45 protein-coding genes, 1 tRNA gene and 1 other RNA gene are annotated in these 44,834 nt (G+C 55.5%); 1 reads left to right on the top strand and 46 read right to left on the bottom strand.

Going from position 1 to position 44,834, the window contains the following annotated elements; genetic code table 11:
* The 9 genes from Q7K71_00370 to thrS all read right to left on the bottom strand — a co-directional run.
* Positions 1-469, bottom strand: a 469-nt coding sequence (locus Q7K71_00370; GenBank protein MDO8674558.1) for an FAD-dependent oxidoreductase, incomplete at its 3' end; no start/stop codon positions are given.
* Positions 470-689: 220 nt separating this feature from the next.
* Positions 690-2,018, bottom strand: a complete 1,329-nt coding sequence (locus Q7K71_00375; GenBank protein MDO8674559.1) for a replication-associated recombination protein A — start codon at positions 2,016-2,018, stop codon at positions 690-692.
* Between the two features lies 1 nt (position 2,019).
* Positions 2,020-2,178: non-coding RNA, 6S RNA (ssrS, locus tag Q7K71_00380), on the bottom strand.
* A gap of 40 nt (positions 2,179-2,218) precedes the next feature.
* Positions 2,219-4,243, bottom strand: coding sequence for a phenylalanine--tRNA ligase subunit beta (gene pheT, locus Q7K71_00385; protein MDO8674560.1), 2,025 nt, complete (start codon positions 4,241-4,243; stop codon positions 2,219-2,221).
* Between the two features lie 93 nt (positions 4,244-4,336).
* Positions 4,337-5,359, bottom strand: a complete 1,023-nt coding sequence (gene pheS, locus Q7K71_00390) for a phenylalanine--tRNA ligase subunit alpha (protein ID MDO8674561.1) — start codon at positions 5,357-5,359, stop codon at positions 4,337-4,339.
* On the bottom strand, positions 5,359-5,715 hold the full coding sequence (gene rplT / locus Q7K71_00395) for a 50S ribosomal protein L20 (GenBank protein MDO8674562.1): 357 nt from the start codon (positions 5,713-5,715) through the stop codon (positions 5,359-5,361). Before rplT ends, pheS begins: the two co-directional genes overlap by 1 nt.
* Complete coding sequence (rpmI, locus tag Q7K71_00400; GenBank protein MDO8674563.1) at positions 5,702-5,920, bottom strand: 50S ribosomal protein L35; 219 nt, start codon at positions 5,918-5,920, stop codon at positions 5,702-5,704. The genes rplT and rpmI overlap by 14 nt, the downstream gene beginning before the upstream one ends.
* A 40-nt stretch (positions 5,921-5,960) precedes the next feature.
* Positions 5,961-6,461 carry a translation initiation factor IF-3 gene (infC, locus tag Q7K71_00405; protein ID MDO8674564.1) on the bottom strand — a complete coding sequence of 167 codons (501 nt, stop codon included), beginning with the start codon at positions 6,459-6,461 and terminating at the stop codon, positions 5,961-5,963.
* 68 nt (positions 6,462-6,529) lie between these two features.
* Positions 6,530-8,260 carry a threonine--tRNA ligase gene (gene thrS / locus Q7K71_00410; protein MDO8674565.1) on the bottom strand — a complete coding sequence of 577 codons (1,731 nt, stop codon included), beginning with the start codon at positions 8,258-8,260 and terminating at the stop codon, positions 6,530-6,532.
* Between the two features lie 79 nt (positions 8,261-8,339).
* On the opposite strand from thrS, the gene Q7K71_00415 reads away from it, so the two are divergent.
* A tRNA-Lys gene (locus Q7K71_00415) sits at positions 8,340-8,412 on the top strand.
* 230 nt (positions 8,413-8,642) lie between these two features.
* Here the strand turns inward: Q7K71_00415 and Q7K71_00420 are convergent.
* From Q7K71_00420 to Q7K71_00600, 37 genes are all read right to left on the bottom strand, one after another.
* Positions 8,643-9,305, bottom strand: a complete 663-nt coding sequence (locus Q7K71_00420; protein ID MDO8674566.1) for a ribonuclease HII — start codon at positions 9,303-9,305, stop codon at positions 8,643-8,645.
* Positions 9,289-9,651 (bottom strand): 50S ribosomal protein L19, encoded by a 363-nt coding sequence (gene rplS, locus Q7K71_00425; GenBank protein ID MDO8674567.1) that lies wholly within the window; start codon positions 9,649-9,651, stop codon positions 9,289-9,291. Before rplS ends, Q7K71_00420 begins: the two co-directional genes overlap by 17 nt.
* A gap of 68 nt (positions 9,652-9,719) precedes the next feature.
* Positions 9,720-10,394, bottom strand: coding sequence for a tRNA (guanosine(37)-N1)-methyltransferase TrmD (gene trmD / locus Q7K71_00430; GenBank protein ID MDO8674568.1), 675 nt, complete (start codon positions 10,392-10,394; stop codon positions 9,720-9,722).
* A gap of 6 nt (positions 10,395-10,400) precedes the next feature.
* Positions 10,401-11,528 (bottom strand): tRNA guanosine(34) transglycosylase Tgt, encoded by a 1,128-nt coding sequence (tgt, locus tag Q7K71_00435; protein ID MDO8674569.1) that lies wholly within the window; start codon positions 11,526-11,528, stop codon positions 10,401-10,403.
* A 63-nt stretch (positions 11,529-11,591) separates the two neighbouring features.
* Entirely contained in the window at positions 11,592-12,647 is a 1,056-nt protein-coding gene (gene queA, locus Q7K71_00440; GenBank protein MDO8674570.1) for a tRNA preQ1(34) S-adenosylmethionine ribosyltransferase-isomerase QueA, read from the bottom strand.
* Complete coding sequence (locus Q7K71_00445) at positions 12,604-13,824, bottom strand: SpoIID/LytB domain-containing protein (GenBank protein ID MDO8674571.1); 1,221 nt, start codon at positions 13,822-13,824, stop codon at positions 12,604-12,606. The genes queA and Q7K71_00445 overlap by 44 nt, the downstream gene beginning before the upstream one ends.
* Position 13,825: 1 nt before the next feature.
* Complete coding sequence (gene ruvB, locus Q7K71_00450) at positions 13,826-14,830, bottom strand: Holliday junction branch migration DNA helicase RuvB (protein MDO8674572.1); 1,005 nt, start codon at positions 14,828-14,830, stop codon at positions 13,826-13,828.
* 2 nt (positions 14,831-14,832) lie between these two features.
* On the bottom strand, positions 14,833-15,567 hold the full coding sequence (locus tag Q7K71_00455) for a segregation/condensation protein A (protein ID MDO8674573.1): 735 nt from the start codon (positions 15,565-15,567) through the stop codon (positions 14,833-14,835).
* Positions 15,564-16,547: a tryptophan--tRNA ligase gene (trpS, locus tag Q7K71_00460; GenBank protein ID MDO8674574.1), complete on the bottom strand. Its 984-nt coding sequence runs from the start codon at positions 16,545-16,547 to the stop codon at positions 15,564-15,566. The genes Q7K71_00455 and trpS overlap by 4 nt, the downstream gene beginning before the upstream one ends.
* Positions 16,544-18,988, bottom strand: coding sequence for a translation initiation factor IF-2 (infB, locus tag Q7K71_00465; GenBank protein ID MDO8674575.1), 2,445 nt, complete (start codon positions 18,986-18,988; stop codon positions 16,544-16,546). The genes trpS and infB overlap by 4 nt, the downstream gene beginning before the upstream one ends.
* 5 nt (positions 18,989-18,993) lie before the next feature.
* The gene (gene nusA, locus Q7K71_00470; GenBank protein ID MDO8674576.1) at positions 18,994-20,013 is read right to left on the bottom strand and encodes a transcription termination factor NusA; all 1,020 of its coding nucleotides are present in this window, start codon (positions 20,011-20,013) and stop codon (positions 18,994-18,996) included.
* Between the two features lie 12 nt (positions 20,014-20,025).
* A complete protein-coding gene (locus Q7K71_00475) occupies positions 20,026-20,496 on the bottom strand; it encodes a hypothetical protein (GenBank protein ID MDO8674577.1) in 471 nt (156 codons plus the stop codon).
* Positions 20,484-21,722 carry a proline--tRNA ligase gene (proS, locus tag Q7K71_00480; GenBank protein ID MDO8674578.1) on the bottom strand — a complete coding sequence of 413 codons (1,239 nt, stop codon included), beginning with the start codon at positions 21,720-21,722 and terminating at the stop codon, positions 20,484-20,486. Before proS ends, Q7K71_00475 begins: the two co-directional genes overlap by 13 nt.
* A gap of 37 nt (positions 21,723-21,759) precedes the next feature.
* Positions 21,760-23,031, bottom strand: a complete 1,272-nt coding sequence (locus Q7K71_00485) for a CpaF family protein (GenBank protein MDO8674579.1) — start codon at positions 23,029-23,031, stop codon at positions 21,760-21,762.
* A complete protein-coding gene (locus Q7K71_00490; protein MDO8674580.1) occupies positions 23,019-24,134 on the bottom strand; it encodes a M50 family metallopeptidase in 1,116 nt (371 codons plus the stop codon). Before Q7K71_00490 ends, Q7K71_00485 begins: the two co-directional genes overlap by 13 nt.
* Positions 24,134-25,285 (bottom strand): 1-deoxy-D-xylulose-5-phosphate reductoisomerase, encoded by a 1,152-nt coding sequence (locus Q7K71_00495; protein ID MDO8674581.1) that lies wholly within the window; start codon positions 25,283-25,285, stop codon positions 24,134-24,136. The genes Q7K71_00490 and Q7K71_00495 overlap by 1 nt, the downstream gene beginning before the upstream one ends.
* Positions 25,286-25,287: 2 nt before the next feature.
* Positions 25,288-26,169, bottom strand: a complete 882-nt coding sequence (locus tag Q7K71_00500; protein MDO8674582.1) for a phosphatidate cytidylyltransferase — start codon at positions 26,167-26,169, stop codon at positions 25,288-25,290.
* Complete coding sequence (locus Q7K71_00505; GenBank protein MDO8674583.1) at positions 26,132-26,842, bottom strand: isoprenyl transferase; 711 nt, start codon at positions 26,840-26,842, stop codon at positions 26,132-26,134. Before Q7K71_00505 ends, Q7K71_00500 begins: the two co-directional genes overlap by 38 nt.
* Positions 26,843-26,919: 77 nt before the next feature.
* Complete coding sequence (locus Q7K71_00510; protein MDO8674584.1) at positions 26,920-27,264, bottom strand: hypothetical protein; 345 nt, start codon at positions 27,262-27,264, stop codon at positions 26,920-26,922.
* On the bottom strand, positions 27,261-27,875 hold the full coding sequence (locus Q7K71_00515) for an OmpA family protein (GenBank protein MDO8674585.1): 615 nt from the start codon (positions 27,873-27,875) through the stop codon (positions 27,261-27,263). Before Q7K71_00515 ends, Q7K71_00510 begins: the two co-directional genes overlap by 4 nt.
* A gap of 86 nt (positions 27,876-27,961) precedes the next feature.
* Positions 27,962-29,233: an adenylosuccinate synthase gene (locus tag Q7K71_00520; protein MDO8674586.1), complete on the bottom strand. Its 1,272-nt coding sequence runs from the start codon at positions 29,231-29,233 to the stop codon at positions 27,962-27,964.
* Positions 29,234-29,249: 16 nt separating this feature from the next.
* Complete coding sequence (serA, locus tag Q7K71_00525) at positions 29,250-30,836, bottom strand: phosphoglycerate dehydrogenase (GenBank protein ID MDO8674587.1); 1,587 nt, start codon at positions 30,834-30,836, stop codon at positions 29,250-29,252.
* A 122-nt stretch (positions 30,837-30,958) separates the two neighbouring features.
* Positions 30,959-32,164, bottom strand: coding sequence for an AAA family ATPase (locus tag Q7K71_00530; protein MDO8674588.1), 1,206 nt, complete (start codon positions 32,162-32,164; stop codon positions 30,959-30,961).
* Between the two features lie 106 nt (positions 32,165-32,270).
* Positions 32,271-33,413 (bottom strand): alanine--glyoxylate aminotransferase family protein, encoded by a 1,143-nt coding sequence (locus Q7K71_00535; GenBank protein ID MDO8674589.1) that lies wholly within the window; start codon positions 33,411-33,413, stop codon positions 32,271-32,273.
* Between the two features lie 8 nt (positions 33,414-33,421).
* The gene (gene clpP, locus Q7K71_00540; GenBank protein ID MDO8674590.1) at positions 33,422-34,036 is read right to left on the bottom strand and encodes an ATP-dependent Clp endopeptidase proteolytic subunit ClpP; all 615 of its coding nucleotides are present in this window, start codon (positions 34,034-34,036) and stop codon (positions 33,422-33,424) included.
* Between the two features lie 62 nt (positions 34,037-34,098).
* Positions 34,099-35,007 carry a trigger factor gene (locus Q7K71_00545; protein ID MDO8674591.1) on the bottom strand — a complete coding sequence of 303 codons (909 nt, stop codon included), beginning with the start codon at positions 35,005-35,007 and terminating at the stop codon, positions 34,099-34,101.
* A 47-nt stretch (positions 35,008-35,054) separates the two neighbouring features.
* Complete coding sequence (gene lptB / locus Q7K71_00550) at positions 35,055-35,777, bottom strand: LPS export ABC transporter ATP-binding protein (GenBank protein MDO8674592.1); 723 nt, start codon at positions 35,775-35,777, stop codon at positions 35,055-35,057.
* Positions 35,778-35,781: 4 nt separating this feature from the next.
* A complete protein-coding gene (gene lptC, locus Q7K71_00555) occupies positions 35,782-36,645 on the bottom strand; it encodes an LPS export ABC transporter periplasmic protein LptC (GenBank protein ID MDO8674593.1) in 864 nt (287 codons plus the stop codon).
* Positions 36,635-37,150, bottom strand: coding sequence for an HAD-IIIA family hydrolase (locus tag Q7K71_00560; protein ID MDO8674594.1), 516 nt, complete (start codon positions 37,148-37,150; stop codon positions 36,635-36,637). The genes lptC and Q7K71_00560 overlap by 11 nt, the downstream gene beginning before the upstream one ends.
* Positions 37,147-38,103, bottom strand: coding sequence for a KpsF/GutQ family sugar-phosphate isomerase (locus Q7K71_00565; protein ID MDO8674595.1), 957 nt, complete (start codon positions 38,101-38,103; stop codon positions 37,147-37,149). The genes Q7K71_00560 and Q7K71_00565 overlap by 4 nt, the downstream gene beginning before the upstream one ends.
* An 80-nt stretch (positions 38,104-38,183) precedes the next feature.
* Positions 38,184-39,005 carry a 3-deoxy-8-phosphooctulonate synthase gene (kdsA, locus tag Q7K71_00570; GenBank protein MDO8674596.1) on the bottom strand — a complete coding sequence of 274 codons (822 nt, stop codon included), beginning with the start codon at positions 39,003-39,005 and terminating at the stop codon, positions 38,184-38,186.
* The gene (gene kdsB, locus Q7K71_00575; GenBank protein ID MDO8674597.1) at positions 38,998-39,735 is read right to left on the bottom strand and encodes a 3-deoxy-manno-octulosonate cytidylyltransferase; all 738 of its coding nucleotides are present in this window, start codon (positions 39,733-39,735) and stop codon (positions 38,998-39,000) included. Before kdsB ends, kdsA begins: the two co-directional genes overlap by 8 nt.
* The gene (locus Q7K71_00580; protein ID MDO8674598.1) at positions 39,732-40,757 is read right to left on the bottom strand and encodes a PfkB family carbohydrate kinase; all 1,026 of its coding nucleotides are present in this window, start codon (positions 40,755-40,757) and stop codon (positions 39,732-39,734) included. The genes kdsB and Q7K71_00580 overlap by 4 nt, the downstream gene beginning before the upstream one ends.
* A gap of 33 nt (positions 40,758-40,790) precedes the next feature.
* On the bottom strand, positions 40,791-41,810 hold the full coding sequence (locus Q7K71_00585; protein ID MDO8674599.1) for a glycosyltransferase family 9 protein: 1,020 nt from the start codon (positions 41,808-41,810) through the stop codon (positions 40,791-40,793).
* Positions 41,785-42,714: a glycosyltransferase family 9 protein gene (locus tag Q7K71_00590; protein MDO8674600.1), complete on the bottom strand. Its 930-nt coding sequence runs from the start codon at positions 42,712-42,714 to the stop codon at positions 41,785-41,787. The genes Q7K71_00585 and Q7K71_00590 overlap by 26 nt, the downstream gene beginning before the upstream one ends.
* Complete coding sequence (locus Q7K71_00595; protein ID MDO8674601.1) at positions 42,695-43,675, bottom strand: glycosyltransferase family 9 protein; 981 nt, start codon at positions 43,673-43,675, stop codon at positions 42,695-42,697. Before Q7K71_00595 ends, Q7K71_00590 begins: the two co-directional genes overlap by 20 nt.
* On the bottom strand, positions 43,653-44,750 hold the full coding sequence (locus Q7K71_00600; GenBank protein ID MDO8674602.1) for a glycosyltransferase family 4 protein: 1,098 nt from the start codon (positions 44,748-44,750) through the stop codon (positions 43,653-43,655). Before Q7K71_00600 ends, Q7K71_00595 begins: the two co-directional genes overlap by 23 nt.
* Positions 44,751-44,834 lie beyond the last annotated feature (84 nt).

Consider the following 44,834-nt stretch of genomic DNA (forward strand, 5'->3'; position numbering starts at 1 on the left):
TGCGGAACAAAAACGTCCCCTCACCCCCAAACCCCTCCATCGGCGGTACGAACGGACGGGAACCGGTGGCAATGATCAAATGATCATAGGTTTCTTCGAGCGGCCCTGCCAGCAAGGACCCTTCAGTGTGCACGGCATAGGCCGCGGCCTGCGGATGCAGCTGACGGGCAGTGACCGTTTTACGCCCGGTGTCAATGTGGACGGCTTTAAAACCCGCGTGCAGGGTGATATTATTTTCCTTATACCAGCTTAAAGGATTGATAAAAATATCACTGGCTTCCTGCGTCTGGTTGAGAACATTGCTCAATAAAATGCGGTTATAATTGCCGTAGGGTTCCGCGCCGAACATGACAAAATCAAACCGGCCCGGCGCCCTCCCTAAAATTTCTTCGACCACCCTGGCCCCGGCCATGCCATTGCCGATCACAACGATCTTTTTCTTGTTCATGCCTGTCCTGATCTGTTCCATAAAGATCCTTCACCAAATAAAAAATCCTTAACCGCCACCGGTCAACGGTGGCAATTAAGGACGTCCGCGCCCAAAAATTCTCTTAAGGCCTCAAGGCCTTAACACAAATAAAAAATCCTCCCCCAAAACGTCATTGTTTTAAGAGAGGACATCTTTGCCCTTTCAATCCATCTGATGTAAGGTTACAACCTAATTATGGCTTTGTCAAATAAAAAAGTGATTAATCCGGCGAGGCGGGCTTGATCTTGGCCAGGCGTTCCTTGATCCTGGCCTCGTAACCCTGGTCGGTGGGCTGGTAATAGGACACGGGATGCGGCATGTATTCCTGGTCAACATAATGACCGGGATAGTCGTGGGCGTATTTGTATCCCTCTCCCCGGCCGAGCTTTTTTGCGCCTTTGTAATGGGTGTCTTTGAGCGATGTTGGCACAGGCCTGGTGCGGTTTTGGCGGACATCCTCAAGGGCTTTATCAATGCCTAAATACACCGCGTTGGACTTGGGCGCGCAGGCCACATACACCGCGGCATGGGCCAAAATGATGCGCGCTTCCGGCATGCCGACGAATTGGGCGGCTTGCATGGCCGCTGTCGCGAGCACCAAGGCCTGCGGGTCGGCATTGCCCACGTCCTCGCTGGCGCAAATGCAGATGCGCCGGGCCAGAAAACGCGGGTCTTCCCCGGCATGAAGCATCTTGGCCATCCAGTACAAAGCCGCGTCCGGGTCAGAGCCGCGCATGGATTTGATGAATGCCGAGATGGTGTCGTAATGCGCGTCGCCGTCAGCGTCATAATTGATCTGTTTTCTTTGCACCGACTGCTCGGCAACAGCCACGGTCAAAGGCACGATGCCGTCAGAATTCTTAGGCGTGCTTAAGACCGCCACTTCCAGAGCATTGAGCCCCCGGCGGGCATCGCCATCACAAATTTCCGCCAAAAATTCCAAGGCGCCGGGTTCGGGACGGACGTCCAGAAAACCAAGGCCGCGTTCGGCATCGCTCAAAGCCCGACGCAACAATACAAGCATGTCTTCTTTGCTGATGGGTTCCAGTTCAAAAACCAGGGAACGGGACAATAAAGGGCCGATAAGGGCGAAAGAAGGATTAAACACCGTAGCGCCGATGAGGATGATGTTGCCTTCCTCGATGTCCGGCATGAGCACGTCCTGCTGGGCTTTGTTGAAACGGTGGATCTCGTCAATAAAAAGGATGGTCTTGCCCCCGGTGGTGCGGCGGCGGTTCTGGGCCGCGGCGATCACCCGGCGCATCTCCTCAACGTTGGACGCCACCGCGTTGAGCCGCTCAAAATGACTTTGGGTTTTATGACTGATGCATAAAGCCAATGTGGTCTTGCCCGTACCCGGCGGGCCGTACAGGATGAGCGAAGAAATGCGGTCCGCCTCAATGGCGCGGGTCAACAGTTGGCCGGGGCCCAAAATGTGCTTTTGCCCCACGAATTCATCCAATGAACGCGGACGCATCCGGGCGCTTAAAGGAGAATCTTTAGTATCAACGGGAAGGTCAGAGGAGAATAGATTGGTCGGGGACATCATAAATGTCCCCGCTATGCCGTCGGACTGGTGTAATGAGAACCATCGTTCTCAAGGTGGGTGGCCGGTATGGGTCCGCCAAGGCGAAACGCAGGTGACCAGCCCCCATTGTATTGTTTTGTGGTTCAATACATCGCAGTCCTAACGCACACTGCAGGGACAATTATTATTATAACACGTTACGCGCAGAGTGCAATGAAGGACTATCGGAGGGTGGCGCCTAGATCGTGGACCAAGGCATCAAGGATATTCTGGTGCACGGCATTGACTTCTTCTTCGCGCAGGGTACGGTCATTGGATTGGTATGTCAGAGAAAACACCAATCCTCGATAGCCGGATTGGATCTTCTCTCCGGTATATTGCTCGATCAAATGCATGCCGGTCAATATGCCGCCGTCCCTCTGTAAACACAGGTCTCTGATCCTGGCATACGGCACATCATTTCTGACGGCAATGCTGACATCACGGCGCATAGCAGGGAATACCGAAACCGGAGAGTATTTGACCTCTGGTTTTGGCAGGATCAACAGCGCCTCGAGATCGATCTCTCCAAAATAGACATCAGGGATACCGATGTCCCAATTCTTTAAAACACTGCCCAGGACCCTGCCAAGCGCCCCGATCACATGCCCATTCAATTTCAGATGTGCCGTTATATCGGGATCTAATCCTCCATACGTCCCTTTGCCCCAATCCACACCGGTTATCCCGGCCTGCCGCAAGGCCTGCTCAAGGCCTAAGTCGAAAACATCGACGTCGTATTCGCGGTCATCCCGCCAATCCCGGTCTCTTTTCCCTGCCATCAAGATCGCCAAGGTCCAGCGCTCTGCGCCTTCAAAATACCTCTTGCCCATTTCAAAAAAGCGCATCGATCTCTGGCCGTGGCCAAAATTCATGGCGGCAACCGCCAGCATGCTCGGCAGCAAGCTCGGCCTTAATATACTGTATTCCTGGCTCAGGTAATTCTTCAGCGCCAGCACCGGCGTGCCGGCAAGACCCGTCTTCTCAAGGTCATTTTGTCCCATCAAAGAATATGTAACAGTTTCTAAATAACCCTGGGCCGTAAGCGCCTGGGCCAGGGCTTCCCTGACGGCTCGGGGCCTGGGATCAACGCGGATGTTGACGGCTTTGATGACGGGAAGGCCTTCGGACAAACGGTCATACCCCACCATGCGGGCCACTTCCTCAACAATGTCCACCCCGGCCTTGATGTCCCCGCGCCACGACGGCGGCGTCACTCTAAAAATATTTTTACCCGACGGCCGCAGGGTGAACCCCAAAGACGTCAGGAACATCTTGATCCTGGCGGGCGCGATGCGCGTGCCCAAAAGCCCTTCAATATCGCTGATACCAACGATCAACGGCCTGCGGGACGCCGCGACGGTCTTGAAACAATCGGTGCGGCGCGTGACGCGCGCGTTGGTCAAAGAACAGATCAGGTCTGTGGCGCGGTTCGCGCCCGACAACACGCCCTCAAAATCCACTCCCCGCTCAAAACGGTAGGAAGAATCGCTTTGCAACCCCAACGCGCGGCTGGCACGGCGGACAAGGCCGGCATCAAAAGACGCGCTTTCCAAAAGGATATTTTTGGTCGCGACCGTGACCTGGGCGGACTTGCCTCCCATGACACCGGCAATGGCCACCGGCTTTTGGGCGTCGGCGATCACTAAAATGGACGGGTCCAGTTTACGTTCAATACCATCAATGGTCACGATGCGCTCGCCTGTTTTGGCGCGCCGGACAATGATCTTGTCTCCGACTATTTTGTCATAGTCAAAAGCATGCAGGGGCTGGCCGCTTTCCATCAGGACAAAATTGGTGACGTCAACGGCATTGTTGACGGGCCGCAGGCCGACGGCGGACAAACGCTGGACGGTCTCTGCCGGCGAGGACGCGATCGCGGCCCCTTGCATAAGGGTCGCGATATAACGGCCGCAGTCCTTCTTGTCCTCAACGGCAATGGAAATTTTATCCTTCGTCGGCTTATAGGTCTTGATCCTGGGCAAGGCCAAGGACTTGCCTGTCATGGCCGCGATCTCGCGGCTCATGCCCCACACGCTCAAACAGTCAGGACGGTTGGGGGTGATCTCCAGCTCCAGCACCGTATCCGCTCCAGCGGCATGCACGCCTTCCACCTCAAGCCCGGCCATGGTCAGCCGATGCGCAAGGTCGTCGGTGGACAGTTTCGGGTCCACATAACTTTTAAGCCAGTTGAGCGATAATTTCATAATTGCGTGGTGCGGGTGGCGTCGCTGGGGGTCCCCCGGCGGCGCGCAGCTGGTGCGAGCACCGACGGGGGTGAGCGACGACAGGACCCGCCCTTAAAATTGTTTTAAAAAACGTACATCGTTCTCGTAGAACAAGCGTATGTCCTTGATGCCGTATTTGAGCATGGCCATGCGCTCAACGCCCATGCCAAAGGCCAACCCCGTGTATTTGCCAGCCGGATACCCGGCCGCCTCGAACACCCTGGGGTTGACCATGCCGCATCCTAATATCTCCAGCCACGGCTTGCGGCCCGTGCCTTTAAAAATGTCCGCGGAAATGTCCACCTCGGCCGACGGTTCGGTGAACGGGAAAAAATGCGGACGAAAACGCATCTTCACCGACGGTCCGAAGAAGCGGCGGCAGAATTCAGACAGTAATCCTTTGAGGTCGGAAAATTTGACGTCCTTGTCCACCAAAAGACCTTCCACCTGATGGAACATGAACGAATGGCTGGCATCCCCGGCATCGGGACGGTAGACACGGCCGGGAATAATGACGGCCAAAGGCGGTTTATGGTCATGCATCACCCGCACCTGGCCCGGAGACGTATGGCTCCTTAAAAGAAGATTGCGCCCTTTGGTAGACGGGTCATTGGCTTCCAAATAAAATGTGTCGAACGCGTCACGCGAAGGATGGTCAATGGGGATGTTCAAGCCGGTGAAATTATTGTATTCTGTCTCGATCTCCGGGCTTTCCACGACCACAAAACCCATGCGCTCAAAAACATCGCAGATCTCGGTCATGGTCTGCGTCAGGACATGCCGGTGGCCCAAAGCAGGCCCGACGCCAGGCATGGTGATATCCACCGGTCTTCCGGAGGGCTTGCCGCCCTCCCTCTTGCCTAAGGCCCCTGCCTTTTCTTCGAGAAAAGCAATGACCAGAACGCGCAGGTCATTGGCCCCTTTGCCGATGGCGGGCTTATCTTCCGGCGATGCCGAAGACAGGGAATCAAAAATAGCGGGAACAAGCCCTTTTTTACCGAGGTATTTTAAACGGCAGGCCTCAAGAGAGGACGCATCATTGGCCGAGGCAAGATCATTCCTGGCCTGATCAAAAATTTGCGGAAAATTCCACATCACACCTTCGCTTGTTTTGCCATTTCAACGATTTTAGCAAAGGCATCCGGCTCTGTCACGGCCATGTCGGCTAAAATTTTGCGGTCGATCGCGACCTTGGCTATCTTCAAGCCGTTGATAAAACGGCTGTATGCCACGCCCAGTTCCCGGCAGGCCGCGTTCAGGCGGATGATCCACAGGGAACGAAAATCGCCCTTTTTCTTCTTGCGGTCATAATAGGCATACTGTTTGCCGGCGATCAGGGACTTGGCGGCTTCTTTGTAGCGTTTGCTGCGGTCGCCCCACTGGCCTTTGGCCTCTTTCAAAACGCGCTTTTTGCGTTTGTGAGAATAAACGTTTGTTTTAATGCGTACCATACGGCAACAACCTCCTGATGCGCTTCGCGTCCGTCAACGACAAATAGCCGTCTTTGCGCAAGTGACGTTTGCGTTTGCGTGTTTTCTTGCCCAGAATATGCTGGCGGCCCGCGTTGCGCTTTTTGAAAAGACCGCTTTTGGTCATGCGCAGGCGTTTGGCGGCGCCTTTATTGGTTTTTAACTTGCCCTTTCGACCGATCCCCATATTATTTTATCCTCTCCCGGGCGGGCACAGGGGCCCGCCCCTACTTAGTCTCCGCCTTGGGCGCCAGGACCATGGATACGATGCGTCCCTCGGCCAGCGGTGTTTTTTCGATGATCGCGTGCGCTGAAGTCATGGCCACCACCCTATCGAGCACCGAGCGCCACTGGTCGCGGAAACTCATTTCGCGGCCGTGGAACACCAGATTGATCTTGACCTTGTCCTTTTTGGACAAAAAAGCGATGGCCTGGTCCATTTTGATCTGCAGATCATGGTTGCCGATATGGGGCTTGAGGCGGATCTGTTTCAAATGGGTCACGTGCTGGCTTTTGCGGACCCGGCGTTCTTTCTTTTCCTGGTCATACTTGTATTTGCTGAAATCAATGATGCGGCACACCGGCGGGGCGGCGGTGGGGGCCACCTCCACGAGGTCAAGACCGAATTCATTGGAAAGCTCCAAGGCCTTTTGAATGGTGACAACGCCTAATTGTTCTGAATTGGGCCCGATCACGCGGACTTCGCGTGCGCGGATCTGCTGATTGATTCGGATCTGTTTTAGAATGGTTTGCCCCTCCCGGTTGAGTGTTAAAGGTGTTCTATTATCTCTAAATTCTATGTCTTGTCAATGGTCTGTTGGGACAAGCGGGCTGTGAGCGCTTCCACGGTCATGGACCCCAGATCACCCTGCGCGTGGCTGCGCACGGAAACTTGGGCCGTCTCAACTTCTTTGGCGCCGATGATGATCTGATAGGGGATCTTCTTGACAGATGCCTCACGGATGCGTTTCCCCAGCGATTCATTGCGGTTATCCAGGACAACGCGTAATCCCGTCTTGACCAGCATCTCACGGACGCCCTGGGCAAACTCTTCCTGCTCGGGATTAATAGCAATAATGACAACCTGATTAGGCGCCAGCCATAAGGGGAAATTGCCGGAATAATGCTCGATGAGCGTGCCGATGAAACGCTCCAAACTTCCCAGGATCGCCCGGTGCAGCATGATGGGCCGCGCGTGTTGACCGCTTTCGTCGATATAATGAAGGTCGAAGCGCTCGGGCAGATTGAAATCGCACTGGATGGTGCCGCATTGCCATGGCCGGCCGATGGCGTCTTTGAGTTTGATGTCTATTTTGGGACCGTAAAAAGCGCCGTCGCCCTCATTGATGTCATATTTCAATTTTTTGGTTTTCAGCGCGTCTTTGAGCGCGGCTGTGGCCTTGTCCCAATTTTCCCGGGAACCCATGGAATCCTCGGGCCGTGTGGACAGTTCAATGTGCAGGTCTTTGAAACCGAAATCCTTCATGACCGCGAACACGAAATCCAGAACGGCCATGACCTCGTCCTTGATCTGGTCGGGCCGGCAGAAAATGTGGGCATCATCCTGGGTGAACCCGCGCACGCGCAACAGGCCGTGCAAGACCCCTGCTTTTTCCTGACGGTACACCGTGCCCAATTCAAAATAACGGATGGGCAGGTCGCGGTAGGAACGCACATGAGAACCGTAAATGAGGATATGCCCGGGGCAGTTCATGGGCTTCACCGCGTAGTCCTCCTGGTCCACCTTGAAATAATACATATTGTCTTTGTACTGCTGGGCGTGGCCGGAGATCTCCCAGAGCTTGCCTTTGAGCATATGGGGCGTATAGACCAGGTCATACCCGCGCTTCAGATGCGCTTCGCGCACATAGTCCTCAATGGTCTTGCGCAGCATGCCGCCGTTGGGGTGATAGAAAATGAGCCCGGCCCCGGCGGTGTCGTGATAAATGTGGAACAAATCCAGCTGGGTGGCGATCTTGCGGTGGTCGCGCTTGGCCGCCTCTTCAAGCATTTTCAAATACTCGTCGAGTTCTTTCTGGGTGAAAAACGCGGTGCCGTAAATGCGCTGGAGCATGGGGCGTTTCTCGTCCCCGCGCCAATAAGCGCCGGCCACGGACAAAAGTTTGAAGCCCTTGATGAGCCCGGCGTGCTCCACGTGCGGCCCCTTGCACAGGTCCAGCCACTCCTTGCCGGTCTTGTAGATAAAAACTTCTTTATCAGGCAGACCTTCAATGAGCTCGACCTTGTAGGACTCGCCCTTGCCGCGGAAAAATTCCAGCGCCTTCTCGCGCGGCCAGGTCTCTCCGGTAAAAGCGGGCTTGCCGTTGATGATCTTCATCATCCGTTTTTCAATGGATTTTAATTCGTCCGGTGAGAACGGCTGTGGGCGGTCGAAATCGTAATAGAAGCCATTGTCAATGGCCGGGCCGATGGTGACCTTGACTTCAGGCCACAATTCCTGGACCGCCTGGGCCATGACGTGGGCACAGCTGTGACGTAACTTATCTATGTCGCGGGAGTAATCCATACTTTAATACCGTCGAACCAAAAAATCGATACACAATCAGGGAATTTATTGTATAATCCGTCTCTGTTTCCGAATTTCCGGGCCATTAGCTCATCCGGTAGAGCGACTGACTCTTAATCAGTAGGTGGCAGGTTCGAGTCCTGCATGGCCCATATTCCAAAATACTATCAGTTGTCGAAGGACTCGAAGGAGCCCCGCTTATCAACTGCGATGAATAAGAGCAGTTGATGGGGCGGGTGGCCGACCTGAAGCGAGTTCCGAAGTCGGAACGAGCGGAAGGCGCCGAGTCCTGCATGGCCCATTTTTATTCCATTCTTCGTCGCTAAATCGAAGTGTTTTATATCAGATTTATCGAACGCTGTAAAGAAGCATTTCCAGCGCGTCAAGGCTTCAGCCCTCCTATGTTAAAACTGCGGCGATGGATCAGGGACGGTCCGCAGCGGCGCAGGACTTCGCGGTGCATGGACGTCGGATATCCTTTGTGCTGACCAAACCCGTATTGGGGGAACACGCGGTCATAACAGCGCATGGCCCGGTCGCGGGTGACCTTGGCAATGACGGACGCGCAGGCAATGGACAAACAGCGCCCGTCTCCCCCGATAATGGTCTTATACCTGTACGGCAAGGCGGACTTAAACCGGTTGCCGTCCACCAAAAGCATGACCTGCTTTTTAAAATCCTCTGCGCCGCTAACCTCTGACGGCAGGCGGCTGACCAGGTCCGCCACGGCGGCTTCCATGGCCAGATGGGACGCGTTGAGAATATTCACGACGTCAATGACGGCTTCGCTGATCATGCCGATGCCCACATGCGCTTTTTCAAATATCTCATGGAAGGCCCGCTCGCGCAACACAGGCGTCATTTTCTTGGAATCGTTGATGGGACAGGAAAAGCTAGACGATGTCAGGCATACGGCCGCGGCCACCACCGGACCGGCCAAGGGGCCCCGGCCCGCCTCGTCAATGCCGAAAATAAAACGGAAGCCCTGATCTTGGGCTTCCGTTTCATGGTCCGACAGGAGAAGAATTTTATTCGCCTTGGTCAACTTTGACGCGGGATTGTTTTCCTAAACGGTCCCGCAGGTAATACAATTTGGCGCGCTTGATGACACCCTTGGCCACGACCTCGATCTTGTCGATGACCGGTGAATGGATGGGAAACGTCCTCTCCACGCCTTCACCGAAAGAGATCTTGCGCACCGTAAAAGCACAGCCCAAACCACGGCCTGTTTTCTTGATGACGATGCCTTCAAAGGGATGGATGCGCATCTTGTCGGCTTCTTTGACCTTGATCTTCATTTTGACCGTATCGCCGACGTCAAACACGGGCAGGTCCTTGCGCAGCTGCTGATCGTCGAACATTTTGATCTTTTCAATATTACCGGCAACCATTGCTGACTCCTTACCTGTACGGGCGAATCTTGTATTCGCCCTCTTGCGGGCGATCACAAGGATCGCCCCTACATCAATAAATCCGGCCTGACTTTTTTCGTTTTGGCCAGGGCCTGCTGATGACGCCACATTTTGATGGCTTCATGATTTCCAGATAATAACACGACCGGCACTTTTGCGCCACGAAAATTTGCCGGCCGGGTGTAATGGGGACACTCCAGCATGCTGTCCTCAAACGATTCGCTTTCCAGCGACTCCTGCTTGCCCACAACACCGGGAACAAGCCGGGTGACCGCGTCCGCCACGACCATGGCCGGGACCTCCCCTCCGGTCAGCACATAATCACCGATGGAAATTTCCTCGTCCGCCAGTTTGAGCCGTACGCGCTCGTCAATGCCCTCATAATGGCCGCAAATGATGATGAGGTTGCGCTCCTGTGCCAGACGTTTGGCGCGCGCCTGCGTGAACGGTTTTCCGGAAGGAGACATGACAATGACCCTGGCCGAACGCTTGCCCTTGATCTTGCGCACGGCGTCAAACAGCGGTTGGGGCGACATGACCATGCCCGGACCCCCGCCGAAAGGACGGTCATCCACCCTGCGGTGTTTTTTGTCCGCTGAATACTTGCGCAGGTCGTGGACATGAAAGACAACTTTCTTTTTATCCTGCGCGCGTTTGAGGATGGACTCCTGCAGGACGCCGGCGAACATCTCCGGAAAAATAGTAATGATATCGAATCGCAACATGGTTTATTGTAACTCCGAACCGTATTTGCTCAAAAAATCTTTTTGGAACTCTGCGTAACGGTTCGCCTCGATGGCCGCGCGGATGCGCTCCATCAGTTTGATATAAAAATAGACATTGTGATAACTCATCAGCCGCGCGCCGGTGATCTCATTGAGATTGAGCAGATGGCGGATATAGGCGCGCGTGTAATTTGTACAGACAGGACAGTCGCAATCCTCGTCCAGCGGACGGAAATCCCTGGTGAATTCGCTGTTGCGGATGGTCAGTTTGCCGATGGAGGTAAAGGCGCTGCCGTGACGGCCGTAACGGGTGGGAACGCAGGTGTCGAACATGTCAATGCCCATCCCCACGGCCTTGACGATCTGGTCCGGAAAACCGATGCCCATGAAATACCGCGGCTTGTCCGCCGGCAGGAAAGGAATGACCCATCCCAGGGCCTCGAACATTTGTGTGACGGTTTCTCCGACGCTGACACCGCCGATGGCATAAGCGTCAAGATCAAGGGCAACGAGTTCTTCGGCGCTTTGACGGCGCAGGTCTTCATAGGCCGCGCCCTGGACAATGGCGAACAAACGCTGGCCCGCCTCATGCATGCCGGTTTTGTGAAAATGATCTTTGCAGCGTTTGGCCCAGGCCGTGGTGCGTTTAAGACCGCGCATGGCTTTTTTGCGGTCGCAGGGATGGGGCGAACATTCATCCAGCGGCATGACCATGTCAGACCCTAAAACGCGCTGGATGTCCATGACCTTTTCAGGAGTAAAAAAATGCGTGCTGCCGTCGATATGCGAACGGAACTTCACACCCTCATCAGTGATCTTGCAAAACTTGGTCAAACTGAAGGCCTGATATCCCCCGCTGTCGGTGAGGATGGGTCTGTCCCAATTCATGAACCTGTGCAGACCCCCAGCCGCTTCCATGATCTCCAGCCCCGGGCGCAAATACAAATGATAGGTATTGGATAAAACGATCGGCGAGCCCATGTCCTTAAGGTCAATGCCGGACATGGTCTTGACGGTCGCGGTGGTGGCCACGGGCATGAAAAACGGGGTCGGCACCTCGCCGTGAAGCGTGGTCACAATGCCCCGGCGGGCGTCGGTACCTGCGTCTTTCTTTAATAATTTAAAAAACATAAAATTATCCGTAGGGGCGATGCTTGTCATCGCCCGCAAACAGGGCGAACACAAGGTTCGCCCCTACAAAATCAACATTGCATCTCCATAGCTATAAAAACGGTAACGTTCCCGCACGGCCTCGGCATAGGCGCGCTGAACCAGATCATATCCGCCAAAAGCGCAGACGAGCATCAACAGCGTGCTATAGGGCAGATGAAAATTGGTCAATAAAATGTCCGCGGCCTTAAAACGGTATCCGGGATAAATAAAAAGGTCTGTTGTTCCTTTAAGCGCGCCTGTCGCCGCCACGCTTTCCATGACCCGGCAGGATGTCGTGCCCACCGCAGCGACGGGACGTCCAGCCGCTTTGGCTTTTAACAGCGCGGCCTGCGTGGAGACGCCAACAGCATAGGTCTCTTTGTGCATCGGATGCCGGCGGATGTCCGGCGTTTCCACGGGCTTAAATGTCCCATAGTTGATATGCAAAGTCAACTCCAAAAAACCATGGCCCTTTGCCCTCAAACGCCGCATCCGTTCCTTGGTAAAATGCAACCCGGCCGTGGGTGAGGCGACAGACCCCAGGCGTTTGGCGTAAACGTTCTGGTAATAGTCGCGGTCCAGGGGCTCGTCGGCGCGTTTGATGTAGGGCGGCAAAGGAACATGACCCACGTCCTTCAGGCGGCGGATGACATTTTTCACGTTGAACCGGACAATGAGTTTTTCCTTGTCCGTTAAAACCGCGCTGATCCCAAATCCAAAATCCACTCTCTCGCCTTCGCGGATCTTTTTCAAGGGCTTTAACAGCACCTCAAATGAATACCCGTCGGAAAGCTGATCGAGCAAAAAAACCTCGGCCTCTCCCCCGGTGGCAGCCCTGCGGCCCAACAAACGCGCGGGGATGACCTTGCTGTTATTGACGACGAAAACGGTTTTTGGCGCAAGATACTGTTCGATATCGGCAAATACGCCGTGGCGGATGGTTTGAGCGCTGCGGTCAAGGACCATGAGGCGCGCCCGGTCCCTGTCAGGGCACGGGTACTGGGCGATCAGGTCTTCGGGGACATCGGTGCCGTACGCGTTGAGATCAAAGAAGTTATTTGCCGGCGGGTGTGGGACGGTGGTTCTCTGGAAGGTCATGATAATCCATTATCTCGGCGCGGGGGTAATAATAGCTCAAGATCTGTTTGTAGGTGAACTGCTGCAGGGCCATGCCGCGCGCCCCCCACTGGCATAAGCCGACACCGTGGCCCCAGCCCTTGCCGGTCAGATCAGCGTAATAACCCTGCATGCTAATTTCATAATTATTGCTTTTGAGGACATTAGGGCCAAGAACTTCCCGGAAGTCCTTGCCGGATATCAGGGTTTCCTTGCCGTCGCGCGACGTGATCTTGATATGATTAATGCGTCCGCTGCGGTTGCGGTCCACGATATTCAAGTCCTTGATAGGTCCGACGGCGTAGCCGTTCCTGTTGAGCGCATCCTGGATGTCTTTGAGACGGAAATTCTTCTTCCATTTCATGTGCGGGGAATCCTTGCAGAAATTACACGCCACTCCCCTTAAAGGCGCCAGGTCGATCGCCCACAGATCGTTGGCATCCTCGGTCATGCCGCCGCAGGTGGCGTGAAAATACGCGGGCAATACCTTGTCTTTGAATGCCAGCACTTCCCCGACGGTATGGGTGACCGCCAGCCCCGTACGGTAGCGCTCGGAATCCTTGCCGCCGTAGACCTGCGAATAAATATCATTGGTGACGTCGTAATCCTTGTTCGCCGAGCCCGCCATGGCCTGCAAAACATAGGTGCGGGTGGCAACGGCCTGGGCCTTGATCGCCTCCATGGGCCAATGATGCGAGACCTCGTGATAAAGCACGCCCCTGATATAATCTTCAATGTTGATGCTGTTGACCGCGGTCAGGCGGTTGTCCGCGGTACGGATGATGGTCACATTGCCGCGGAAACGCCGGTTGTTGACAACGACCGACGCGTCGCGCAAGGGCTCGATGATGACGCGCTGATACGGATAAGCCTGCATGCCGATCAAGATGCCTTTGTCCAAAAGCCGCACCCTGGATATGGCCAGGCGGGGCCCCTTGGTGATGACCTTCCCATGGTCCACGTCGCGGAAATTGTATGGACCGTCGAGCTTCAAGTTGATCTCACGGGCATCCCGGACAATGGCCACACGCACCATCTGCGGCGGCATGTGCTTTTTGTCGCCACTGGCCGACGCAGTCCCCGCAGGGGCGAACGCAACAAGGCCGGCCAAACCCAAGGCCCCCGCGAAAACCGACGACACTAAAATCCTTCTTTTCATCTCACGCCGCTTTCTCCCGCAGGTATTTGTCCGCCGCCTCGGTCAGTTCCCGGCCGCGGCCGGTGCGCCTTAAGAACCCGGCCTTCAGCAAAAACGGCTCCACCACATCCACGATGGTGTCGGTCTCTTCATTGAGCGTCGCGGCCAAGGCCTCGATGCCCACGGGCCCGCCGTTGTAATGGGTCTTGATGGCGATCAAAAGTCTCCGGTCCAGATCATCCAGCCCCGCGATGTCGATCCTCAAGGCCTCCATCGCCTCCTCGACCACCGAGGACTTGATATGATTGGTGCCGGTCTTGACCTGGACGTGATCGCGCACGCGGCGCAACAGCCGGTTGGCGATGCGCGGGGTGCCGCGCGCGCGCCGCGCAATGGCACGGGCCGCGTCCGGCTCAAGAACGACATTCAATTTCACGGCGGACGCGCCGACAATGGCGGCCAGGTCCTCTTCTCCATAAAATTCAAGGTGAAAAAAAATACCGAAACGGTTGCGCAAAGGCGTTGTCAAAAGCCCGCTGCGCGTGGTGGCGCCGATGAGGGTGAAGGCTTTAAGATTAAAATTGATGGTCTTGGCATAAGGCCCCTTGTCCACGATGAAGTCGATCTTGAAATTTTCCATCGCCGGATACAGGAATTCCTCCACCGTCTTGGACAGGCGGTGGATCTCGTCGATAAAAAGGATGTCCCCGGCTTCCAGGTTGGTGAGGATGCCGATGAAATCCCCGGCCCGGTCAATGGCAGGCCCGGAAGTGACGGTGATGCGGGAGCCCATCTCGTGGGCGATGATGTGGGCCAAAGACGTCTTGCCCAATCCCGGAGGGCCGGAAAAAAGAACGTGCTCCAGCGGCTCCCCGCGCTTTTTGGCCGCGGCCATGGCCACCTGCAGGCCATGGACCACGTCTTTCTGGCCGATGAAATCCCCCAGGCGTCCCGGCCGCAAAGAAATGCCAACCACCTGGTCTTCTTCGGTTTCCTGATTTAAAACAACTCTTTTGATCTCATCCATAGTTATTGCGGGCCTTCATGCGCGCCGTTACGCATGACCTCAATGTCTTCAAACGCGCGGCGCTGCAGGACCACGATCTCTTTGAGCCGTATCAATTCCAAAACCGCGATGAAGGTGCAGACGATCTCGTCTTTGCCTGAACAACGGCTGAACAAAGCGGCCAAGGACACCCGCGGCTGGTCCGCCAGAAGATGCAACAGGGCGTGGACCTTTTCCTCGACGGTGTATTCTTCCTGCTTCAATTCATAGATCTTTTTTTCCGGGACGCTTTTAAGCGCGGCATTCAGCGCGTTGATGAGGTCAAACAAGGTGGCCTCAAACGTCACTTCCTCGGCGTCTTCTTTGATCTCATTGAGCCGCTCTTCATCCACCACCCGGCGGAAGAAATCCTGGCGCTCCTGTTCCCTGGTCTTTAAGGTCTCAGCGATCTCCTTGAATTTCTTGTACTCCTCCAGGCGGCGCACCAGTTCATCACGGGGGTCTTCCGGCGGGGTTTCGGCCAACGGGTCAGGCGGCAAAAGCATTTTGGATTTGATCTGCATGAGGGTGGCGGCCATCACCAAAAAATCCCCCACCACGTCCAGGTCAAGCATCTTCATCATGGCGATATATTCCATATACTGGTCGGTGACCGAGGCAATGGGGATATCGCAAATATCAATGTCGTTTTTCTTGATCAGGTACAGCAAGAGGTCCAGTGGGCCTTCAAATTTTTCTAATTGGATCTTGTAGTTCATAGTTTGGCGAATACCGCTTCTTTGACCTGCGCCATGGTCCTGGCCGCGATGACACGGGCTTTTTTCGCGCCCTCGCGCAAGACATCGGCAACGAAATCTTTGTCTTTTCCCAATTCCGCCCGTTTTTCCCGGATAAAGCCCAAATAATCCACCAGACGGCCGCCCATCACTTTTTTACAATCCACACAGCCTTTGAGGGCGTTGGAGCACCAGTGGCGCGCCTCCCGCTCCTGGTCAATGGCGAACACTTTATAATAACTGAACACATTGCACTCATCGGGATGGCCGGGGTCGGTCATCCGGATGCGTTTGGGATCGGTGATCATGCGGGCCGTCTTTTCGCGGATGACGTCGGGCGTGTCAGAAAGGTTGATGGCGTTATTGTAACTTTTGCTCATCTTGCGGTTGTCCGTACCCAACAGCCGCGGGACCGGCGTCAAGATGGCCTTGCAATCGGGAAAGAGTTCCGTCTTGTAGATAAAATTGAAACGCCGGCCGATCTCGCGGCACAATTCCAGGTGAGGCACCTGGTCCTCGCCGATGGGAACGGCATCGGCCTTATAAAGCAGGATGTCCGCGGCCTGCAAAACCGGATAACCTAAAAACGCGTAGGTCTGCAGGTCGCGGGAGGCGATCTCCCGCAATTGTTCCTTGTACGTCGGGTTGCGTTCCAGCCAGCCCAACGGCGTCAGGCAGGCCAGGACCATCTGCAGTTCCAAATGCTCGGGCACATCCGACTGCAGATAGACAATGCTTTTGTCCGGGTCAATGCCGCACGCCAGCCAATCCAGCACCATGTCCGCAATGTGACCCTGCACCTGGCGGCTTTGCTCATATTCGCTCATGAGCGCGTGCCAGTCGGCGATGCTGTAGATGCATTGCGCCTTGTCCTGCAGGTCCACCCAATTGCGCAAGGCCCCCAAAAGGTGGCCGAGGTGGAGTTTGCCCGTCGGACGCATGGCTGAAAAAACGGTTTTCATAGTTTTCTGGCGATCGACTCAACCTCGAAGGCTTCAATGACATCGCCGACCTGGATCCCGTCGAAATTGGCGACGGTGATCCCGCATTCAAAACCCTCGGCCACTTCCTTGACGTCATCCTTGAACCGTTTCAAAGTGCTGATATGGCCCGTGTGCGCGACCTCGCCGTTGCGCAGGACCTCCACCTGGGACTTGTTACGGACCTTGCCTTTTTGCACGTAACATCCGGCCACGACACCGGAGCGGCTCAATTTAAAGACATTGCGGATCTCAACGCGGCCCACGAAATGACGTTTGAGCCGGGGCGCCAGCAGCCCTTCCAGGGCCTTTCTGACGTCGTCGACCGCGTCATAAATGATGCGGTATTCGCGCAGGTCCACGGGTGTTTTTTCCAGTTCCTCTTTGGCCTTGGTGTCTATCTTGACATGAAAAGCGATGATGATGGCCTGGGACGCCACGGCCAAAATGACGTCGGAAGCATTGACGTCGCCGACCGCCGCGTGCATGAACCGCAGTTTCACCTCATTGGTGGGGATCTTCGCCAGCGATTCCTTGAGCGCCTCAATGGAGCCCTGCACGTCCCCCTTGATGACGACCCGCAGTTCCTTGATATCGCCCTGCTGGATCTGTGAATACAGTTCCTCCAGGGAGACCCTGGCCGTGCCGGCCAATTTCTCGTGCTTGATCTTTTCCTGGCGCACGGCGGCGATGTCGCGGGCCTGTTTCTCGTCCTCGACGGCATAAAAAATGTCCCCGGCGGCCGGGACTTCCGACAGGCCGAGGATCTCGATGGGTGTTGAAGGCCCTGCTTCCTTGATGGGCCGCCCATGGCCGTCAAAAAGCGCTTTGACGCGCCCCGCGTAAGGCCCAACCACGACCGCATCGCCTTCCTTTAAAGTACCGCTTTGGACGATGAGCGCGGCCACAGTGCCCTTGCCCTGGCTCAAATGCGCGTCGATAACGATCCCCGACGCTTTCTTGGCGGGGTTGGCTTTCAATTCCAGGATCTCCGCTTCCAACAAAATACGCTCCAAAAGGGCATCAATGCCTTCTCCCGTCACGGCGGAAACACCGACCACTCCCACCTTACCGCCCCAATCCTCGGACGAAAGGTCATGGACGGCCAGTTGTTTCTTGACCCTGTCCTGATCGGCCTCCTTGCGGTCTATTTTATTGAGGGCAACGATGATGGGGGCCCCGGCCGCGCGGGCATGGTTAATGGCTTCTTCGGTCTGGGGCATGACGCCCTCATCGGCGGCCACGACCAGAACGACCAGGTCGGTGATGTGCGCCCCGCGGGCACGCATGGCCGTGAACGCCTCATGACCCGGAGTGTCCAAAAACGTAATCCTGCCGTTGGGAGTGTCGACGGAATACGCGCCGATATGCTGGGTGATGCCGCCGTGCTCGCCCTGGGCCACCCTGCTGGAACGGATACGGTCAAGCAAAGACGTCTTGCCGTGGTCCACATGGCCCATGAATGTTACCACGGGCGGGCGCGGTTTCAAGGAATCCGGATCATCCTTTTCGTGCTCATGGACATCGATCAGCTGTTCTTCCTTGCTCTTGACCTTAAGGATATTGTATCCAAAAAACTCGGCGATCTTGTGGACCGTCTCTTCGTTAAGATACTGGTTGATGCTGGCAAAAATGCCCATATCCAGCAGTTTCTTGAGCACCACATTGGTCTTCTGGTCGATCTTGACCGCAAAATCCTTGACGGTAATAGGGAACGGGATCTCAATGTCCCGCAAAGGACCGGTGGAAACGACTTCTTCAACCACGGCACCGGCGATGCTGGCCGACGGTTTGCTGGAACGGCTGCCGAAGGCCCCGAAACCGCCTTCGGGCGAACGTTTGCGTTTCTTGGCCAGCGGTTTGACTGTGACAAAGGGCTGGTCAAAACGCATGGTCTTTTTCTTGAGAGGATCAAACTGGTAAACTTCCTTGGGTATTTCGATCTTGGAAACGTCAACCTTGGGCGGCTGCGGAGGTGGTGGTGGCGACGGCGGGGGCACGACCGCTTGTGGTGAGCTTGATCGAACCACCTGCGGTGAGATCGGTCGAACCACTTGCGGCTTGGGCGGCGGAACAACCGCTTTGATCGGCTCTGCCGCCTTGGCTTTAGGCGCAGCCACGACAACTGGCGCGTGGGCAACGGGTTTTTTGGGGACTTTTTTCGCAACGGCCGGCTTTCCGCCGGAGGCGGATCCGCCTTTGGCGGAAATCACCTTTTTCTTCACTATTTTTTTCTTCGGCGCTTCATCCTCTTCATCCTTAACGGCCTCACCGATGCCTTGCTTGGCCAAAGCGTCACGCAAGACGATCTCAACGATCTTGGTCAGGGACCCGTCCTTGGCCTTGAGTTTCAAGGTCTTGAGTTTCTTGAGAAGGAAATTCTCCGTCACTTTTAATTCTTTAGCCAGATCCGATATCAACATAACGTCTATGCCTCTTCCTCTTCAGACCCCGCTGGAGGCGGGGTTGGCCCGGCCTGCTCGGCCTGGGCCTGCTTTTGCTTTTCTTCCCATTGTTTGGCGGAATAAATGTCCAGTTCCCAGCCGACCAATTTGCTGGCCAGGCGCACGTTCTGGCCATACTTGCCGATGGCCAAAGATAACTGGTCCTCGTCCACGATGATGTTGACGCGCTTCTCATCGGCAATGAGCTGCATCTGCGAAATTTCCGCCGGGGACAGGGCCGCCTGGATGTATTCCTTGATATCGTCGGAATAACGCACGATGTCGATCTTTTCGCCGTGCAGTTCGGTGACGATGTTCTTGACACGCGAACCGCGCATCCCGACACAGGCGCCGACGCAATCGATCTTGTCGTCCTTGGAAAAGACCCCGATCTTGGTGCGCTCGCCGGGGTCGCGGGCGATGGCTTTCACCTCGATGATGCCCTCGTAAATTTCCGGCACTTCCAGTTCAAAAAGGCGTTTGACAAAATTCGGGTTGGTGCGCGAAAGGATGATCTGGGGGCCCCGCGTCTCGCGGCGCACCTCTAAAAGATAAGCGCGGATGCGTTCCCCCTGACGGAACTCCTCTTTGTTGGACTGTTCGCTGCGGGGGATGAGCGCTTCGGTCTTGCCTAAGTCCACAATGATATTGCCGCGCTCAAAACGGTACACGGCACCGCTGATGATCTGGCCCAGACGCACGCTGTATTCATTAAAAACCACGTCTTTTTCCGCCTCACGGATCTTCTGGATGACGACCTGTTTGGCGGTTTGCGCGGCGATGCGGCCGAACTCGCTGGAATGGATCTCCTGGTCGCCGGCCCAGGCGGTCAATTTTCCGGTCTCACGGTCCAGGGTCACCTTGACCTCCACCTCTTTGTCCACGCTCCAGATCTTCTTGGCGGCGGAAGCCACGGCGGCCTCGACAGCGGCGATCAGGATCTCCTTGTTGATGCCCCGGTCGCGCTCCAATTGTTCCAAAATGGTCAGTAATTCATTCTCCATGCTTAAGCCTCTCTAAATAACCAGCGTTGCTTTAACGATCTGCCCCAAGGGCAAAACGATCTCTTTCTTCTTTGTCCGTACAACGATCTGTTTTTCATCGGCGGCCATCAGCACGCCGCTGTATTCTGTTTTTCCTTCCACCGGCTCTTTGAGCCAAAAGCGGACCGCGCGATCCAGGTTACGGCGGAAATCTTTGGCCGTGACCAACGGCCTGTCCAAGCCCGGCGAAGAAAATTCCAGCGAATATCCCTGCTCCCCTAAAAACCCGTCGGCGTCAATGGCTTCAACGATGGTCTGGTTGAGCGACGCGCATTGCCCGACGGTGATGCCGCCCGCGGGCAGATCGGCCGCAAAACGGATGATCACATCCTCTTGATAAACACCCACGCTCAATTCCACGGGGTCGACACCGGCGTTCGCCAGAATGGGCGCGGCCAGCGTTTCCACCTTACAGCGGATCTCATCCGTATCTAAGGGCGGCATAACTTTAAAACAGCTTCCACGGCGCTGTCTTTAGCGACCATCTCGGTCTTGCCTGTCCGGCGGCATTTGATCTCCGCCTGACCCTGGGCCAGCGTGCGCTTGCCGATGACGATGCGATAGGGAATGCCGACCAAGTCCGCGTCATGGAACTTGCGCCCGGCGCTTTCGTCGCGGTCATCCAGCAAAACATCCAGGCCCGCCGCGGTCAAGTCCTCATAATATTTTTTGGCTAAAGCCATGCTTTCGGCATCGCCCGCCTGCACCGGCAGGATCTCCACGTCAAAAGGCGTCACCTCCCGCGGCCAGATGATGCCATCCTTGTCGCAATTGATCTCGATCATGGCGGCGATCAGCCGGCTGACCCCGATGCCGTAACAGCCCATGATCACGGGTTTTTGCTGACCGTCCTCATCAAGATACAAAGCGCCCAAAACCTGGCTGTATTTGGTGCCCAATTGGAAAATATGACCCAGTTCAATGGCTATTTTGCGCTCCCACGGACCGTTTGCCGGCGGCGGCTGGCCATTGTTATCTTTAACGGCCCGGCCGGCCCCGTTGACCCACAGCACATCCTCTCCGATCGGGGCCAGGACCAAAAATTCATGGGAAACGCTCCCGCCCATGGCCCCGGGATCCGCCTCGACGGTCACGGCATCCAAACCGCAACGTTTAAAAATTCTCAAATACGCCCCGTGCTGCAGATCGTAATTCTTCTTTAAGCCCCCCGCGTCGCGGTCAAAACTGTACGCGTCTTTCATCAAAAACTCGCAGGCGCGCACGATGCCGAACCGGGTGCGGGTCTCGTCGCGGAACTTCGTTTGGATCTGATACAGGGTCACCGGCAATTGGCGGTAACTCTGGATGAAATGTTTGACCAGATCCGTAATGACCTCTTCGTGCGTGGGCCCCAGGCACATGCGCCGGCCCTTTTTATCGTCAAAGGTGATCATCACTTCTTTGAGCGTCACATCGCGCCCTGTCTTTTTCCAAATATCAACGGGCTGCAAAGACGGCATCAAAAGTTCGTGACAGCCGATCGCGTCCATTTCTTCGCGGATGATGTTTTCCACCTTGCGCAGGACGCGATACCCCAAAGGCAAATACGTGTACACGCCGGAAGTCAGCATGTGCACCAGGCCGGCGCGCAGCGACAATTGATGGCTGACGGCCTCTGTACCGACCGGTATTTCTTTGAGCGTCGGGATAAAATATTTGGACCACAACATAAATCACAGACGCAGCATTGCTGCGTCTCTACCTCCCTTATTCGAAAAGCCCGTTCAAAGATACATTGCGCCGGACAAACGTGGGATAACACGAGGGCCGCTTGCGGGACATGGTCCAATCGCCCACGACCTTGCCGCCCTGATCAATGCGTTCCTGTTTGAACGTAAAAATATCCTCCAGCGTGATCATTTTGGTTTCCTTGTCGAAACGCAGATCCGTGATATTGGCCACCCTGCGCACACCATCGAGAAAAAGCTCAACGTAGACAATAAGGTCAATGGAGCTGGCGATCTGCTGCTGGATCTGTTCCCCGCTCAGGCGAATCCCGGACATGAGCATCATGGTGGTCATGCGGTTAAAACATTCCTGCGGGGAATCGGCATGGACAATGGCCAACGAACCCGCGTGCCCGCTGGCGATGGATTGGACCAGGTCCAGGACCTCGTGGCTGCGCACCTCGCCGATGATGATGCGGTCCGGACGCATGCGCAGAGAATTGATAAAAAGGTCGCGGATGGTCACTTCGCCCCTGCCTTCAATATTGGCGGTCTTGGACTGCAGGGACACGACATGGTCCTGCATGAGCCGCAACTCAGCCGTATCTTCAATGGTGATGATGCGTTCGTGCGCCGGGATATGGCTGGAGAGCACATTGAGCAGGGTGGTCTTACCGCTGCCGGTGGAACCGCAAAAAACGATATTCAGTTTGGCCTTGATGGCGGCCGTCAGGAACGCGGCCATGGGCCTGTTGAGCATGCCGCGCCCGATGAGATCATCAACGCTCGTCAGGTTGGTGGAAAATTTACGGATGGTCATGATCGGCCCGTGCAGGGAGCACGGCGGCAGGATGACGTTGACCCGCGACCCATCGGGCAGGGAAAAATCCACGTACGGCGAGGACTCGTCCACCCGCCGGTGGGAACCGGAAGCCGCCAGCATTTTCTGGATCGTATGCGAAAGCTCGGCATTGTCTGAAAAATGGACATTGGTCTTCTCGGTCTTGCCGGCACGCTGGATGTAGACGGACTTGGCGCCATTGACCATGACCTCGCTGACCATCGGGTCCTCCATGAAAGGCCGCAACGGCCCCAGGCTCACGATGGCCGTGACCAGTTCCCGGATCACGGCGGTGCGCTCCTCCATGGAGACCGTCAATTGTTTCTCACGGCATAAACTGGTGATGGCCTCGTCCACAAAAAGCTGCAGCTGGTCCTCGTGCATCCGGTCCTTGATCTCCAGAAAATTGGTCTTGGAGATCAAATAATGGTAAATGACGGATTTCAGTTCTTTTTGATCTAATGTGGCCATATGTTCACGATCCTGTCAATGAGCCCGATGCGTTCAAAATCCGAATAAAAAACGAACACCGCTAAAACGATGATCAGGCTGAAACCCGCCCGGGTGATGATCCGGTCCACCCGCAGGGACAATGTTTTGCCGCGCAGTTTCTCCAGGCCCATCAGGAACAAATGCCCGCCGTCCAAAGGAACGACCGGCAGTAAATTGAAGATCGCCAAACTCGCGCTGATGACCCCGACGATGTGCAGCAAGAACGAAAACCCGACCGTGATGGCGAACTTGACAATGAAGAACATGCCGATGATGCCCATGGCTTCCTTGGGGGAGCGCAGGCCCAAAGCCATCTCATACAACGCCGTGCAGGTCTTGACCGTCACCGATCCCAGCTCCTGGACGGCCTTGAGGGACGCTTGGAAAAAACCGTAACGCGTGATGACCAGGTCCCCGGCATTGTCCATCGGCCGGGGCCCCACCCCGATGCGCCGGGTGACATGCGTCCGTCCAAAAATATCTTTCTGCGTCTGGTCCGAAGGGACCAGGGTCTTTTCAACCCGCTGTCCCTGACGCTCCAAAACAATGGACAGTTGTGCTGCTTGCGAGGTTGTCACCGCTTCCTGCAGGTCCGGCCAATGCAGGACGGCCTTGCCGTTGACATTCAGGATCTTGTCCCCGGGTACGATCCCCGCTTTCTGGGCCGCTGACCCCTCAAGCACCTGGCCGACGACCGCGGGGACTTTCTTCGCGGAAGCGTCCAGGTCCACATGGCCGATCATAAAGACCGCCCAAAAACAGGCGTAAGCCAAAACCAGATTGACCACCGGCCCCATGACCACGATCAGGGCCCTGCGCCCGATGGATTTCCCAAAAAATTCGCCGCTGACACCCTTGCATTGGTCCCGTTCGTCGCCGGCCATCTTGACATAGCCGCCCAAAGGAATGGCGCACAAAGCAAATTCCGTGCCGTTGATGACCCGGCCGGCGATCTTGGGGCCGAAACCCAAAGAAAATTGCTCGACCTTCACCCCGCATTTCCTGGCCGTGATGTAATGCCCCCACTCATGCACCAGGATGAGGATGCTCAATATGAAAATAAAAATAAACAATGTCATCATTATATTTTTTCCATCACAGCCCCGGCCTCCTGCCGGGCCCAGGCATCGGCCGCCAGGATGTCCGCAACCGTCGCAGACGCAACTATTTTATGCCGGCGCACGATTTTTTCAACCACTTTATAAATGGCCGTAAAACCGATGTTCCCTTTCAAAAATCCCTCCACAGCTTGCTCGTTGGCGGCATTGAGCACGCACGGCAGCGTGCCGCCCGAACGCGCCGCTTCAAACGCCAGGCCTAAGGCCGGGAATTTCTTCAGGTCCGGTTTTTGAAAATCCAAATGTTTCAATCCCGCCAGGTCCAAACGCCGCAAACCCGTTGGCAGACGGTCGGGATAGGTCAGCGCATACTGGATGGGCAGGCGCATGTCGGTTATGCCCAACTGGGCCAAAATGGACCCGTCCTCAAATTCCACCATGGAGTGGATGATGGCCTGGGGATGCACCACCACCTTGATCTGGTCAAAACGCAAACCAAAGAGCCGCTGGGCTTCGATGAACTCAAAACCCTTGTTCATCAGCGTCGCTGAATCCACCGTGATCTTCGGCCCCATGTTCCAGCGCGGATGGCGCAAAATGTCTTTGACCGTCATGGCGCCAAACCGCCGGGCCGGCACGTCCCGCAAAGGGCCTCCCGACGCCGTCAAATGCACGCTTTTGACCGGGGACCTGGACCCGTCGAGGCATTGAAAAATGGCGCTTTGCTCGCTGTCCACCGGGATGATCCGGGCCCCGCAGCGGCGTGTTTCTTTCATCAATATCTCTCCGGCGATGACCAGGGCCTCTTTATTGGCCGGCGCAATGGTCTTGCCCGCCCTGGCCGCGGCCAAAAACGGGGCCAAGGCCCCTGCCCCGCGCATGGCGATGACGACGACATCCACGTCTTTAAGGGCGGCCATGGCGCCCAAATCCTTTTGCGCATCATACAACCGCGTTGAAGAGGGCAATGATCTCTTGAGACCCGCCAACGTCCAGGGCGCGGCGGCCACGTGTTTTGGCTTGAATTGCCTGATCTGCTTTTGTAAAAGAGCTGTATTCGTATACGCCGACAAAGCCGTGACAATAAAACGTTCGGGGTAACGCTCGACAACCTTTAATGTGTTGACCCCGATGGAACCTGTAGACCCTAAAACCGCAATTCGTTTAGGACGCATGATCAAAGGCTTTTTAACGTTGAACTCATGTACAAATAAAACGCCGGGGCCGCGAACAAAACGCTGTCCAGCATATCCAGAACACCGCCCAAACCCGGCAAAAGCCGGCCGGAATCCTTGACCCCGCAGTCGCGCTTGATCAGCGACTCCGACAGGTCTCCGAGTTGGCCGATCCCTCCGAAAAAAGCGCCCATCAAAACAACCTGCAGGAGCGGAAAATGCGCCTCCGCCGGCAAAAAAGACCGGAAAACCACCGCGGTCAGCGTGCTGAACAACAAAGCCCCGATACTGCCCTCAACGCTTTTATGAGGACTAACCTTGGGCAAAAGCGCATGCCGTCCCAGCCGGCTGCCGATCAAAAACGCGCCGACATCCCCGGATTTGGTGACCAGCAGAATGAACCCGGCGAGTTTTACGCCTTCCACGCCGGGAAGCATCATGCGTATCTTGACGAGGAAACTAAAAAACCACGAAACATACAGGACGCCGAACAGCGTCGTGGAAAGGCCCAGGATCGCGTTGCGGTTGTCCTGCCGGGAAAATTGCAGCAGGAGGATGAGCAAAAACCCGACAACGATAAAAAGCAATTCCCAATTCTTGGTCAACGCAAAGCGCGTGAAGACGGTGATCGGGATCAACAGGCCGATCAAGATGCCGATATAACTGTAGATCGGGACGTCTTTTTTCTGCACCATGTGAAAGAACTCGTACAAACCGCCCGCCGTCAGGAAACAAATGACGGCGATGAACATGAAATCATTGACCACGGCCCAGGCGGCCAGCATCGCCATGAACGAAGCGGATAAAAAACGCGCGCGCGACAAGGGGAACTCCTTGATCAGGTGCTCATTTAACGCCGCCGTAACGGCGCTGACGTCCGGCAAACTCGGCCAACGCCTTGTGAAACTCCTGGACCGTGAATTCCGGCCAAAACTTGTCCGTAAAATACAACTCCGCGTACGACAACTGCCAGAGCAGGAAATTGCTGATCCTTTGTTCACCCGACGTGCGGATCAAAATGTCCGGGTCCGGCTGGCCGGCGGTATACAAGTAACGGCCCAACGTCTCTTCGCTGATGTCCTCAAGTCCCAAGCGCCCGGCTTTGACGTCGGCCGCAAGGCCCTTGACCGCGTCCGCGATCTCGGCGCGGCTTCCGTAATTGAATGCCACGTTCAAGGTCATTGCCGTGTCCGCCCCGGTCATGGTTTCGGCCGATCGGATGGCGGTCCGCACATGATCGGGGACGCCCTGGCGGCGGCCGATGAAACGGATCCGGACGCCGTGGACGTGCAGTTCTTTGGCCTTTTGGTTGAGGGCCGAGACCAGGGTGCGCATGAGCATGCTCACCTCATCCGGGGGCCGCGACCAATTCTCCGTCGAAAAAGCGTAAAGGGTCAGCACCTTGACCCCTGCCTTAAGGGCCGCCTGCGTGATCTCTTCAACGCGTTTGACGCCTTCGATATGTCCCTGGGTGCGCGTCAAATGCCGCGCCTGCGCCCAACGGCCGTTGCCGTCCATGATGATCGCCACATGCATGGGGACCTTGGAATCGTCCATAAATATTAAAGGGGGATATCCATCCCCCTTGCGTACTGCGACAACTAAAATGCAAAACGCTTACGCCGCCATGTCCATCATTGCGCTGGTGCCTGCACTGCCGCCTTGACCTTGGCTTCTAACGCCTCTTTGGCTTCGGCCAACTGCGCGTATTGCTTCTTCAGGTCGGCGTTAACGCCTTTTTCCTGTTCCACGATATCCTGGATCTTGACCATCTTGTCCGAGGTGGACTTGATCTGTGCTTCCATCGTGGACAGTTTCGAAGCGTTCTTCTGCAAACTTTCTTCAGCCACCATGCGGCTGTAGCGTTCTTCCTCAAGGCCTTTGAGGGCCCTGTGTTCTTTTTCAAGGGAACGCGCCAAAAAAACGGAAAGACCGACGACCAATAACCCTAAAATGACCACAACAACGTCTTTTTTCATTCTTCGGATTTTGTCTTTTCTGTTTTAGGCAGGATCACGATCTCGACCCGGCGGTTCTTTTGACGGCCCTCTTTGGTGGTATTGAGGGCAACGGGCTTAAACTCGCCGTAACCGATGGCCGCCAGACGCGGTTCGGAAACGTTCTTTTGGCTCAAATAATGCAAAACACTTAAAGCGCGCGCCGAGGACAGTTCCCAGTTGGACTTCCATCCCGACTTGCGGATGGGCTCATTGTCCGTGTAGCCCTCAACACCGACGTTCAAATCCGCCACCGTGGTGTTCAGGACACCGGCGACCTTGTCAAGTTTAGGGAAGGAGGCCTTGCGCAGCTGGGCTTTTCCGGAATCGAACAGCACCTCCGCGACAAAGGTGATGACAAGGCCACGGGCCAGCATCTCAACCTTGACCTCTTTGTCATTGATCTCGTTCTTGAGACGGCTCTCCAGCTCCTGCTTGGCGCGCTCCAGTTCGGTCAGATCGCTTTTCAATTTGGAAATTCTCTCGACGTCGGCGCGCCGGCCCTTTTGAAAAATGACCGTGCAGCCGGAAAACCCGATGGCGATCAACCCGCTCAAGACGATGGTGACAAAAAACATCCGATTCTGACGCATGCGATCCCCCTGTTGTTGAATAATTTAGGAACTCAAATTATCACAGCCATTTATTAAAGTCAAGAAAATCCGCCCTCACCTCAATGCTACCGGACGATGATCGCGTCGCGCTTGGAGCCCACGGAAATATATTTGACCCTCACTTTCAGCAATGCCTCAAGCCGGCGGATGTACCGACGGGCATTGGCCGGCAGTTGGGCGAAAGAGCGTATGCCGCGGGTATCGGCCTGCCAGCCGGGCAGGGTTTCATACACCGGCCTGGCATTGCCCAGGACCTCGCCATCGTGCGGATAATCCTTATAGGTCTTTCCTTTATATGTATACGCGGTGGCGATCTTCAATTGGGGCAGGTCGTCCAAAACGTCTAATTTCATGATGGCCAGTTCGGTGGCGCCGTTGATGATGACCGCGTAACGCACCAGCACGCTGTCAAACCATCCGCAGCGCCGCGGCCGGCCGGTGGTGGCACCGAACTCAAGGCCCTTGCGGCGGATGGCTTCGTCCATGGCTCCCTTGAATTCCGTGGGAAACGGCCCTTCCCCCACCCGCGTGGTGTAGGCCTTGACCGCGGCAACAACCCTGCCGATCTTTGTCGGCGGCACGCCTGTGCCGGAGGAAACCCCGCCGGTGGTCGCGTTGGAGGACGTGACAAACGGGTATGTCCCAAAATCAATGTCCAAAAATGTGCCCTGCGCCCCTTCAAAAAGGATTTTTTTCCCGCGGTCGATGGCGCGGTTCAAATACAACGCCGTGTCGCAGATATAAGGTTTCAAACGCTGTCCATAGCCCAAATATTCCTTATAAACAGCGTTGAAATCATATCGCTTGTGCCGATACACATTCACGAGAATATCGTTCTTCTCGGCGAGATTGTCCGCGATCTTGGCCTTGAGCGCGCGGGGGTTCAAAAGGTCGGTCATGCGCACGCCCATGCGCCCGACCTTGTCCGCGTAACAGGGGCCGATGCCCCTGCCCGTGGTCCCGATCTTCTGGGTCCGCCTGCTGTCCCTCAAACCGTCCATCACCCGGTGATACGGCATCACCACATGGGCATTGGAGGCCACCTTGAGTTGCTTACCCGTCATGGGCAGGCCGCGTTTCTTGAGAGCGCCGATCTCGTCGAGCAAGGCCTTGGGATCAACGACCGCCCCGTTGCCGATGACACAGACCTTGTCCCGGCGCAGGATCGCCGAGGGGATCAGATGAAAAATATATTCCTTGTCCCCCACAATGACCGTATGGCCCGCGTTATTGCCGCCCTGATAACGCGCCGTGATATCAACGCCCTGGGAAAGGATGTCGATCAATTTTCCCTTGCCTTCATCCCCCCATTGGGCGCCTACAACAACAAGATTCATACGATCTCTCTTTAGGTCACACCTTGATGGTTTTAGCGAACAGGATATTTTTGGTCTGCTTGAGTTTGGCCAAAACGGGCTCGGGGATCTGGCTGTCCACATTAACGACGCTGACCGCCACCCCCTGCTGGTCCTCACGGCCCAGCGTGATGCCGGCGATATTGATGCCGGCTGCCGCCAAAACGGTGCCGATGGCGCCGACAATGCCGGGCTTGTCGTTATTGTTGATGAACAGCATGTGTCCGGCGGGAGTGGTCTCGACGTAAACATTGTTGATCTTGACGATGCGCGGCTGATGGTTGCCGGTCAGCGTCCCCCAGACACCGAACGTCTCTTTGTCGGAAACCACGTCCACGCTGACCAGATTCATGTATTCACCTTCCTGGTTGGAAATGATCTCCTGGATATTGATGCCGCGGTCCTTGACCATGTTCATGGCATTGACGGTATTGACCGTCTCGCCCAGGACCGGCGTCAAAAGCCCTTTGGCCAAAGCCATGGTGACCGGCGCCACATTTTGCTGGGTGACGGCACCGCTGTAGGTGACCTTGACTTCCTTGACCCGTCCCTGCACAAGTTGGCCGGCGAATTTGCCCATGCGTTCGGCCAGATCCAGATAGGGCTCAATGGCCTTGTAGGCCTCGGCGCTTAAACTCGGGAAATTGGCGGCGTTGCGGATGCCGCGGCCTAACAGCGCGTCCTTGACCGCTTGCGCGATCTCCACGGCAACGTTGACCTGGGCCTCGGACGTGGAAGCGCCCAGATGCGGGGTGGTGACACAATTGTCCAGTTTGAATAAAGGATCGTTAAAATCCGGAGGTTCGGCGCTGTAAACGTCCAATGCCGCGCCCGCGATGCGTTTTTCAGTCAAGGCCTTGGCCAGGGCTTTCTCGTCAATGATACCGCCGCGCGCGCAATTGATGAGGCGCGTGGTTTTTTTCATGAGAGCGATCTGCTTTTCGCCGATCATGCCGGTAGTTTCCTCGGTCTTGGGAATGTGCACGGTGATGTAATCAGCGGTCTTGTAAATTTTATCCAATTCCACCAGTTGAATGCCATTCTTCGCCGCGATCGCGGCAGAAAGGAACGGATCGTAGCCGATGGTGATCATGCCGAAACCCTGGGCCATTTTAGCGACCGTGGTCCCGATGCGGCCAAGGCCGATGATACCCAAGGTCTTGCCATACAATTCAATGCCGGTAAATTTTGAACGCTCCCATTTTCCGCTTTTGAGCGACGCCACGGCCTGCGGGATATTGCGCGAGAGCGCCATGATCAAACTCATGGTGTGCTCGGCGGTAGACGTGGTGTTGCCCGCCGGGGTGTTCATGGCAACAATGCCTTTTCTGGTCGCGGCCGGCAGGTCCACATTGTCCAGGCCCACACCGGCGCGGCCGATGATCTTCAACTTGTCCGCCCCTGCGATGATCTCGGCCGTGACCTGCGTGCCGCTGCGCACGATGAGCGCGTCATAATCCTTGATGATCTTTTTGAGTTCATCCGCCGGCACGCCGAACTTGCAATCCACCGTGAACCCCGGCTCGGCGGTGAGAATGTCCAGGCCCTCTTTTTCCAATTTATCACTGACTAGAATTTTAAACATACAATCCCTTTCATATGCTTACACTGTCATTCCCGCGAAAGCGGGAATCCATTTCAATTAATTCGGATTACGGTGGGTGGCTCGAATCTACTCCGAATCTACTCTTTCAAATTGTTGCGACTTTAATAGAGCATGCCAAATAGATACAATGGGATTTTATTGCCGGCACCTATCTCAATACGGTCCGCGGCCACAAAGGCATTATCCGTATTCTTAATTTGCTTGAACGTCTTGCCCTTGCCGCCGATCTCAAAGATATATTTATCACCCACCAAAAAATCCCCTTTATCGCTGGCCGTTATTTTAACAAGGCCTTTTAATTGATTGAGAAAGAAAGTCTCGCGCAATGCCCCCTGGTCGTGCTCGGATATAAGCTGGCTATGCAAAACACCGAGAAGATTGGGATCTTCAATATACGCCTTCTGCGGTTTGCGCGCCAACACGTAGCCTTTACCGCCGGGACGCAAACAATATATTAATCCCGATCCCTCAAGATACTCCAGGTAAGCATAAACATATTCTTTTGATAGACCCAGTTCACGGCTCATTTTATCAATATTGACCGTGAACGATCCGGCGGTCGCAATAAGCCAAAGCATTTTCTTGAGGACCGCAATGTTCGATTTTTTTACATTCCCCATGACCGCGACATCTTCATAAAGGACCTTTTCAATGATATTAAGGAGTTTCGAGACATAGGTCGCTTCTCCCTCGAGAAAGAACGGGTAATACCCCATGGCAAGATAATGCTTAAAATATTTGAGTATTGGTTTACCGGAAGCGAATTTTTGGGCCAGACGCACATGACCGGTCAAGACATCCTCAAGAGATACAGCCGGAACTGAGATTTTCTCTTTAAGCGCCAAGTACTCCCGGAACGAAAGCCCCTTCATCCCGTAATAGACCAACCGGCGCGAAAGGTCCACCTTGCTCTCCTGCAAAGCAAGCGAAGAACTACCGGAAACAAGGATTTTCTTTCCTTTGAATGTATCTAAAATGCTCTTGAGTTCCACCTCCCATTTGGAATATTTATGGATCTCATCAATAATGAGGGCTTCGCCTCCGTATTGAAAATATTCCTTTGCTGTACGGAAAAGCCCTCCCGCAGAAACCTCCACATTATCGGCCGAAATGTATAAGCATTTCTCAACATCATCGTATTGATCACGGTAATGCTGAAGCAAAAGCGTTGTCTTACCGACCCCCCGGGAGCCTGTGATACAAAGGGCCGAAGCGCTCCAATCAATCGTATGGTAAAGATACCTTTTAAAATCCACTGGGGTATCTTCAACCGTTTGTTTGTGTATATAAAAAAGTTCTTCAAGCATTGTATAAACTCCTAAGGACTAGTAGAGTATACGATATATTAACAATTCCGTCAAGTGTAGTCTGCTAATAAATCTCACCCACCCACAAAGAGGGGAGGGAAAAATCCTATTTTTGATTCAGGGCTTTCTGCGCTGCGGCCAAGCCGGCGCCCAATTCAAATTTGTGTCCCATCTCATGCAAGACCTTCTCCAGGCAGGCCAAACCTGTCAGGACATCGTATTCATCCAAAGCGCCCATATGCGCCATGCGGATGACCTTTCCCTTTAAAGGGCCCTGTCCGCCGGCAAAGGTGATGCCGTGCGTATCGCGCATGATCTTCGTCAATTTCTCCCCGTCAATACCGGCAGGCACCTTCACCGCGGTCAAGCCGTTGGTCGCACAGGACAAGTCGGGATACAGGTCCATGCCGATGGCCTTGCATCCGGCGCGGGCCGCCTTGGCCAGACGCTCAAAATGTTTGAACATGTTGTCCAGACCACGCTCCTTGATCAGGCGTATGCTCTCCGCCATGGCAATGATGATGCCGATGGCCGGGGTAAAAGGCGTATCGGTCTTTTCCAGCGCCTTCTTGGACTCGCGCAGGTCGAAATACAAGCGCGGGGTCGTTGATGCATTGATGTAGGCAATGGCCTTGGGCGAGGCGGTGACAAAGCCAACTCCGGGCGACAGCATCAAACCCTTATGAGAACCGGCAACCACCATGTCCACATGCCATTCGTCAGCGCGCAATTCCTGCACCGCTAATCCCGAGACCGCGTCAACGACAAGAACGGCCTTGGTGTTCCTGACCGCTTCACCAATGGCCTTGATGTCCGGGGTAACACCCGTCGATGTCTCGACCAGGGTGACGAAAACGGCCTTGGCGTCCGGATGCTGGTCCAATAATTTCTTGATGTCCAAGGCCTTGGGCGCTTTGCCCCACTGCACCTTCATCTCAATGGTATTGGCCTTGTACGTCCGGCACAGGTCCACCCAGCGCTCGCCGAATTTGCCGCTGTTGACCGCAATGGCTTTGTCCCCGGGGGACAAAAGATTGACAACGCAGGCCTCCATGCCGCCAGACCCCGAAGAGGCCAGCAGGTAAACGTCGTTTTTGGTCCGGGCGATCTCCTGCAGTCCCGCGACCACCTCCTTAAGGTATTCCTGAAAGCGCGGCGTGCGGTGATGGATGATGGGCCGCCCCAGAGCGGCACACAATTCCGGCGGGACCTGTGTCGGTCCCGGGGTCAACAACAAATTGCGTTTCATAATATCTCCTATTGCTTCTTATCCGGTTCCCCGAAATGTGCGATGACGCCGTCCACAAGCCCGTAATCCTTGGCTTCCTGCGCGGACATGAAGAAATCGCGGTCCGTGTCTTTTTTGACTTTCTCGACGGCCTGGCCCGTGTGTCTGGCCAGGATCTTGTTGAGCTCATCCTTCATGCGCAGGATCTCCTCCGCCTGGATGGAAATGTCGCTGGCGGTCCCCTGCGTGCCACCCCACGGCTGATGGATCATGATGCGGGCGTTGGGAAGCGCGTAGCGTTTGCCTTTGGTGCCCGCGGTCAACAGCACCGCGCCCATGCTGGAGGCCTGACCCACGCAATAGGTGCACACGTTGGGTTTGACGAACTGCATGGTATCGTAAATGGCCAGTCCCGCCGTCACCGAACCGCCGGGAGAATTGATGTACACGTTGATGTCTTTCTGCGAATCCTCAGACTGCAGGAACAGCATTTGCGCGATGACCAAGTTGGCGACGGTGTCGTCAATGCCCGTGCCCAAAAAAATGATCCGGTCTTTGAGCAATCGCGAATAAATGTCATAGGCGCGTTCCCCGTGGCTGGTCTTTTCAATGACCATCGGAACTAAAATTTGTGATTTTAACATTCAATCCTCCTTACGATTAAAAACCACTGAGGAGCCCCCTGAAAAGCTTGGGAAGCAGCTTTTCAGGAAGTGATCTGCGTCGGCAGATCACTTACCCATTTGGCTTCTTTGAGCAAAAATTCCATGACCTTGGCCGGCAAATTCTCCTGCTGTTCTGACCCGATCTTTTCCTGTTTGGCGATCTCCTCCAGAATGAGATACACCTTCACGTCGCGTTCAACCATCGTCTGCAGTGATGCGGCGATCTCCGCTTCTTTTTTCTGGATCTCCTCGTCCTTCATGCCCTGGCTTTTAAGCCGCTTGAGGGTCTCGTTCAAACGGTGCTGCAGCTGGCGCTGGACCAGGGACTGCGGCACCACGAGCCGGGCGTTCTTGATCAGGGCATCAATGACCTGGTTTTCCACGTCAACGCGGTTCTGGCGGTCTTTGTCCAGTTCCAGCTGGCGTGATAAGGCCTGCTTGAAATCCTCCAAGTTCGGAAAACCCATGCCACGCGCGAACGCGTCGTCAATAACAATTTCGGCGCCGTCGCGGCCTTTCTTGAAAAATTCAAGGGTCTTGGTGATATCTTCCTCGCTGACCTTGGAACTTTTGCGGGTCACCTTAATGCCCTTATAATGGCCGGGTTTCACCTCGGGACGGATGTCTAAAGTCGCTTTGAAACTCAAGATGCCGTCCTTCAGGGCCACGTCGCTGATCTGGGGAAGGTCAATGGGGTTCAACTGATGCTGACCGATGCCTTCCTGATAGGCCTGGGGCACGAGTTTCTTGATGGTCTCTTCCTCGGCGAGTTTGCCGTGAGAATTGGCCAGGACCGCGCGCGGCACCTTGCCCGGGCGAAAGCCCCTGACCTTGGCGTATTTGCTGATCTCCTCGTAGACCTCGTCCATGGTCTTGCTGACCCGCTCACGGGGGACCTCAAATTTGACCTCACGTTTGAGCGTGTCGATCTTTTTGACATCTACTTTCATTAACGCGATTCCTTTCCATTAATGTACGGGCACGGCATGCCGTGCCCCTACATAGTGAATTTCTCGCCCAAATAAATTTTCCGGGCTTTCTGGTCGTTGATCAGGTCCTGCGCCGTGCCGGAGATCAGGACCCTGCCGTCGGCAACCAGATACGCGCGGTCGGTGATGGACAGCGTCTCGCGCACGTTATGGTCGGTCAGCAAGATGCCTAAGCCCCGTTTTTTAAGGTCGCGGATGATCTCCTGCGCCTCGGCCACGACAATGGGATCAATGCCCGAGAACGGCTCATCCAAAAGCAAGAACGACGGGTTGGTGACCAAAGCGCGGGTGATCTCCAGACGCCGGCGTTCCCCGCCGGAAAGCGTGTAGGCCCTGGACCTGGCCAGATGCGAAATGTTGAGTTCTTCCAGCAAGGACTCCAGACGGTTTTTGCGTTCCCTGGGACTCAAATGCAAGGTTTCCAGGACCGCCATGATGTTTTCCTCGACGGTCAGTTTGCGGAAGATGGAACTTTCCTGCGCCAGATACCCCATGCCCAGACGGCAGCGGTCATGGATGGGTTTTTTGGTGATGTCTTCCTGGTCAAAGACCACCTGGCCTTCATCAGGATCGACGATCCCCACCACCATGTAAAAACTCGTGGTCTTGCCGGCGCCGTTGGGGCCCAAAAGGCCCACGATCTCGGAACGGCCGACCGAAATGGTCAATCCGTCCACGACGCGCCGCCCCCCGTATGTCTTCACCAAATTTTTCGCTTCCAGTAAATGCATAAGGTCATTTTTCCATCTTGGGGAACAATCCTGATCCCTTATTGTCGCTGGTGTCAAATACCAGTTTGGGACGGCCGGTCATGATCAATTGCTGGTCATCGCCGTCATAAACCATTTCATCGGCGTAACTGGCATTGGTCCCCTGAATGACCTTCACATGGCCCGTGCAGATCACTTTCTTGATCTTCTTGGTCTTGTCGTCAAAATAAACCGTCATCTTGTCCGCGTACAGCTGGCGGCCCGTGGATGCCTCAACCGCCACCACGTTGACATTAAAAACCGCGACCATTTTCAGCTGGTCCATCTGCATGGGCCCGTCGCAGGTGATGGTCGCTGTCTGGTTGGGCGTGAGGTCCTTGGTCGTATTCAAAACCGCCTTGACGTCCTGGTCAATGGCGGCCTGTTTCAAATTCGGGTGCGCGGTCAGGCCTGTGCCGGTGATCACCCCCTGCTTGTCCACGATCTTGACCGGGTCCTTGGTCGTGATCAGGTCCTGATCGCGTTTCCAGTCCAGGGTATCGGTGGTCATCTGCGTGCCGCGCTCGGCGGTGATGACCACGTCGTCCTTCAGGTTGATGTCCCCGTTGATCTTGTTGATGGTGCCGGTCCTGGACTTGAGATTGACCTTTTGCTTGTCAAACGCATTCGCGTCCACGTTGGTGATCTTTATTTTTTCATCGGAAATATCAGCTTTATCGCCATTGATCTCCCACGACTTTTTACCGCCGGTGGTATAGCCGTTGAGATTAAACCCCTCCAATTGCTGGGTGGGCGCATCCTGATCCTGCGCCGGCGCATCCTCTGCAAACGCGGGGGCGTATGCCAGATAGCAGATCCCGAACGTTATCATGATCGTTTTAATGTTCATACAATTCAGGCCCCCACTTGCCCTGCGCCTTTAAGACCATTTCAATGACCTCACGGGCAGCGCCGTCTCCGCCGCGACGGGACGTGACATAATGCGCCGCCTGTTTGAGCTCGGGGGCGGCATTGGCCACAGCCACCCCGAAACCAACACGCTTGAGGACCACCAGGTCGGCCAGATCATCGCCGACAAAACACACTTCGCTGTCTGAGACCTTAAAATCCTGCAGCATCTGTTCATAAGCGCCGGTCTTCGGGTAAACGCCCGTGAACACTTTGTCGATCTTCAAATCCTCGGCGCGGTAGCGCACGACATCGGAAAGGCGGGCGGAAATGAGCACGGTCTTCAGGCCCGCCTTTTGGGCGAAAACAATGCCGAAACCATCCTGCACGTCAAACGCCTTGCTCTCAACGCCGTTGCTGTCAATGATGATCTTGCCGTCGGTCAAAACACCGTCCACATCAAAAGCCAGGACCTTGATCTTCTTGAGCGCCTTGTCCGTGATCATACCAGCCCCGCCTTCAACAGGTCCTGCACATCCACCAAACCAACGAGTTTGGCCTTTTGGTCCACCACGGGCAATTCGTCGATCTTTTTGGTCTTCAAAATATCAAAGGCCTCGGCCGCCAGTTTATCTTTAACAATGGCTGTCGGTTTTTTGGTCATGAACAGCCCCACGGGCTTGGATAAAAGCGCGGGGTCTTCTTTCAAATGACGGCGCAGGTCCCCGTCCGTGAATATTCCCAGCAGCCGGTTTTGACCGTCGACAACACAGGCGGATCCGCAACGGGCCCTGGTGATGGCCAAGAGCACATCCTTGACCCTGGCCGACGGCTTGACCCTGACGTAATGCGTACCCGCGCGCATGATGTCCTCGACTTTTAAGAACAAACGCCGGCCCAAAGCGCCGCCGGGATGGTAAAAAGCGAAATCTTCCTTTTTAAACTTCCTGCGGTCGATCAAACACGCGGCCAACGCATCCCCCATGGCCAGGGTCGCCGTGGTTGAAGCCATGGGCGCCAGGCCCAGCGGACATCCTTCTTCCTTCACGGAAACATTGAGCACCACGTCGCTGTGGCGGGCCAGGGACGACCGGGGATTGCCGGTCAAAGCAATGGTCTTGGCCCCGATCTTCTTGACCAAAGGCAGGGTCCGCACGCTCTCCTGGGTCTCCCCGCTTTGGGAAATGACAATGAACACATCGCGTTTGGTCACCTGCCCCAGATCACCGTGCACGGCCTCGGCGCTGTGCAGAAAAACGCTGGGCGTGCCCGTGGAGGAGAAGGTGGCCGCGATCTTGCGGCCCACGATGCCGCTTTTGCCCATGCCACAAACGACCACACGGCCCTGGCATTTGGCCATCAGGTCCACGGCCGCGATGAAGTTCCTGTCCAAACGCCCGGCCAGCGCCTTGACGGCACGGGCCTCGATCTCTAAAACCTGTTTAGCGCGTTTAAGCATATTTTGAATTATAGGGACACAATACTTAATTCAACCATACATAACACAGGAATTAAGTTTTGTGTCCCCATAATTCCTGCTTACTTCTTAACTACTCGGTCAATATTAATTAAATCCTTGAGAAAATCTTCCAATTTATTAATTGGAAGCATATTCGGCCCGTCGGACAAGGCCTTGGCCGGATTCGAATGCGTCTCTAAAAAGATCCCATCAACACCGGCGGCAACGGCGCAGCGCGCCAATAACGGAATGTATTTGCTTTCCCCGCCCGAGGCATGGCCCAGACCGCCGGGATGCTGGACGCTGTGCGTGGCATCAAAGATGACCGGGTATCCTGTTTCGCGCATCACCGCCAAAGACCTGAAATCCGAGACCAGATTGTTATACCCGAAACTCACCCCGCGCTCGGTGAGCAATAAATTCCGGTTGCCCGCCTCTTCCATTTTCTTGATAATGCCGGCCACGTCCCACGGCGCCAAAAATTGTCCCTTTTTAACATTGATGACCCTGCCTGTTTTGGCCGCGGCCACGATGAGATCCGTCTGGCGGCACAGGAACGCGGGGATCTGGATGATGTCCAAAATTTCAGCGGCCGGGCCGACCTGACCCATATCATGCACGTCGCTTAAAACCGGCACTCCGACCTTGGCCTTGATCTCCGCCAGGACCTTCAACCCTTCCCATAATCCGGGGCCGCGGAAAGACCTGATGGACGTGCGGTTGGCCTTGTCAAAGCTGGCCTTGAACACGAACGGCACTCTCAAACGCGACGTGATCTTTTTGATCCGCTCGGCGATGGCCAACGCAGAAGCCCTGGACTCGATCACGCAGGGCCCGGCGATCAGCACGAACGGATGGCCTTTGCCGAATCTGACTTTACCTATTTTGATCTCTTTAACCATGGCGCCTCAAAAATTCCTTCGCTGTTTTCAGGTCTTCGCGCGTGTCCACCGCGATCGATTCCGCCTTTGTCACGACGGTCTTGATGCGGGCACCGTTTTCCAAAGCGCGCAATTGTTCCAACTGCTCCGTGCTTTCCAAAATGGACTTGGGCCAGCGCGTGTACTGCAATAAAAATTCTTTACGGTACGCGTATAAGCCCAAATGTTTATACAGCTTCAGCTCTGCTGGCCTTTGCGCGTTGCGGTTATAAGGAATGGGCGCGCGCGAAAAATACAGCGCGTATCCGGCCGCGTCCAGGACGCATTTGACGACATTGGGATCCGTGAAGTCCCTCTCGTCGGTGATCACCTTGACCACCGTGCCCATCTGGCACGAAGGATCGTTCTTTAAAGCCAAAACCAAAGCATCAATGGCGGCCGGGTCAACCAACGGCTCGTCCCCCTGGATATTGACGACGATGTCTACATCCAGGTCTTTGACCACTTCGGCGATGCGGTCCGAACCCGACGGATGCCGGGGATCGGTCATCACCGCCTTGGCCCCGAACGCGCGGGCCGCGTTCAAAACCTCGGCGTGGTCGCAGGCAATGAGCACATCGTCCAGCTGACAGCATTGCTTGGCCCGTTTCCAGACATGCGCGATCATAGGCGCGCCGTTGATGAGCGCCAAAACCTTGGCCGGAAAACGCGTGGACGCAAAACGCGCGGGAATAACTCCTAATGTCTTCATGGATGGTCCAGGGCTGCCTTTAACTCGTCCAACCCGACAGCCACGGCCCCCATTTTACCGACGACGATGCCGGCGGCGTGATTGGCGATGTCCGCGGCCCGGCGCTGATCAGCCCCGGCCGCCAAACACAAAGCAAAAACGGAAATGACCGTGTCCCCGGCGCCGGAAACGTCATAGACCTCCTGGGCGCGCGTGGCGATGGGGAACGGCGGCTTGCCCCGCTCAAAAACGTACATCCCATGCTCGCCTAAAGTGACGAGCAGGGACCCAATGCCCAGATAGGCCAATAAGCCGCGGCCATTGCTTTCAATATCTTCCTTGGTGTCGAGGCGCGTCGAACGGATGCCGTAACGCTTGCGCGTCTCTTCGGGGATAATGCTCAAAGCGGTCTCGGTCTCTTTCTTGTTGGGCGTGATGCACGTCACCCGGCCGTAACCGCGCAGGTCCTCAAGCTTGGGATCCACAACCACGGGAATTTTATGTTCCCCCGCCAAACTGCGCACGGCGCTCAAAAGCCCGGCGTCAACGGTCCCCTTGCCGTAATCGGAAATGATCACGGCGTCAAATTTGGAAAAATTCCGGCGGATGAACGGGATGATCTTGGCCGCCTTGAGCTTGTCGTCCTTGAGGTCCAGGCGGGTCTCACGGTCCAAACGCACCACCTGCTGATGCCGGGCAATGATCCGGGTCTTAAAAATGGTGTCCATGTGTCCATCGGCAAAAATGCCGGCGGTGGTGATCTTGCGGCGTTCCAATTCTTTTTTCAGGATGCCGCCTTCAGCGTCTTTCCCGATCTTGCCCACCAGGGTGACTTGCGCGCCCAAACTGCGCAAATTATTGGCCACGTTGGCAGCGCCCCCCAGCGTAAAAAACGATTCCTCCTGCAAAACCACGGGCACCGGGGCTTCCGGGGAAATGCGGCTGACGCTGCCCTTGATGTACCGGTCAAGGACCACGTCGCCGACCACCAAAAGCCGCCTGGTCTTGAACTTGGCTATTATATTATTATAAGTAGTGGCCATAAAACCGGTCATTTTAGCATAGTTTGCAAGGGGTTACCAATAAAAAATACCCTGGCTGTCCCTGCGCAGGATGTCTTCCACCAGGTCCAGGACCTTGTCCACGGTGATGGGATCGGTTGAGAGAAAAAACCCTTTGGGCCCCAACGGCTTCCAACGTTTAGGGTTAATGCCGGGCTGATCGCGTAGAAATAAGGAAATAACGAAAGTCCCCACCCCCGCGGCCAGATGCACAGGGCCCGAGTCATTGGAGATCAAAAGCCGGCAGCGGCTCAACAGGGCTACACTTTGGGCCACGCTCGTGCGTCCGGTCAAGTCCGCCACCGGCTTGGGGCATAGGCGTAATATCTCTGCGGCGATGGCCGTGGTTTGGGGCCCTCCGATCAAAACGATCTTAAGATCATAGCGGTCCGTCAAACGGCTGATCAAACCCGCGAAGGACGCGGCCGGCCAGCATTTGGCCGGGTCGCTGGCGCCTGGATGAATGGCGATCAACTCCCCGGCCCGTATGCCCTGGCTGTTGAGCCAATCCAAAACCCAGGTCTCCGCATCCTTGCGCACAGGCACCAGCATGCCCAAAGCATCTTCGGTCTCCGTGGGAATGCCGACCCCCTTTAAAACGTCCAAACAATATTCGCTTTCATGTTTTTCACCCAAATGCCGGACATCTTTTAAAGGGTGTGTGAGCAAAAATCCCATTTTGTCGTTGCGGTAACCAATGCGCGCCAGCACTCCGGCCAAAAAACACGCGAAGTTATAACGGCGTTTGGTATGCAGAATAAAAACGGTGTCAAAATTCCCGCGGCGGATCTCCCGCGCTAAACGCAAAGCTCCGAGCACGCCTTTGTGCCGTCCCGCGCGATCGTCCACCAAGACCTCGTTGAGATAAGGGTTGCCAGTGACCAGGTCCTTTGTCGCCGGTGTCACGAGGATGGAAATGTACGCCGCCGGATACGCCCTGCGCAGGGCCTTGATGAACGGTGTGGTCAACACCACATCCCCGATACGGTCGGTGCGCACGACCAGGATCCTAGAGAAATTTATTTTGGATGACATCAATGACGTCCTGTGCCTGAATAGCCGCCATGCATTGATGCGGCGCACGGCTCCTGGGGTTTAAACAACGCGGGCAAGACCCGTTGCGGCGGATGACAACGGACTTAGGGTCCCGCGGACCGCTTTTTGTGTGATCCGTGGGCCCGAACAGGGCGATCACCGGCACGCCGAAATAACAGGCGATGTGCATGGCCCCGCTGTCATGGGCCACAACGAAGGCGGCCCTGCCTAAAACAAAGGCGAGCTCCCGAAGGTCCATCTGTCCAACCAGGGACAGCGACGGGTTTTTCATGCGCCGGCGCATGCCTTCAATGAGCTCTGTTTCCGCCGCACCGCCGGTGAAAACCACGGCCATGCCCTTGGCCGCGATGAAATCCGCGACCTCAACAAAACCATCCGCTGTCCAGCGTTTAGCGGAATCCGCGGCGCTGGGTGCTATCACGACGAATTTGCCCTTGGGCAAAACATCGCCGGCCAATGGCTTGGGCACAATGGCCGTGCGCGGGACATTTTCATCTGAAAAATGATGGACCGTGCGCAAACGGTCCAAATGTTTTCGGCTCATATGCTCCCGCGAAGGCATTTGCAGCGGGGTGCGCACGCGGGCGTTCAATACAAAAGGTAAAATGGTGTTGCGCAGATCAACGATGAGGTCAAAGCGTTCGCGGCGCAAGGCCAAAAACCAGCGGCATTGGTCCGGCCACGACATATGCTTGTCGTAAACGATCACGCGCAGACGGGGATTGCCCCCCAGAAGGGTCACGGCCTTGGGGCCGACGATAACATGAACACGCGCTGACGGAAAATCACGGCACAGCACATCAAGGACCGGACAGGACGCGACCACGTCCCCGATATTTGAGTGAGAAAAGACCAGGATATTTTTAACTGAAGATAGTTCCAAGGGCTTTCCAGACATCGTCCACCGTCACAGAATTCATGCACACATGATCGGCGCATGACAAATGATAACAGGGCGCTTTGTTGCACCCGACATCCCTGAACACAACCGCTGCCTTCCCGCGCTTTCCCCGCGGCCCGGTGATCTGCGGCCGCGTGGGCCCGAACAAAGCGACCACAGGGGCCCCGACGCTGTTGGCCAAATGCAAAGGCCCGGTGTCGCAGGACACCACCGCTTTGGCATTCTTGAACAAGACCAGGGCCTCGGCCAGGGTCGTGGTCCCGGCCAGATTGACCGCCGCAATGCCCGCGGACTTGATGATACGGTCACAGGGCTCCTTGTCCCTTTGGGAACCGGAAAAAACAACCTGGACTCCCGTGCCGGCTGCCCGGCGCGCCAGATCGATCCAATTCGCCTCGGGCCATTGCTTGCGTTTCCAATTACCGCCGGTATTAAGAACAAGGTACCCGACATTGTTCGCCAAACCCTTGGGCCAGGCATCACCGACGGTCAACGCGCAACAGCGGTCCTCAACACGCAGGCCGTGATCCTCAAGCACCTTCAAATACGCGTCCGAACGGTGAATGTCATCGCCGGGAAACGCAACGGGATGGGTCAAGAGCCGCGGCGCTTTTGAATAACCGACGCGTTGAGGGATGCCGGCCAGATAAACCATCAGCGCGCGGGTGAAGGAGCGATGCAAAAGAAAGGCTACGTCAAAACGCCGTCCGCGCAGTTGAGCGATCAGGCCAACCAGCCCCCACGGCGTGCGGTGCCGCCCTTTCTCGTCGTAAACGATGATCTCGTCCACGTCCGGACAATGCGTCAAGACCTCCTGGACCCTCGGCACGCACAAACAACAAACGCGCGCACCGGGAAAATTGGCTTTCAACGCCTTAAAGACCGGCGTTGAAAAAATGGCATCCCCGAGCCAATTGACATTAACGACAAGTATATTTTTCATAAATCGCTACCGTTCCCTCGACCATACGCTCTGCGCTGAATTCCTTTTCCATCAAAGCGCGTGCGGCCCGGGCCATGTTCAAAGCCCGGACTGGATCACCGAGCATTCCCTTAATACGCTTTGCCAAAGCAGTGCTATCCCCCACAGGGGTCAGAGATCCGGTCTGCCCGTCCTTGATCAAGTCCGGCAAACCGCCCACATTAGACGCCACCACCGGAATACCCGCGGCCATGGCTTCCATAACACTTAAGCCCAAACCCTCCTGCAGTGAGGGCATCACGAACACGTCAAAGGCCGGCAAAATGTCCGCCGTGCTTTGGACGGTGGAACGAAAATCGACGCTCTTTTCTAAACCCAACTGATCGACAAGCATCCGCAGATCATTTTCCTGCGGCCCCTGACCCACGATCATCAGCCGCACGCCGGGAAACGATGCCTTCACCGAAGGCATGGCGCGGATAAGAACATCAATGCCTTTGACATCGGACAGGCGCGCGATGATGCCGATCACGGGAGATCCCTCCACAGACCATTGCGCGCGATTTTGCCGGCGCAAGGCCTCATCGGTGAATGGATAGCAGGACATATCAATACCGTTGGGGACCGGATGAACACTGTCGGGATCGACGTTGAGATCTTTGATAAGATGTTCACGGACACCGCGGCTGATGGCAATGACCCCCTGTCCCCAGCAAGAAAAAACCTTCCTGAACCAGCGGGGTCTGAAAAATCCGTGGCAGGTGCTGATAAAGGGCTTGCCTGTCATACGACTTAACCAAAACGCCATCACCTGGGTGACGCGGGTCTGCGCGTGGATGATGTCAATGCCCTCGGCGCGTATCAACGCGGCCAGACGGGGCAGAACCAGATAAATTTTGGGATGTGCCTCGGACTTGACGCGGATATCCATGCGCTCGTGCCGTACTCCGGTCTTTTCAAGAACACCAACGGCATCTCCACCGGCGGAAACGACAATGACCCTCTGCCCGGCACGGCACAGGCCCGCGCTGAGGGTCGTCACGTAACTGGTGATCCCGCCGGTATCAAAATGGCTGGTTAATAATAAGATATTCATAAATTGATCAATTCTTTGATTTTTTTAAACACTTCCTCCGGCGTGATCTCCTCCATGCACGCGTGCGTGCGGATCTTGCATTGC

The organism is Candidatus Omnitrophota bacterium, from assembly GCA_030650275.1.
Taxonomy (GTDB): Bacteria; Omnitrophota; Gorgyraeia; order Zapsychrales; family Fredricksoniimonadaceae; genus JACPXN01.

What these genes read in the sequence shown, in the direction of transcription:
- Q7K71_00375 (MDO8674559.1), bottom strand. Translation starts at nt 2,018, where the DNA reads ATGATGTCCCCGACCAATCTATTCTCCTCTGACCTTCCCGTTGATACT.
- pheT (MDO8674560.1), bottom strand. Translation starts at nt 4,243, where the DNA reads ATGAAATTATCGCTCAACTGGCTTAAAAGTTATGTGGACCCGAAACTG.
- pheS (MDO8674561.1), bottom strand. Translation starts at nt 5,359, where the DNA reads ATGTGGAATTTTCCGCAAATTTTTGATCAGGCCAGGAATGATCTTGCC.
- rplT (MDO8674562.1), bottom strand. Translation starts at nt 5,715, where the DNA reads ATGGTACGCATTAAAACAAACGTTTATTCTCACAAACGCAAAAAGCGC.
- rpmI (MDO8674563.1), bottom strand. Translation starts at nt 5,920, where the DNA reads ATGGGGATCGGTCGAAAGGGCAAGTTAAAAACCAATAAAGGCGCCGCC.
- thrS (MDO8674565.1), bottom strand. Translation starts at nt 8,260, where the DNA reads ATGGATTACTCCCGCGACATAGATAAGTTACGTCACAGCTGTGCCCAC.
- rplS (MDO8674567.1), bottom strand. Translation starts at nt 9,651, where the DNA reads ATGGTTGCCGGTAATATTGAAAAGATCAAAATGTTCGACGATCAGCAG.
- tgt (MDO8674569.1), bottom strand. Translation starts at nt 11,528, where the DNA reads ATGTTTTTTAAATTATTAAAGAAAGACGCAGGTACCGACGCCCGCCGG.
- queA (MDO8674570.1), bottom strand. Translation starts at nt 12,647, where the DNA reads ATGACCTTCCAGAGAACCACCGTCCCACACCCGCCGGCAAATAACTTC.
- Q7K71_00445 (MDO8674571.1), bottom strand. Translation starts at nt 13,824, where the DNA reads ATGAAAAGAAGGATTTTAGTGTCGTCGGTTTTCGCGGGGGCCTTGGGT.
- ruvB (MDO8674572.1), bottom strand. Translation starts at nt 14,830, where the DNA reads ATGGATGAGATCAAAAGAGTTGTTTTAAATCAGGAAACCGAAGAAGAC.
- Q7K71_00455 (MDO8674573.1), bottom strand. Translation starts at nt 15,567, where the DNA reads ATGAACTACAAGATCCAATTAGAAAAATTTGAAGGCCCACTGGACCTC.
- trpS (MDO8674574.1), bottom strand. Translation starts at nt 16,547, where the DNA reads ATGAAAACCGTTTTTTCAGCCATGCGTCCGACGGGCAAACTCCACCTC.
- infB (MDO8674575.1), bottom strand. Translation starts at nt 18,988, where the DNA reads ATGTTGATATCGGATCTGGCTAAAGAATTAAAAGTGACGGAGAATTTC.
- nusA (MDO8674576.1), bottom strand. Translation starts at nt 20,013, where the DNA reads ATGGAGAATGAATTACTGACCATTTTGGAACAATTGGAGCGCGACCGG.
- Q7K71_00475 (MDO8674577.1), bottom strand. Translation starts at nt 20,496, where the DNA reads ATGCCGCCCTTAGATACGGATGAGATCCGCTGTAAGGTGGAAACGCTG.
- proS (MDO8674578.1), bottom strand. Translation starts at nt 21,722, where the DNA reads ATGTTGTGGTCCAAATATTTTATCCCGACGCTCAAAGAAATACCGGTC.
- Q7K71_00485 (MDO8674579.1), bottom strand. Translation starts at nt 23,031, where the DNA reads ATGGCCACATTAGATCAAAAAGAACTGAAATCCGTCATTTACCATTAT.
- Q7K71_00490 (MDO8674580.1), bottom strand. Translation starts at nt 24,134, where the DNA reads ATGATGACATTGTTTATTTTTATTTTCATATTGAGCATCCTCATCCTG.
- Q7K71_00495 (MDO8674581.1), bottom strand. Translation starts at nt 25,285, where the DNA reads ATGCGTCCTAAACGAATTGCGGTTTTAGGGTCTACAGGTTCCATCGGG.
- Q7K71_00505 (MDO8674583.1), bottom strand. Translation starts at nt 26,842, where the DNA reads ATGGACGATTCCAAGGTCCCCATGCATGTGGCGATCATCATGGACGGC.
- Q7K71_00510 (MDO8674584.1), bottom strand. Translation starts at nt 27,264, where the DNA reads ATGAAAAAAGACGTTGTTGTGGTCATTTTAGGGTTATTGGTCGTCGGT.
- Q7K71_00515 (MDO8674585.1), bottom strand. Translation starts at nt 27,875, where the DNA reads ATGCGTCAGAATCGGATGTTTTTTGTCACCATCGTCTTGAGCGGGTTG.
- Q7K71_00520 (MDO8674586.1), bottom strand. Translation starts at nt 29,233, where the DNA reads ATGAATCTTGTTGTTGTAGGCGCCCAATGGGGGGATGAAGGCAAGGGA.
- serA (MDO8674587.1), bottom strand. Translation starts at nt 30,836, where the DNA reads ATGTTTAAAATTCTAGTCAGTGATAAATTGGAAAAAGAGGGCCTGGAC.
- Q7K71_00530 (MDO8674588.1), bottom strand. Translation starts at nt 32,164, where the DNA reads ATGCTTGAAGAACTTTTTTATATACACAAACAAACGGTTGAAGATACC.
- Q7K71_00535 (MDO8674589.1), bottom strand. Translation starts at nt 33,413, where the DNA reads ATGAAACGCAATTTGTTGTTGACCCCGGGACCGACACAGGTCCCGCCG.
- clpP (MDO8674590.1), bottom strand. Translation starts at nt 34,036, where the DNA reads ATGTTAAAATCACAAATTTTAGTTCCGATGGTCATTGAAAAGACCAGC.
- Q7K71_00545 (MDO8674591.1), bottom strand. Translation starts at nt 35,007, where the DNA reads ATGAAAGTAGATGTCAAAAAGATCGACACGCTCAAACGTGAGGTCAAA.
- lptB (MDO8674592.1), bottom strand. Translation starts at nt 35,777, where the DNA reads ATGCATTTACTGGAAGCGAAAAATTTGGTGAAGACATACGGGGGGCGG.
- lptC (MDO8674593.1), bottom strand. Translation starts at nt 36,645, where the DNA reads ATGAACATTAAAACGATCATGATAACGTTCGGGATCTGCTATCTGGCA.
- Q7K71_00560 (MDO8674594.1), bottom strand. Translation starts at nt 37,150, where the DNA reads ATGATCACGGACAAGGCGCTCAAGAAGATCAAGGTCCTGGCTTTTGAT.
- Q7K71_00565 (MDO8674595.1), bottom strand. Translation starts at nt 38,103, where the DNA reads ATGCTTAAACGCGCTAAACAGGTTTTAGAGATCGAGGCCCGTGCCGTC.
- kdsA (MDO8674596.1), bottom strand. Translation starts at nt 39,005, where the DNA reads ATGGTTAAAGAGATCAAAATAGGTAAAGTCAGATTCGGCAAAGGCCAT.
- kdsB (MDO8674597.1), bottom strand. Translation starts at nt 39,735, where the DNA reads ATGAAGACATTAGGAGTTATTCCCGCGCGTTTTGCGTCCACGCGTTTT.
- Q7K71_00580 (MDO8674598.1), bottom strand. Translation starts at nt 40,757, where the DNA reads ATGGCCACTACTTATAATAATATAATAGCCAAGTTCAAGACCAGGCGG.
- Q7K71_00585 (MDO8674599.1), bottom strand. Translation starts at nt 41,810, where the DNA reads ATGTCATCCAAAATAAATTTCTCTAGGATCCTGGTCGTGCGCACCGAC.
- Q7K71_00595 (MDO8674601.1), bottom strand. Translation starts at nt 43,675, where the DNA reads ATGAAAAATATACTTGTCGTTAATGTCAATTGGCTCGGGGATGCCATT.
- Q7K71_00600 (MDO8674602.1), bottom strand. Translation starts at nt 44,750, where the DNA reads ATGAATATCTTATTATTAACCAGCCATTTTGATACCGGCGGGATCACC.